Raw genomic sequence first — 57,671 nt, 5'->3', positions numbered from 1 at the left:
CGGGACTTGAAACGATCAAAGCGGTACAGCGCGTCCTGCGTAACGACAGTCGCCTGCTCAATCATCCACTCGACGTCGTGCTTTTTCACGTGCAGTTCGGTGAGGTAGCTCACAACCTCGTTGGCCTGGGTATTGCCCAGGGCTTTTACCGAGGCACGGATCGCTTCGCGATACTCCTTGGCACGGAAGTCGCGCTCCTTGCCCAGACCAACCAGCATGACCCGATCACACAACGTGTGCGGCACAGAATGCAGGATCAGGGAAGTGCCCAGTTTGCCATCCATATCACCGCGTTTGAGGACGTCAGCGATGAAGCCATTGGAGATGCGATCGAGCAGATCGGCAGCAAAAGACAGTTTGCGGGTTTCATAAACGCCGACCACAACGCATGCTACGCGCTGCTTCTCCGGGCTCCCGCTTTTGATGTTAAACTCCATAGATGCTCCACCGTGTGTGTTGGGTTCTTCAAGGCGCATTCCTGCAGGCTTGTGGCCCACTCGGAACCGGCCGCCATGCCAAGATTCCTGGCCGGCAATCAATCGATTGAAACCTTTCCAATTATCACTACCCTACCGACGGATTGTCAAAACAGGCCCGTTTTATGCTTTTTCAAAAAAGCCTCAGCCGCGAGCTGACTTATACCAGTATCGGTGTTTTTTCCGTTTTATTTGCGATTTTGCTCTCGACCCAGACCATTAATATGCTGGGGCGAGCAGCCCAGGGACTGATTGCCAGCAATACAATTTTTGCCATGATCGGCTTTTGGTCTATCGGTTTTTTCCCGGTACTGATGATTCTGACAATCTTTGTCAGTGTCATTGTGGTGTTGACTCGCATGTCCCGCGAACAGGAAATGGCGGTCTGGATGGCCAGTGGCAAGTCGCTGACTTCCTGGGTCTCGCCAGTGCTGCGCTTTGCCCTGCCGCTATGCCTGCTGATTGCCGCCGGCACCACAATTGTCGAACCGTGGGCCACCCAGCGCAGCAAGGAATATGCCGAGACCATGAAGCAGCGCGAAGACATGACCGCACTGTCTCCCGGCGTATTCAAAGAATCACAAAGCGGCGATCGCGTGTACTTCATCGAAAGCTACTCCGTGCTTTCCGGCGCCACGCGCAACGTATTCGTGCAAACCACACGCAATGGCGAAGTGTCATCGATCTTCGCCAAAGAAGGGCTGGTCAGCACCGATGAGGAGGGCAACCGCACCCTGGTGCTGCAGGAAGGTCGCCGCTACACCGGAGAACCCGGCAGCGGCAATTTCGAAGTCATGGAATTCAAGCGTTACTCGGTCAAAATTACCGAAGCCAGCCAACTGGTGCGGCCAACCATCAACAGCGAAAGTCGCCCAACGCTGGAATTGTTCGGCAGTGAGGACCCCGCCGACAAGGCTGAGCTGGCCTGGCGACTGTCGCTACCACTGTGCGGCCTGATTCTGGCGCTACTGGCCATTCCGCTAAGTCACTACAACCCGCGCTCCGGCCACGCATACAACCTGATTTTTGCCTTGGGCACTTACCTGCTCTATCAGAACTTGCTGTGGCTGCTGCGCGACGGCATTTCCAGCGGCAAGATTCCGACGGCACTCGGCATTCTGCCCGCCCATGTGCTCATGCTGGCACTGGCCTTGCTATTGCTGCACTATCACAACCGACCCGCCCGACCAATGCTGCAACGCCTGAAAATTCTGCTGCGGAGACAGTCCACATGAAACTGATCCGCAACTATCTCCTGCGCCGCTTCACTTTTGCCACCGTCTTCGTACTGGCCAGCCTGCTGGGGCTGTACGGCTTTTTTGATGCCATCCAGCAACTCCCAAGCCTAGGCAAAGGCAATTTCCATGCCGGCACCTTGCTGACCTACATTTTGCTGCAGACCCCCGGCCACGCGTACGAACTGATGCCGCTGGCGGTTCTGATCGGTGCCATGGTCGCCATGTCGCAACTGGCAGGCAGCTCGGAGTACACCGCCATCCGTACCAGCGGTGTCTCGCTGCGCAACATCGCCAGCACCAAACTGCTATTCGGCTGCGCCATTGCCATCATCGCCTTGCTGCTCGGCGAATTCGGTGCGCCATATGCGGAACAGCAGGCCGAGCGCATCAAACTGCGTGCCACCCACTCGCTGGTAGCACAGGAGTTTCGCTCCGGCCTGTGGGTGAAGGACGACAACAACATCATCAATATCGGTGAAATGTTGCCGGACAACACCCTGCTCGGCATTCGCATCCAGACTTATGATCAGGACTATCGCCTGACCCGGGTGCGCTACGCCGAGCGCGCCCAATACCTGCCGGCCAGCAAGGAATGGCGCCTGCAGAACGTCCGTCAGTCGGACATCGGCACCGACAGCGTCAAGATTGGCCGCATTGCCGAAATGAACTGGCACTCCATCCTGCAGCCAGACCTGCTGTCGGTGTTGCTGGTGGTGCCGGAACAGATGTCAGCATTGAACCTGATGACCTACATCGAGCACCTGCGCAATAACAACCAGAAAACCCAGCGCTACGAGATTGCACTATGGAGCAAGCTTTTCTACCCCTTGGCCTGCATTTCCATGGCGATGGTGGCCTTGGCGTTTACGCCGCTGAATGGGCGCCATAACGACCTGGGCATCAAGCTGTTTGCCGGCATCTGTATTGGCATTGCCTTCCACTTCAGCAACCGGCTGTTTGGGCATATGGGATTGCTTTACAACTGGAACCCGATTATTTCGGCCACACTGCCCACTCTGCTCTTTCTTGCCGCAGGGGTGGTTGCCATCTCGCGACAGGAACGAAGATGAACCCGGACAGCCGCACCACCCATTGCAAGCGCTGGCGTCAGTCCCTGCAACAGGGCCGCGAGACACTGGCTGATGACTACCGCAGCAACCGCAATGCCCGCGATTACCTGCTACGGCATGGCCAGCTGGTGGACGGCATCATCCGCTCCGCGTGGGAGGTGCTGGGCATGGGGCAGCGTGCGGCGTTGCTGGCGGTCGGGGGCTATGGCCGCGGCCAACTATTCCCCTATTCCGACATCGACCTGCTTCTGCTTTTGCCGGAAACCACTTCGCAGAGCCTGAACGGTTTTGTCGAAGACTTTATCGGGGCAATGTGGGATATCGGCCTCGAGGTTGGCCACAGTGTACGCACCGTGCCGCAATGCCTTAGCGAGGCGGCACAAGACATCACGGTTGAAACCACGCTACTGGAGAACCGCCTGCTGGCTGGCAATCCAGCGCTGTACCAGCAGCTGAATGCCGCCGTAGAAAAGCACCGCGACCCATTGGCGTTTCTGGAGGGCAAGCTGCTGGAACAGCAGCAGCGGCACACCAAGCACTTCGGCGTCACCAGCAACCTAGAGCCCAACGTCAAGGAAAGCCCGGGCGGACTACGCGACCTGCACACCATTCTGTGGATCAGCAAGGCCATTGGCGTGGGGCAGAACTGGGAATCACTGACCCGCAATGAAATCCTGACTACTTCGGAAGCACGCCTGATCCGCTATAGCGAGCGCCAGCTGGAGCAGATCCGCATCGACTTGCACCTGGCCGCCCGCCGCCGTGAAGACCGGCTCATTTTCGACCTGCAGCAGCAGGTTGCTAGTATGAACGGCCTGCAGGACAACAAGGCCAAACGCGCCAGCGAGCAGCTGATGCAGCTGTATTACAAATCAGCCAAGAACGTCAGCCAGTTGAACGGCATCCTGCTACCCAATCTGCGGGCACGCCTGCTGTGCGACGTACCACGCATCACCCAGCAGCTTGACGAGCACTTCTATAGCGTCAACAACATGCTGGGCATTTTCGACAACGATGTGTTCGATCGCGAGCCGTCTACCATCCTGCTTGCCTTCCTGCACATGCAGCGCCATGACCTCAACGGCATGGCGCCGCGCACGCTGCGCGCCCTGTGGCACGCCCGCCGCCAGATCAACGAGCGCTTCCGCCACGACCCGCAAAACCTGCAGCTGTTCATGCAATTGTTCCGCGAAGGACGCGGCCTGACACGCACCCTGCGTCGTATGAACCTGTATGGCGTATTGGGCAAATACTGGCCTGCCTTCGGCCGCATCATCGGTCAGATGCAGCACGACTTGTTCCATGTCTACACCGTGGACGAGCACATCCTGATGGTGGTGCGCAACCTGCGGCGCTTTGCCGTTCCGGAATTCAATCACGAGTACCCGCTCCTGTCGCGACTGCTCAACGATTTTGACAAACCGGAGCTGTTGTATATCGCCGGCATGCTTCACGACATTGCCAAGGGCCGCGGCGGCGACCACTCACAACTGGGCATGAGCGATGCCGGGCAGTTTTGTGACACCCACGGCATTACCGGCGAGGATCGCGAGCTGGTGATATGGCTGGTACAACACCATCTCACCATGTCCAGCATTGCACAAAAGCAGGATATTTATGACCCTGCCACCATCCAGCAATTTGCCGATCTGGCACGCAAACCGCGCTGGTTGGCCGCACTCTATATCCTGACTGTTGCCGATATTCGCGGCACCAGCCCCAAGGTGTGGAATGCCTGGAAAGCCAAGCTACTGGAAGACCTGTACCACGCCACGCTACGCACCCTGACCCGTGGCGGCCAGATCGATGCCGACTCCGAGCTGGAAGAACGCAAGGCGGCGGCTCGCAAGCTGTTGCGCCTGAATACCGTACCGGAAGCTGCCGAACAGGCATTCTGGGCCCAGCTGGACATGGTTTACTTCCTGCGCCACGAGCCACGCGAGATCGCCTGGCACACCCGGCTGCTTAACCGCTGCCTGCATACCACAGAGCCGGTGGTGCGCGCCCGCCTGCTTGACGACAACAAGGATGGCCTGCAACTACTGGTCTACACCCCGGACCAGCCGGAGCTGTTCGCCCGCATCTGCGCCTTTCTTGGCCGCCACAACTACAGCATTGCCGATGCCAAGATTTACACCACGCGCCACAACTATGCGCTGGACACTTTCCACGTCTTCCTGCCGGAATTCCACGACAGCAACTACCGCGACCTGATCAACTTCATCGAGTTTGAACTGGCTGCCACCTTGCAGCGCCAGGACCCGATCCAGTTACCCCCCAAAGGGCGTCTCAACCGCCACCAGAAACACTTTCCGATTCGCCCGCAAGTGCTTATCCGTCCGGACGACAAAGGCCGCCATTATGTACTGTCGATTACTGCCGCCGACTCTCCCGGTCTGCTTGCCCGCATTGCCAAGGTACTGTCGGACTATCGGGTCAGTGTCGACTCGGCCAAGATCATGACCCTTGGCGGACGGGTGGAGGACTCGTTCCTGCTCTCGTCCGCCTGCCTGGGTGAAGACAAGACTCTGCTGGCACTGGAAAACGACCTGATCAACAGCCTACGCATCTAGATTCACCATGCTCTACTTTGAAGACCTTACCCCTGGCTTGAGCTTTGCCACTGCCAGCATCACGCTGAGCGAGCAGGATATTCACGCTTTCGCCAAGCAATACGACCCGCAGTACTTCCACATCGATAATGTTCGCGCCGAGCAAAGCGTGTTTGCCGGCCTGGCGGCCAGCGGCTGGCAAACCAGCAGTGTCACCATGAAACTGGTGGTGGAAAGTGAGTTCGGCCGCAGTGTAGCCAATGGCTTGATCGGCATGGGCGTAGACAAGATGCGCTGGCCGCGACCGACCCGGGCGGGAGACACACTACAAGCGTGCGTGGAGGTGCTATCAGGCAAGCGCTCCAGCACTCGGCCCGAGTATGGCGTTGTGAAATTGCGTTGGGTGACACGCAACCAGCACCAAGAAGAAGTGATGTCACTGGAATCGGCAATCTGGGTGGCCTTGCGCCACCCCTGATTGCCGACAGGCAAGATCCGGCTTAACCGCCGTTGCCACTCCACTTGCGATAATCGCGGGTCAGCTTGTCCAGATCCGATGCGGCCAACTCCAGGTGCTGTGAACTACCCAGCACCGCATCAGCGGTAGCAATATTCTGCTCACCCAGCATGGCCAGCTGTTCTACCGATGCCGCCACCTGATGCACCGAAGATGATTGCTGTGCCATCTGCTCGACCAGCGTATGGGCAAAACTACGCGCCTGATCGGCAATGACCAGCAGGTTCTGCAAATGCTCGCCGGACTGGCGAATCTCTTCGCTGACATGCCCCACTTCGGTAACCGACTGATCCATGTTGCCGCTGACGCTGTCGGTGATGGCAACAATCTCCTTCACGGTTTCGGTAATACCATCGGTCGCCTGCGCGGTACGCTCGGCCAGCTTGCGCACCTCATCCGCCACCACGGCAAAACCACGCCCCATCTCGCCGGCACGCGCAGCTTCAATGGCGGCATTCAATGCCAGCAAATTGGTCTGTTCGGCGATGTCGTGGATAAGCTCGGTCATGCTGCTGATCTTGCCCATCGCCTGCTCCAGTTGCTGCAGGTCGGACTTGGAGCGATGCACCGAATCGACGGCCTGTAGTGCCGCCGAAGCTGCCAGCTGCATTACCGCTTGGCCAGTCGTTGCCGCTTCGCGCGTGGCATCGGCACCCTGCTCGCTTTGCTCGGCCATACTGGCAACCTGGGTCACACTGCCGCTGATCTCTTCCATACTGGTACTAATGTGATGCAGACCGGCGCCTTGTTCTCGAGCCCGTGCCACCAGCCCTTCCACTTCGCCACTCAGCGTACGCGCCTGCTGGTAGGTCAGACCACCGGCAGACAGACTATCAGCCACCAGTGCCCGCAGATGCAGCCGCAGCGCTTCCAGACTATCCATCATCGCCCCCAGCTGCCCCCCAAGATGGGTATGCAACGGGTGATCAAGCCGCCCTTCCGACAATGTCAGGAAGCCGTTGTGGATACGCTGCATCACAACACCTTCGCGACGACGCCACCAGTAGGAAGCCGCGCCCAACCCGACAAAACTAACCGCACCGACTACCTGACGCACCAGATCTTCCAGCCCCGGCCACACGGCAGCATACAACATGCCGGCGCTGAAGACCCCGGTTAGTACAAAACCGGCCCGACCGGAATCCGGCCGCTTTTGCAGTGCTTTCAGCGTTGACGGCATCGCCACCTGCTTGTTACGCATCTGCTGGTAAAACGTTTCTGCCGCAGCAACTTCATCACGCTTGGGTGTACTGCGCACCGAGATGTAACCGACAATTTTGCCGTGCTCGGTCAACGGGGTGACATAGGCTTCCACCCAGTAGAAATCACCATTTTTTGCACGGTTCTTGACGAGGCCGCGCCATGGTTTGCCAACCTTGATGGTGTCCCATAAGTCGGCAAATGCTTCAGGCGGCATATCGGGATGGCGCACGATATTGTGGTTGCGGCCAAGCAACTCATCTTCCGTATAACCGCTGATATCAATAAAGGCGCGGTTGGCGTAAGTAATGGCGCCCTTCAGGTCGGTCTTGGTAACAATCGGGCGGGCAGGATCAAGAAACAGCTCGTTAGCTGTCACCGGCATATTTATTTTCATAACTTTTACTTAATGATGTGTGCGTGCTGGCGGCAAGATTATCAAACAACGCTAATCAAGCCCACTGTTAAATACCGGAACATTCAAAGCAAGTCTGATTACGACCCGCAATACAAGATAACCGCCATACCGACCCCGCATAATGCACCTTGGCTGCAAGCAACCGACTCACCAGCAGTACCCGACACGGCAACACATGACCAGCAACAAAAAAGGTTGGCCGCATGCGCCCAACCTTTTCTTAGCGGGCGACCACGATCATTTCGACGCTGCGCAATGCTGCCAAATCCGTACCGCCAGCATAGCTGATCGAAGACTGCAAATCTTCCTTCAACTCAACCAGCAAACGCGCCATGGTGCCCTTGTATTCGACCAGGATTTTCTTGCCCTCGACGTTCTTGTATTCGCCCTTATTGAACTGCGACGCGCTTCCGAAATATTCCTTGTAATGCTTGCCGTTGATTTCCACGATCTCGCCAGCCGATTCGTCATAACCGGCAAACAGCGAGCCCGCCATCACCATGCAGGCACCACACGCCAGCGCCTTGGCCACATCACCATGCTCGACAATGCCGCCATCGGCAATCACCGGCACTTTCACAGCGGCAGCACAATCACGCACAGTGGAAATCATTGGCCGATGAAAACCGGTTTTGTTCTTGGTGATACAGACGCGACCACCGGCAATCCCTGCCTTGATCGCATCGCAGCCCCAGGCTTCAAGATCGCGCGCGGCATCAGCCGTGGCGATATTGCCGCCGATGAGGAAACTCCCAGGGAAGTGTTGCTTGACATGGCGAATCATGCGCTCAGCCTTTACACACCAGGCATTGGCCACATCCAGCGTAATGTACTCCGGCACCAAGCCAGCCACCTGCAATGCGGCCAACTGCTCCAGCGTATCGTCATTGACACCGATACTGATCGAGGCAAACAAGCCTTTCGCCTGCATGTCGCGCACAAAACCCACGGTGTCCATATTGAAGCGGTGCATGGTGTAGAACCAGCCATGACGCGCAAAGTATTCGCAGGTTTCGGCATCCACCACGCTTTTCATATTGGAGGCGTACAGCGGCATATCGAAGCGGCGCGGACCAAACTGGACCGAGGTATCGCATTCCTTGCGACTGTCAACGACGGTTTTCTTGGGAACCAGATAAACATCGCCGTAGTTGAGTTCTGTCTTGAACATTTGTGTGCTCCATGTGTATTCAGTGTGGTAAGCCGCCGTTCCGGAATAGCGACATAAAACTGGGGGCCCCAAATAAAAAGCGGAAGCCACCAGGCTCCCGCTTGCAATCTCTCCTGCGCCCCGCTCAACCGAGCTTCGCACACAAACCTGACCAATCTATCCAAGCAAAAGCTGGCAGTCAAGCAGCAAATAGTCAGTTATCCAGCCACTGCAGAATGCCACGCCACGCCTCCAGATCGCGGGCGGCACGTGACGCCGGCAGATCGAACAAGGTCATCCCGTTAGCAGCCGCCTGCACATAAAGCTGCGTATCCCGCAGCCAACCAAGCACCGGCACATTCAGCTCCGCCAGAAACTGCTGCAGGTCGCGGGCAGACCGCGTACGCGGATCGAGCCGCATACCTACTACGCCAACAAAGGCCCGCTGCTTGCGGATCGCCTTTTCCTGCAACAGCTGCGCAAGAAACTCGCGACTTGCCCACATGTCGAACGGAGAAGGTTGAATCGGTACGATCACCCGATCCACCCGCGCCAGCAATGCGGCCAACTTTTTGCCTTGCAAGCCTGCAGGACTATCCAGCACCACCACCTGGGTGCCTTTGGGCGGTTTGGCCGGCTCGCCTGGTGACACTTGCCAGCCATCGATATATGGCAGCGGTGTCGGTCGGCACGCAAGCCAAGACAGGGCTGACTGCTGCTTGTCGACGTCGCCCAGCATGACCCGCGACCCTTGCGCCGCATAAAAACCGGCCAGATTGGTTGCCAGCGTCGATTTGCCACTCCCCCCTTTGGGATTCGCAATCAGGATTGAATACGCCATACTGCCCTTTTTTATCTCAATGTCCTGCATTCCACATCACATGCAATGTAACACGCCCACTTCTTTTGCCGCCCTGCTTTTCGATATGGACGGTCTGATGATCGACACGGAAAGTCTGTCAGCCAACGCCTGGCGCGACGCCGCCAGTATCTTGGGCGTGCCATTACCGCAAATACATATCGACGCCATGGTCGGCCTCGCCATGCCCTTGTGCCTGAACTATCTGATTACCGCGCTGGGCGACGAAGCACAGGCACGCGAGCTGGAAAACCTCAGCCGGCAACGCTATCACCATGCACTGCATCAGCAGGACATTCCACTCAAACCTGGCATCACCCAACTATTGAACTGGTGCGTACAGCAGCAGATACCTCGCGCAGTAGGAACGGCCACCCAGCGACAACTGGCAGATATCAAGCTCGGGCGCACCGGACTTGCCCGCTATTTTGAACATTCGATAGCCGGCGACGAAGTCGCACGCACCAAGCCGGCACCAGACGTCTATCTGCAAGCCGCCGCGCGACTGCAGGTCGCACCAGAGAATTGCATCGTACTGGAAGACTCCTGCTACGGCGCGCAGGCCGCGCTTGCGGCCAACATGCGCGTGGTTGTGGTACCGGACTTGCAGCAGCCTTCTGCCGAAATAGCAAAACAGGCGCTGGCGGTATGCCAGGACCTGTTTGCTGCCACGACGCTACTGCAACAGCTTCTCAACCTTCCGCGTTGATACGCGCCACCAGTTTCTGCAGCACTTCAGCAGCGGCATCATTGGATACCTGGCAAGTACCCGCGGCCTCATGACCACCGCCGCCATACTCCAACATAAGGGCGCCGATATTGCTGCGACTGCTACGATCAATAATCGACTTGCCGGTGGCAAGAACAGTATTTTGCTGGTTCAGCCCCCACATCACATGAATCGAGACTTTGGCCTGCGGATACATGGCATAAATGGCAAAGCGATTGATTGGATGGATCTGCGCCTCATCGCGCAAGTCCAGCACCACCACATGGCCATGCATACTGGCACACCGGCGCAGCTGCTCCTTGGCCTGGATTTCATGCTCGAAGTAAAGATCAACCCGCTCCCGCACGTCGGGAAGTGCCAGAATTTCTTGGATCGTGTGATTGCGACAGTACTGGATCAAATCCATCATCAGCGCGTAATTGCTAATGCGGAAATCCTTGAACCTGCCCAGCCCGGTACGGGCATCCATCAAGTAGTTGAGCAGCACCCAGTCCTTGGGGTTAAGAATATCCTCAATACTGAACTGGGCGGAGTCGGCCTTGTCCACGGCGGTCATCATATCGACCGCAACATTCGGAAAGCGCTCCTTGCCGCCATAATAGTTAAACACTACCCGTGCAGCAGAAGGGGATGCGGGATCAATCACATGGTTACGAAGCTCACCTTCGTTACGCAGCGTTTCTGAAAAGTGGTGATCGAAAACCAGATGGGCGGCAGGCACATAAGGCAGGTTGGTGGTGATGTCGCGCGGACCGATATCGATCTTGCCGTCTTGCATGTCCTTGGGATGCACGAATTTGATTTCATCGATCAAATCCAATTCGTTTAGCAGCACCGCGCAAACCAAACCATCAAAATCACTACGGGTTACCAAGCGGTATTTCTCGCTGGACATGCTTTTCTCCACTTATTGTCGTCATTGGGTGCATTCATCATAGTCAGTGCGACTACTTTTATCGAACCGCAAAAGAAGGTTAATACCGGCCACAAACCACCCCCAGTGAACAAACACGGCCCCGCCCTGTCACACTTGTGCTACCCATGACCTGACCTCATAATCTGTTTCATGAAATTTCTTACCGACCTGTTTCCCGTCATCCTGTTCTTTGCAGCCTACTGGCTGACCAGGGACATGTTTCTTGCCACCGCAATTGCTATTGGCGCCACAGTAGTTATTGTCGCGCTGACCTGGCTCAGATTCCGCAAAGTGGACACCATGCAGTGGGTCAGTCTGGCATTGATCGTTGTAATGGGCGGCGCCACTCTCCTGCTACACGACAAGCATTTCATCATGTGGAAGCCCACCGTACTGTACTGGTTGATGGGCGGCGGCCTGCTGGTCGGGCAACTGACTGGCCGCATCGGAATGCGGTCGCTGATGGGTAGCCAGATGACGCTGCCGGATTCCACCTGGAAAAAACTCAACATTGCCTGGAGCGTATTTTTCTTGCTGCTAGGTGCGGTCAACCTTGTTGTCGCCTACAACTTCAGCGAAGAAGTTTGGGTAAATTTCAAGCTGTTTGGCGGGTTTGGCCTGATGATAGTTTTCGTAATCGCCCAAAGCCTGTACCTGTCCAAATATATCGAGGAAACCTCCTGATGCTGTATGCCATTACCGGCCAAGATGTCGCAGACTCCCTCGCTCAGCGCTTGGCGGCTCGTCCTGCCCATCTCGAGCGCCTGCAGGCGCTGCAAGCTGCAGGCAGGCTAGTGCTTGCCGGACCATTCCCTGCGATCGACAGCAACGATCCTGGCCCAGCCGGCTTCAGCGGCAGCCTGATCGTGGCAGAATTCGACAGCTTGCAAACTGCGCAAGCCTGGGCCGATGCTGACCCCTACGTTGCCGCCGGGGTATATTCGCAAGTAACGGTCAAACCGTTCAAACAGGTATTTCCGGCATGAGCGATATTGCCGCCCTGCTGCTGCAGCGCCTGCAAAGCCTGGAACCGGAACACCTGCAAGTAACGGATGACAGTGCCGCACATGCAGGTCATGCCGGCGCCAAATCAGGCGGCCACTTTGATGTGGTTATTGTCACTGCTGCGTTCAACGGCAAAAACCGGCTGCAGCGCCAGCGCATGGTTTACGATGCGGTTGGCGATTTGATGCATCATGGCATTCATGCGTTATCCATGCGCACCCTTACACCAGAAGAAATCTGACCCGATGAAACTGACTAGCAAATTCATTGCCGCTGCCGCCTTGGTAGCCGCGGCCAACTTGGCTGCAGCCGTACCGGTTGCCACCGTCAACGGCGTTGTCATTGACAAGGACACCCTGGATAAAGTCGTTGCTCAGGTACTGCGCGAAAACAATGGCCGCCTGCAAGACACCCCCGCCCTGCGCGAAGAGCTGCGCCAGACGCTGATTACCCGTGAACTGGTGCAACAGGCTGCCACCAAAGGCGGGCTGGACAAGAGCCCGGAATTCATCCGCGCAATGGAAGAGTCACGCAAGGACCTACTGCAGCAGGCATTTTTTGCCACCGCGGTAAAAAATCACCCGGTTACCGACACACAGATCAAAGCAGAGTACGACCGTTACGCCAGCCAGTTCAGCGGCACCAAGGAAGTTCAAGTACACCAGATCGTTCTGGCCGATGAAGCAGCGGCCAACAAGGTCATTGCCGAACTGAAAAAAGGCGGCAAATTCGATGTACTGGTCAAGCAATCCATCGATCCCAACAGCCGTAACCGCGGCGGCGACATGGGCTGGGGCAATCTGGCCACGATGGAACCGCCACTGGCGGCAGCATTGCAAGCCATTCCCAAGGGCCAGATCAGCACCAAACCGTTGAAGTCCTCCATGGGTTGGCATGTTTTCCGTATCGATGACATTCGCGATGCCAAACCTGCCCCGCTGGACGCGATCAAACAACGCATTGCACACGACCTGCAGAACAAGGTAATCCAGCAAGCCGTCGGCGAACTTCGCCAAAAGGCCAACATCCAGTAACCAAAAGAAAGTCAGCAATGAGCAAATTTTTCAAGCAGACCCTGATTGCCGCCGCACTGGCTACCGTCGCCACCGCCGCTCTGGCCACGCCGACCGTTAATGGCGTTGCCATCAGCCAGCAGCGTATCGATGCAGTTGTTAAAATGATGGAAGCTCAGGGTCAGCAAGCCAATCCGCAGATGGCGGACATGGTGGCAGACCAGCTGGTTACTGCTGAAGTACTGCGTCAGGAAGCGGTAAAAAAGGGCATGGATAAATCGGTCGACTTCCTGGCCGAGATGGAAAACGCCCAAGCCATGTCGCTGGCCAACCGCTATATCAAGGAATTCATCCGCACCAACCCGGTTACCGACACCCAGCTGAACGCCGAGTACGACAAGGTAAAAGCCGAGTTCCCGGAGAAGAAGAGTTACCACGCCCGTCACATCCTGGTAAAAACCGAAGCCGAAGCCAAGGCACTGCTGGACGCCCTCAAGAAGGGCAAACCGTTTGACGCCCTGGCGAAGGAAAAATCCATCGATCCGGGCAGCAAGGGTAATGGTGGCGATCTAGGCTGGAACGAACCAGCTACTTTCGTAGCACCGTTCTCCGAAGCCATGGTCAAGCTGGCCAAAGGACAAGTCACCGCTACGCCGGTAAAGACCCAGTTCGGCTACCACATCATCAAGCTGGATGATGTAAAAACCGAAGCAGCACCGTCTGTCGACCAGCTGCGCCCGCAATTGGAACAACGCATCCAGTCGCAACGAATCGAAGCTCTGATCAAAGACCTGAAAGCCAAGGCCAAGATCCAGTAAGCTGTCAGCATGAACAAAAAGCCCTCCACTCGGAGGGCTTTTTGTTTACTTTGCGTCTGTATTCGAGGGCAATAACCACTACGCCATGTTACGGGTCGAACTACTTTTTCTCACATAGGGTTTGCTGCATTACCACACTGTACGACATCTGGTGGCCGCTCAAGGACAACCGACACCATTTTGTATTGCATTCCTCCGAGTAGCGGCGTAATACAGGATTATTGGTAAGTCTGCGATGTAGTGCGTTACACCTCGCGCTAGACTCGCAGTGCTTGTCGCCGTTTCCTCATCAAGGAGCAGCCGCCATGTCGCACTACCACTCCAAAACAGCCTACTTTGAGATTCGCGCCGAAGTACGCAGCAATATTCTGGCTGGCAAACCGATGCCTCGCAGTCGTCCTGAAGATATTCGCAATGCCAATGCCCGCAGAGAAATCGAACGACGCCGGATAGAGCGCGAGTCCAAGGAATAACACTCTAGCGCCACAGCGCTGTGGCAACAGTAAAGCACAGAGGGTTAATACCTCTTGCAGTCATGGCGGCAGATTACCCTATCGACGGCACATTTTTGTACACCTGCACACAGGAAAGCAGCTTACAAAAAGCTGGCACTATTTACCGTCTGGAATCCGCCAATATTCACATGCTCCAGATAGAGCATCGTTTTTCCACAATTCCGACTCAGCTTTTCCAGCGATACCAGATGTCCCACTCTTCTTCGTGCGTTTTAACAAACCCATGCTTCTGGTAAAAGCGGTTTGATGGACTATCGCGTAAAGCGCACAGAACAATGGCTTTCGAGTGCATGGCGGCTTCCTGCTGCAGGAGCAGCATGGCATGACTTCCCACTCCCTGCCCTTGCATTTCTGGCACAACGTACAAGTGATCGAGATGGCAGCAATCATCCTGATGCTGCATTGCCGCAAAGCCGACAGCCCGCCCCTGCCACAAGATCCAGCGTGTGGAATCGACAAAAAAACGGCGGGCAAAACGCTCCCGAGAGCGGATTGGGTCGTAACGCCCGACAGTCAGCAGGCTGTCCCGCATGGCTGCCAGACGCAACTGGTGCAACGCTTCAAACTCGGCAGCATCAATCGGTTGCCAACTGAACACACCACACCCCAATACAAGAAAATTTCAGCCAGCCATCGTAGCAACGTGATACGTGCCACTGGACGGCCGCGCAATCAGCCCTCTAATTGACGCACCCGCTCGAACAGACAAACCGTGGCCGCCATCGCCACATTGAGCGACTCGGCATGCCCTGGCATGGGGATGCGCACCCGCACATCCGCCTGTTCCAGCACGGCAGTGCTCACACCATTGCCCTCATTGCCAAACACAAAAGCCACCGGCCCGGACAAGTTTTGACTGTATAGCGAGACACTGCCTTCCAGGTGCGTGACCAGCTTAAGACCATCACGTGCGGCCAACCTTGCCGGCAGATCCTGGGCTTCGTGGATATTCAGGAAAAAATGCGCCCCCATCCCCGCCCGCATCACCTTGGGCGAATACACGTCGACACAGCCTTTGGAGAGAAAAACCTCACGCACGTTGGCTGCAGCGGCACAGCGCAAAATCGTGCCAAGGTTACCCGGGTCCTGAATGTCATCCAGCATGATGCAGGTACCAGCCACCTCCTCAATGTGGGAGGTGGGGCGCTCGCAAATGGCCAGCACCTCCGCCGGTGTGGCAAGCGCTGTCACCTTGGTCAGTACCGCTGTTGCCACCAGATGACAGACATGCGGATCGATTCGCGCCAGCAATGACAGCAACTCGCCGTTGCCGGCAGCGCCTTCATTCACGTATACCGCCTTCGGCTGCCAACCTGCCGCCAATGCAGACTGCAATAGATGAATCCCCTCAAGCACGACTACTCCGTGCTTGCGACGTTCCCGCGCGGTGTCGAGCAGGCGGGCCAACGTCTTCATCTCATCGTTGGCCGCAGAAGAAATATGTTTTTTAAATGTCATTTACAGCGCAATCTGCGATACCCGCGCCACAGTTTCCTTGAAACGCTGGTAGGTATCGTCATCAATCGGTTTGTTGCTGCGGTAGTTGTCTACCACAAAGACACCAGCCAGTTTATGACCGGTAAAAACGGACATGGCCGCGAAGGCTCCGTTGCCCAGCAATGACAGAAATTCATCGCCATAACGGTGCGCCAGCTGCGGACGGGCACCTGCCGGTGCATGAAAACTCTGCGCCTTGCTGGCCAGCAGATTGAAGAAGCTGCCAGGCTCCAGCGTCACGGCCAGCTTTCGAATCGGGTCGCCGTCATCCAGGCCAATCTGGTAGCGAAGCCTCAGCGTGTGACTTGCCTGTTCGTAGCGCATAAAGAAAATACGCTCCAGCTTGAGGTCATTGGCAAAGTGCCGGATGGACTCCCGCAATGCCAGCTCAAGTTGCTCTTCACCACTGAGCGTGGCGACAGGATGCTGCACAGCCACCTGCGGAAACGGCCCCTCGCGCCAGATATAGGCTCGAGCCGGATAGGTATAGCCGGGAGCGCGGGGATGACGAGCAACGTGCAGCACCGCATCCTGCACTGATTTCAGCGCGACCTCCACCGAACAGCCAATCAGCCGTGCCGCCGCCTCCACACCGATACTCCATTGCGACCGCCAGCACCCCTGATCGATACCGTTGGCAGTGGCAATAGCCAGCTTCAGCAACTGCCGGCGCCGGCTTACCGGCCCGGAGCCCAATGTCGCCAGCAAACCACTTGGCAACGGCATGCGCTGGATAAATTGCTCCAGCAGCTTGGGATAATCCAGCCCGAAGACATCGGACACTTCCTGCAGCAGCGGCCCGTGTGGCACCCGATTACGATAAATCAGGTAGAGGCAAGCCGGCAGGTTATAAACCAGTGCGGCAAGGAAGCAATCCTCGACTCGCGTTTCGCCAATCATGGCCAGCCAGTCCTTGATCAGGAAAGCTGCAACCCTGCTCTTGCCCAACCAGCCACCGAGTGCATCCAGCACCTCCGGGTCCAGCTTGCCGCGGCTGACGGTGAATGCCTGCACATTGGCATAGCGTCTTTTCACCGCTTCCAGCCCCAGCATCATCAGCATCTGCTCGACGGTCGGATTGGACTCGCTACGTTGTACCGCACTGGAAGCACCAACCAGTCGCAACAGGTCAAGCAGCAAGAACGGATCGGACAACGTAAGGTTGGCCAGCTCGGAAAAGACGATATCGTCAGCGTTGCGCAGCATCATGCGCCGCACCTCGGTAGCGGTATCGGACAATACCGGCCAACGATTTTCGGACAGCGAGGACAGCCAGTTAGCAAGTTCCATGCGGATGACGCCAGATCAATAGTTCGGTTTGCAGTGGGCCTGAGAGGGGTAAGCGCTGCTGCGGCACCATCCCTTGTATCATAAAAGTGTTACTAATCAGTATGGCTTCTGGATGGCAATCCTGCCGGAAGCGCTGCCACACCCGTGACATCGGCACTGGCGACAAAAAAGCATGCACGACATCAAACCGCTGCCAGTCCAGCTGCCAGAAACTGCCAAACTGCAGACGCGCATTAACAGGGCACCCAGCCCGCCAGTAACGCCAGCGGCTCCACAACCACGGCAGCAGCGCGTTTTCAATGCCGCAAACCGATACATCAGGCCGCAATGCGGCCAACTGCAATACCACGCGGCCGTCGCCGCTTCCCAGATCCAGTACACGCGCCCCCGGTGACAGGAACCCTGCCAGCGCGGCGATACTCTCCTGCGAAGACAAATACAGCGGCACCTGTTCGGTGAGTGCGTTGCGTGACAATGCGAACGTCAGCAGCAGTGCCAGCAGATAAACCCAGCCCGGCAACTGCAACTGCAAGGCCAGCAGCACCAGCGGCATGAACAGCACATGCAGCCCGAGCACATAGCCACGTACTCCGGCAATACGAGCCAGCAGCCCCGCCATCAGTGCCTGCAGCAATGCCCAGCGCCATGGCATAGCAAGCGGTGCGGCCAACGTCCATGCCAGTACGCTAGCCAGCAGCTGTATCAGTAACGATCGCGCAATGGCGCGCCAGCGCACTTACTGCCCTTCCTTGACAGGGGCCGCCGGCACCTGTTCCGTCTGGTCAGAAACGCCGTCGGTGCGGATACGCTCTTCGGCCTCTTTGGTAAGGATCACAATGGCGATACGGCGGTTTTCCGAGCTGAATACATTCTGCTTATTGATCGGGTCCGCAGCGCCCAGCCCCACCACGCGCAGCACTTTCTCGTCTGCCATCCCGCCGGCAACCATCTCGCGCCGAGCAGCATTGGCACGGTCAGCGGACAGCTCCCAGTTGGTATAACCGGCGCCCCCGCCGGAAAAACGATTGGCGTCGGTATGGCCAGAAATACTGATGTGGTTATCAATACCATTCAGCTCGCGGCCGATCTGCTGCAGGATCAGGCGGGTATGATCCAGCGGCACAAAGCCACCCGACTGGAACATCGGGCGATTCTGTTCGTCGATGATCATGATGCGCAGGCCATCCGGCGTCATTTCCATGCGGATCTGGTTTTCCAGCGCCTTTAATGCCTCGTTTTTGCTAAGCGTCATATCCAGCTGCTGTTTGATGCGCTGCTCCAGCTGACGCATTTTCTTTTCCTGCTCGCCACGGCTTCTCACCTTCTCCGTCTGCTCGCGCGGGCTGCCTTTTGCCACCACCCCGGTCGACTTGGTCAGATCGGTGCCACCACCCTTGATCACGGAAGTCGAGGCACCGGTGCCCTCGCCCCCCTGCAACGCCGTCTTCAGCGGAGTACGGAAGTAATCGGAAATGCCGGCCAGAATGCCGGAAGAAGTCGAGCCCAGCAGCCACATCAGCAGGAAGAACGCCATCATCGCGGTCACAAAGTCGGCGTAGGCGATCTTCCATGCCCCGCCATGATGGCCGTGACCACCCTTCTTGATTTTCTTGACGACAATGGGGCGCTGCGATTCGTCAGCCATGCTGTCTACCTTTGTTCATTTGCAACTACCACAACGTAATTTGGTGGTGGCAGCTGGTACGGGCGGCCAGGAAGTGTAGCAACGTAGCGGCCAACAGCGCGCTGCGCCACCACCTGCGGTTATTCCAGAATAGAAAAAGCGGGCTTGATTGTATCAAAACCCGCTTTCAACTGCTTCAAGCTTGACCGCCGGATCAGGCCAGACCGCGCTCCCGCAGTTTCTTCTCGAATGTTTCGATGCAACGCGCCGCCGTTGCCAGCGTGGCATCGATCTCGGCCTTGGTAATTACCAGCGGCGGCGCAGACACAATGTGGTCGCCACAGGCACGCATGATCAGGTTGTTGCCGAAGAAGATATCGCGGCACATGGTGCCCATCTCGCCCCAGTTATCGAACAGCTCGCGGGTCGCCTTGTTCTTCACCAGCGTGAATGCCTGGATCAACCCCACGCCACGCACATCGTCGACATGCTCGAACTGGCCGAAAGTCTCGCGCCAGCGCTGCTGCATGTACGGGCCGGTTTCTTCCTTCACGCGTTGCACGATACCTTCATCACGCAGCGCCTTGACGTTGGCGTGCGCCACCGCAGCGGCCACCGGATGACCGGAATAGGTAAAGCCGTGGTTGAAATCGCCACCGGCGGCCAACGTTGCGGCCACATCGTTACCGACGAACACCGCACCGATCGGCAGATAACCGGAAGACAGGCCCTTGGCGGTAGTGAAGATATCCGGCTTGAAGCCGAAGTGCTGGTGACCGAACCACTCGCCGGTACGGCCAAAGCCACAGATCACCTCATCCGCCACCAGCAGGATGTCGTACTTGCGGCAGATGCGTTCAACTTCCGGCCAGTAGCTGGACGGCGGAATGATCACGCCACCAGCACCCTGAATCGGCTCGCCAACGAAAGCAGCCACCTTGTCGGCACCGATTTCGAGGATTTTCTCTTCCAGCCAGTGCGCGGCGGCAATGCCGAACTCTTCCGGCGTCATGTCCTTGCCGTGTTTGTAGTACCACGGCTGTTCGATGTGGGCGATACCCGGAATCGGCAGGTCACCCTGCTCGTGCATATAGCTCATGCCGCCCAGCGAGGCGCCGCCGATGGTGGAGCCGTGATAGCCATTCCAGCGGCCGATCAGCGTTTTCTTCTGCGGTTTGCCCTTCACGTCCCAGTAGCGGCGCACCATGCGAATCATGGTGTCTACCGACTCGGAACCGGAGTTGGTATAGAACACGTGATCGAAACCGGCTGGAGCCACCTCGGCCAGCAGGTGCGACAGTTCCACCACTGCCGGATGCGAGGTCTTGAAGAAGGTGTTGTAGTAGGCCAGTTCATCCATCTGGCGCTTGGCCACCTCGGACAGATCCTTGCGGCCATAGCCGATGTTCACGCACCACAGGCCTGCCATGCCGTCGGTGATCTTGTTGCCTTCGCTATCCCACAGATAGATGCCGTCGGCGTGGGTAATCATGCGTACGCCCTGCTCATTCAGCGAGGCGGTGTCGGTAAACGGGTGCAGGTGATGGGCGGCGTCCAATTCGCGCCACTGAGCGGTGCTGCGTTGTTGCTGCGTCATTTCTACTCTCCAGGGTAAGACCGCCTGCGACCAGGTTGGCCGCAGGCTCGCGCACCGGATTAGTCAGCCCGTCGGGCTGCGGTGCTTGTTATCTCGCGTCAGCGCTTACACGTGCAGCAGCAGGAAACGGCGTTCCCACGGGCTGATCACGCGGAAGTACTCGGCAAACTCTTTCTCTTTCATGCCGATGAACATTTTCACGAAACGCGGACCCATTACCTCGGCCAGGTCGTGACAGCGCGACAGGCGCTCCAGTGCTTCCTCGGTACCGCGCGGGAACTGGAACGGCAACTCGTAGGCATCGCTGGCCAGCGGATCGCGCGGCTTGATCTTGTTGACGATACCCAGGTAACCGCAGGCCAGCGTCGCGGCCATGGCGATGTACGGGTTCACGTCCACGCCCGGCACGCGGTTTTCCACGCGGCGCGCGGCCGGCGAGGAATGCGGCACACGCAGGCCAACGGTACGGTTGTCGTAACCCCACTCCACGTTGGTCGGTGCCGCGGTGTAGCGCGACAAGCGACGATAGGAGTTCACATACGGCGCGAAGAACGGCATGCACTCCGGCAAGTAATGCTGCAGACCGCCGATGAAGTGCAGGAACATCTCGGACGGGGTGCCGTCCGGATTGCTGAACAGGTTCTTGCCGGTGTTGATGTCGGTCACACTCTGGTGAATGTGCATCGCGCTACCCGGCTCGCCTTCCATCGGCTTGGCCATGAAGGTGGCGTACATATTGTGGCGGAACGCTGCCTCGCGCACGGTGCGCTTGAACAGGAACACCTGGTCACACAGATCCAGCGCATTGCCGTGCAGGAAGTTGATCTCCATCTGCGCGGTGCCGATCTCGTGAATCAGCGTATCTACTTCCAGATTCTGCGCATGGCAGTAGTCGTAAATGTCTTCGAACAGCGGGTCGAACTCGTTCACCGCATCGATGGCGTAGGAGCGGCGGCCGAATTCGGCACGACCGGTACGACCGATCGGCGGGGCCAGCGGGATATCCGGATCCGGATTCGGGGAAAGCAGGTAGAACTCCATCTCCGGTGCCACTACCGGAGCCCAGCCATTGTCGGTGTACAGCTGCAGCACGCGACGCAGCACGCTACGCGGGGCCACTTCCACTGGTGTGCCGTCGGCACGGAAGGCGTCGAAAATCAGCTGAGCGGTCGGATCGGTGGCCCACGGCACGAAGCGCAGGCTTTCCGGATCGGGCTTCAGCACCATATCCGGATCAGTCAGATCCAGCATGCTGTCATCCGGGTAATCCCCGGTAACCGTCTGGATCAGCACTGCCTCCGGCAGGCGCATTTCGGCCTCGGACACAAACTTGTCCTTCGGCACAATCTTGCCGCGTGCAACGCCGGTCATATCCGGAACAATGCACTCCACTTCAGTGATTCTGTGCTCTCGCAACCATTCGAACATTTGGTGACTCATGATGCTTTCCTCTTTTCTCCGGCCTCGCAGGCGGTCAGACCCGGGGCGGATGGTTTGCCGAGTACGCGCCGGCTATTGGTTCCGGCGCATACGGCGCTCTCGGCAGGCATCGCCGAAAGCCTTCAAAATCGCCTGGGATACTTTGTTGTCCCAGTATTTCCATTCTGGATGCCACTGTACTGCAAAGGCAAAATTTCTGGCATTCGCCACGCGGTAGGCCTCTACCAGCCCATCCTCGGCGACTGCCTCCACAGCCAGACCAGGAGCCAGGCGCTTGATGCCCTGCTGGTGGATGGAATTCACCAGCACGCTATCGCAGCCCAGCCAGCCTTGCAGCAGCCCGCCTGCGGCCAACTTCACCGCGTGGGCGGGGCCGTACATTTCTTCCACATCCGTGGTGTCGGGCTCGCGATGGTCATTAAGACCCGGCTGCTCCTGCACATGCTGGTGCAGCTCGCCACCCAGCACCACGTTGATTTCCTGGAAGCCGCGGCAGATGCCCAGTAGCGGCACACCTTCCTTGATCAGCGCGTCGATCAGCGGCAGCGTGGTCGCATCGCGGGCCACATCGTGCAGCGTGCCCTCGCGGCTGGGTTCGCCCTGGTAATGATGCGGTTCGACATTGGAAGGCGAGCCCGGCAACAGCACGCCATCGACCAGCTCGACAATGGCGCGCAACTGCGCCGGATCGCCCAGCGAGGGGATCAGGATCGCGACTCCGCCCGCCCCGCCCACCGCGGCGGTGATGTACTTCTCACCTACCGCGTGGAACGGAAACAGACCGATCTGCTTTACATCACAGGGAATACCGATGATCGGTTGCTGCATGATTTCCTCAGTTGCTCAACTGGCGGCCTTGATGGCGGCCAACGGTTCTACATAGTCATAACCCAGGTCCTGCGCCACCGCGGCGTAGGTCACCTGCCCGCGGCAGATGTTCAGGCCGTTGCGCAGGTGCGGATTGGCAGTCAGCGCCTCGGACCAGCCCTTGTTTGCCAGCTCCAGAGCATACGGCAGCGTGGCATTGGTCAACGCCATGGTGGAGGTGCGCGCCACACCGCCCGGCATATTGGCGACGCAGTAATGCACGATGCCATCCACGATATAGGTCGGTTCCTGATGCGTGGTGGCGCGGCTGGTTTCGAAACAGCCCCCCTGGTCGATGGCGACATCCACCAGCACCGCACCGGTCTTCATATTCTTCAACATCGGCCGGCTTACCAGCTTCGGCGCAGCCGCGCCCGGAATCAGCACCGCGCCGACTACCATGTCGGCATCGCGGATCGACTCCTCGATGTTGGCCGCATTGGACATCAGCGTCTTGATGCGCCCCTGATAGATGCTGTCGATCTCTTTCAGCCGCCCCAGCGACTTGTCCAGCAGGGTAACGTCAGCCCCCAACCCTTGCGCCATGCGCGCGGCATTGAGGCCAACCACACCACCACCGATTACCACCACCTTGGCCGGTGCTACGCCCGGCACACCGCCCAGCAGTACGCCACGACCACCCTGCGCCTTCTCCAGCGCATGGGCACCCGCCTGCACCGCCATGCGGCCGGCCACTTCGGACATCGGCGCCAGCAAAGGCAGGCCGCCACGCTCGTCAGTTACCGTTTCATAGGCAATGGCAATTGCCTGGGACTCCACCAGCAGACGGGTCTGCTCCGGATCAGGCGCCAGATGCAGATAGGTAAACAACACCTGCCCCGGACGCAGCATGCGACACTCAACCGGCTGCGGCTCCTTGACCTTGATGATCATGTCGGCAGCAGCAAACACCGCTTCGGCCGACGCCGCGATCGACGCACCGGCCTGCAGGTAGTGTTCATCGGTAAAACCGATCGCCAGACCGGCCTGGGTCTGCACCACCACCTTGTGACCGGCTGTCACAATTTCACGCACACCGGACGGCGTAAGGCCGACGCGATACTCGTGATTTTTGATCTCCTTCGGAACGCCTATTAACATAGCTGTCTCCTTTGGTTGTGTCGTGATCTGTTGTACAGGTGTTGTTTAAAAAAATCTACAACAAGCTTGCAACCACACACTGATTTTGACTATAAATTGCACATGTTGCAAAGATTTTTCGTTATTGCAACGCAACAAAGCAGCCAAAACCGGTCAAAATCCTTATCATTGAACGTCTAAAATTATTAACATACGGATTGGACAGAAAGCATGGATGTCGGAGCACGACTACGGATGGTTCGCGAACGCATGGGACTTTCCCAGCGCGAACTGGCTAAAAGAGCTGGCGTTACCAACGGCACGATCTCGCTGATCGAGCAGAATCGCGTCAGCCCATCGATCAGTTCGCTGCGCAAAGTACTGGAAGGCATGCCGATGACCCTGTCGGACTTCTTCACCTTTGACGCAGACCCGCAACAGCCGCGCGTGTTCTACACCCACGACGAGCTCCCCAACCTGGGCAACGACCAGATCCAGCTACTGCTGGTCGGGACGTCCCACGAGCGTCGCGACATCGCCATCCTGCGCGAGGTGTATCAGCCCGAGGCCGACACCGGCCCGGAAATGCTGATGCACGAAGGACAGGAAGGCGGCGTGGTCCTGAAAGGCAGCATCGAGATTACCGTCGGTAATGATGTGCGCGTTCTGGGGCCAGGCGACTCTTATTACTTTGATAGCAAGTTACCGCACCGTTTTCGCAACGTTGGCGGCGACACCTGCGAGATTGTCAGCGCAAGTTCGCCTCCCACGTTCTGACCGCCTCTGACACCGGGCGGGTAGACACAACAAAGGAGAAACACAATGGCTCGCACCCACGCTGAGTGGAAAGCCCTTTCCAGCGACATCAAGATCGAAGGCCGCGCCTTTATCGACGGGCATTACGTCGACGCGGCCGATGGCCGCACCTTCGACTGCATCAACCCGGCAACTGGCGCCAAGCTCGCCAGCATTGCCTGGGCAGGCGAGCACGAGGTGGAACTGGCTGTCAAAGCCGCCCGCCGCGCCTTCGACAACGGCGGCTGGGCCGATCTGGCCCCGCTGGCCCGTGGCCGCATCCTCAAGCGCTTTGCCGCCCTGATCCGCCAGCATGGCGACGAGCTGGCACTGCTGGAAACCCTGGATGCCGGCAAACCCATCGGCGACACCACCACCGTGGACGTACCGGGGGCAGCCTATTGTGTGGAGTGGTTTGCCGAAGCCATCGACAAGATCGGCGGCGAAGTGGCACCGGTAGACCCCAAACTGGTGGGTCTGGTAACCCGCGAAGCCATCGGCGTGGTTGCCGCCGTGGTGCCGTGGAACTTCCCGATCCTGATGGCCAGCTGGAAGTTCGGCCCGGCGCTGGCAGCCGGTAACGCGCTGATCCTGAAACCGTCGGAAAAGTCGCCGCTGACCGCCATCCGCCTCGCCGCGCTGGCCAAGGAAGCCGGTATGCCGGACGGCATTTTCCAGGTTCTGCCGGGTGCCGGCGACGTGGGTAAGCGCCTGGCCATGCACATGGACATCGACTGCATCGCTTTTACCGGCTCCACCGGCGTGGGCAAGCTGATTGCTGCCGATGCCGCGCAGTCCAACCTCAAGCGCGTATGGCTGGAGCTGGGCGGCAAGTCACCGAACATCGTACTGCCGGACTGCCCGGACCTTGCCCGTGCCGCCCGCACCGCTGCCGGCGCCATCTTCTACAACATGGGTGAAATGTGTACCGCCGGCTCGCGCCTGCTGGTGCATGAAGACATCAAGGATGCATTCGTCGCCGAGTTCAAGAAAGCCGCCGCCGGCTACACCCCGGCCGACCCGCTGGATCCGGCCACCGGCATGGGTGCCATTGTTGACCGCATCCAGTACGACAAGGTGCTGTCCTACATCGACAAGGCCAAGTCCGAAGGCGCCGAGCTGGTTTGCGGCGGCAAGGCCGCCCATGAAGACACCGGCCTGTTCATCGAGCCGACCGCCTTCGTGTGCCAGCGTCCGGACATGACCATCTGCCGCGAGGAGATCTTCGGGCCGGTGCTGTCCATCATCACCTTCAAGGACGTGGAAGAAGCCATTCGCATCGCCAACGATACCGAATACGGCCTCGCCGCCGCGGTGTGGACCAGCAACGTCACCACCGCACACAAAGTGGCACGCCGCCTGCGCGCCGGCACGGTGTGGGTGAACTGCTACGACGAAGGCGGCGACATGAACTTCCCGTTCGGCGGCTTCAAGCAATCGGGCAACGGCCGCGACAAATCGCTGCATGCGCTGGAGAAATACACCGAACTGAAGTCGACCCTGATCAAGCTGTGATCCAGCTTAATCCTTGACACAACGGGCCTGCGGGCCCGTTTTCTTTTTGTCCGCCATGAACAAGCACGCCGGATACATGTCGCAATAAGCAAAGCATGCGGCAGAAAAATCATCGCATACTGTCAGCCAGCCGCCGTTGCGCCGACTAAGCAGCAGGGCCAGTGCCCTACACCAAAATAGCTAGCCGGCGGCCTACCACCGGCCAACTGGCAAGGCGCTTGCTTTGACCTACACTGTGTGCAATTCACCCGTATCGGAAAGTGTCGTATGTTGTCCGACCGTTTTGGCAGAACCATCGATTACTTGCGCGTCTCGGTGACCGACCGCTGCGATCTGCGTTGTAGCTACTGCATCCCGAAAGGCTTCAAGGGCTTCGAAGAGCCGGAAAACTGGCTGACCTTCGACGAAATGGAGCGCGTGATCGCCGCTTTCGCCCGCCTGGGCACCCGCCGCTTCCGCCTTACCGGCGGCGAGCCGCTGTTGCGCCGCAATCTGCCGGCGTTGGCCGCACGCTTGTCCGCCCTGCCCGGCGTGGAAGACCTGTCGTTGACCACCAACGGCACCCAGCTGGACAAGCATGCCAAGGCACTGTTCGATGCCGGGCTCAATCGCCTCAACGTCAGCCTGGACTCACTGCGCCGCGACTGCGTGCAGGAAATCAGCGGCAGCGACAGCCTGGAAAAAGTGCTGCACGGTCTGTCGGCGGCACGTGATGCCGGCTTCAAGACCATCAAGATCAATATGGTGCCGATGGTCGGCGTCAACGACGGCGACATCGAGGCGATGATTGCCTTCTGTATCGAGCACGGCTTTATCCTGCGCCTGATCGAAGCCATGCCGATGGGCAGCACCGGCCAGCACACCCAGGGCCTGAACCTGAGCCGCCTGCTGGCCGACCTCAGCCAGCGCTTCGAACTGCAGGAAAGCTGCAAGACGCTGGGTGGCGGCCCGGCTCGCTACTGGGAAAGCCGCGATGGCCGCTTCACTCTCGGGCTGATCACCCCGATGTCGCAGCACTTCTGCGCCACCTGCAACCGCGTACGGCTGTCGGTGGATGGCACCATGTATATGTGCCTGGGGCAGGAAGAACGCTTCGAGCTGCGCCCGCTGCTGCGCGCCGGCTGCAGCGATGCCGAGCTGGAGGCTGCCATCCGCCACGCCATCGAGCTGAAACCGGAAAAACACGAATTCATCGAGCGCCCCAACCAGGTAGTGCGCTTCATGTCGATGACCGGCGGCTGAAGCGCCAACGTTGGCCGCAAGCCTGCGGCCAACCCCGGCCGGCAGCGGGCTCTGCTGCAGCCGGTTTTGCCCCGCGAGACCGGCCGCACCAGAACCTACCAAGCGAGCCGCATCATGAACTCGGTCGAACCGCTGCTGGAGGGCTTTCGCCGCTTCCAGCAAGACTACTTTTCCCCGGAACAGAACCTGTACGAAGCGCTGCGCCACGGCCAGCGGCCGGCCACGCTGGTGATCGGCTGCTGCGATTCGCGCGTGCACCCGCCGGCGCTGATGAGCAGCCAGCCTGGCGAAATGTTCGTGGTGCGCAATGTGGCCAACCTGGTGCCGCCGTACGATGCCGGCAACCAGCACGCCAGCGTGGCGGCGGCGCTGGAATTCGCGGTACTGAGCCTGCAGGTGGAACGCATCATCGTGATGGGGCACGCCGGTTGCGGCGGCATCCGCGCGCTGATGCAGCGCTCCACCCCGCAGGACAGTGCGCTGACGCGCTGGCTGGACATCGCCGCGCCGGCGCGCGACTTTGTCTACCGCAGCTACGGCCACGAGGACGAAGCGCAACGCCTGCGCCGCTGCGAACAGGCCGCCATCATGGTGTCGCTGGACAACCTGCTGTCCTACCCGTGGCTGGCCGCCAAGGTACAAGCCGGCGAACTGGTGCTGGACGGCTGGTATTTCGACCTCAACGATGGCGCCTTGTGGGGTTACGACGCCGCCGGCAAGGCCTTTATCCCGCTGGTGTGCCCGCTGCAGCCGCGGCAACAGGCCGGCGCCTGAAACAAGGTTGGCCGCAGCGTGCGGCCAACCTTGTCACTACCGCAGCCAGACTACTCAGCGCAGTACCACGGTACGGTTGCCATTCATGAACACGCGCCGCTCCAGATGGAAGCGCACCGCACGCGCCAGCGCCAGGCATTCCATGTCGCGGCCAACGGTCAGCAGCTGCTCGGCGCTGTGCGCGTGATCCACCCGCTCCACCACCTGCTCGATGATCGGGCCCTCGTCCAGATCGTCCGTGACATAGTGCGCGGTGGCGCCAATCAGCTTCACGCCGCGGGCATGCGCCTGGTGATACGGCTTGGCACCCTTGAAACCCGGCAGGAAGGAATGGTGGATATTGATCGCCTTGCCGGATAGCAGCCGCGAAGTCTCCTGCGACAGCACCTGCATATAGCGCGCCAGCACCACCAGTTCGGCGCCGGTCTCCTCGATCAGCGCCAGCAACGCCGCTTCTTGCTGCGGCTTGGTGTCCGCCGTCAACGGCAGGTGGTGGTAAGGAATGTCGTAAGCCTGCGCGATGGGCGCCAGATCCGGGTGGTTGGACACCACTGCCACCACGTCCATGTCCAGATCACCCATCTTGCGGCGATACAGCAGGTCATTCAGGCAATGATCCAGCTTGGACACCATGATCAGCACCCGCGGGCGCACGTGGCTATCGTGCAGCGTCCATTCCAGCACGCCCTGTTCAGTCAGGCCAGCCAGTGCCGTGCGCAAGCCGGCTTCGGTAAAGGTGTTATCCAGCGCATGGAAAGTACAGCGCACGAAAAAGCGCTCGGTATCCGGATCGTCAAATACCGCCAGCTCATCGATATAGCAGTGCTGCACGTCCAGCAGCTGCGAAATGCGGGCGACCTGGCCAGGGCCGCTATGGCAGGTACAGGCCAGGGTGTAACGGTGGGATGCGGTCATGGTGTTGTCTCCTTGTGCATGCCGTTCAATTACCAGCCCGCTGGGGGCATTGCGGCCAACCTTAGCCTGCTGCTACGTTGCACACTGGTCGCCAGCCGTCACCGGCTGGCCTTTTCTGGACATCGGCCATGGTCGGGCCGACATGGGTTGATGTCGGAAACAGACAGGAATCGCCGCCACAGACGTGGCCCAATGCCGACATATCATCAGGCGACCCGCTAGGAGACGACGTGAACACCCCCATTCTGTGCAGTTATATCGGCGGCCGCAGCATCGACAATCCGGCGCTGCCGCTGGTAGACAATCTGGAGCCGGCCACCGGCAAGGTGCTGTGCCGCGTACAGCAGGCCGGCGATGCCGAAGTGGCACTGGCGGTGGAAACCGCCCAGCAAGGCTTTGCCATCTGGTCGGCAATGAGCGGCGCCGAGCGCGGCCGCATCCTCCATCGCGCCGCCCAGCTGCTGCGCGAACGCAACCGCCAGCTGGCGGAGCTGGAAGTGCGCGACAACGGCAAGCCGATCCAGGAAGCCGAAGTAGTTGACGTGCTGTCCGGCGCCGACTGTGTGGAATACTTCGGCGGTCTGGCCGCCAGCATCCACGGCCAGCAATTCGCCCTCAAGGGTGCCTTCGCCTACACCCGCCGCGAGCCGCTGGGCGTGTGCCTGGGCATCGGCGCCTGGAACTACCCGATCCAGATCGCCTGCTGGAAGTCCGCCCCGGCACTGGCCTGCGGCAATGCCATGATCTACAAACCGGCTTCGCTCACCCCGATGAGCGCCATCGAGCTGGCCAAGATCTACACCGAGGCCGGCGTGCCGGACGGCGTATTCAACGTCATCCTCGGCAGCTCCGCGCCGGCTCGACAGCTGATCGCCCACCCGGGCGTGGCCAAGGTATCGGTGACCGGCTCGGTGGAAACCGGCAAGGCCATCATGGCCGATGCCGCCAAGACGCTGAAACGCGTCACCATGGAACTGGGCGGCAAGTCGCCGCTGATCATTTTCGACGACGCCGACCTGGACCAGGCGGTTTCTGCCGCCATGCTGGCCAACTTCTACACCCAGGGCGAAATCTGCACCAACGGCACCCGCGTGTTTGTACACGAGTCGATCCATGATGCCTTCCTGGAAAAACTGGTCAGCCGCACCCGCAAGCTGAAGATTGGCGACCCGATGCTGCCGGACACCCAGGTGGGCGCACAGATTTCCGGCGACCACGCGGCCAACGTACTGCGTTACATCGAGCTGGGCGTCGCCGAAGGCGCCAGCCTGCTGGCCGGCGGCCAGCGGGTGGAAGTACCAGGCTGCGAGGGTGGCCACTTCATCGCCCCCACCATCTTTGCCGGCTGCCACGACGACATGACCATCGTGCGCGAGGAAATCTTTGGCCCGGTGATGTCGGTACTGAAATTCAAGGACGAGGCCGAAGTGCTGGCCCGCGCCAACAACACTCGTCTGGGCCTCGCCGCCGGGGTGTTCACCCGCGACCTGGCCCGCGGCCACCGCATGGTGGACAAGCTGCAGGCCGGCGTGTGCTGGATCAACAACTACAACATCACGCCGATCGAAATGCCGTTTGGCGGGCTGAAGGAATCCGGCATCGGCCACGAGAACAGCCTGGCGACGCTGGACTACTACACCCAGCTCAAGAGCGTGTATGTGGAGCTGAGCGGCGTCGCCTGCCCGTACGAGTAACACGTAGCAGACAAAACCCCTGATCCTGCGTTGCGCCGCCTTGCCGTACGATTTGTACTGTCTGCGTCGGCGCGCCTTGGCTCAGGTACGCTGCGCGGTTTTGTCGGCCACGTCCTTATGCCCACCCTGAACGCGGCCCTGCCGCAAGAGAACGGTCATGAAACAGGAATTCAATTACATCATCGTTGGCGCCGGCTCCGCCGGTTGCGTACTGGCGGCGCGACTGACCGAAGACCCGGGCGTGAGCGTGCTGCTGCTGGAAGCCGGCGGCCCGGACTGGCGGCTGGACTGGCGCACGCAAATGCCGTCGGCACTGGCCTACCCGCTACAGGGCACCACCTACAACTGGGCCTACACCACCCAGCCCGAGCCGCACATGGGCAACCGCGTCATGACCCAGGGCCGCGGCAAGGGCCTCGGCGGCTCCTCACTGATCAACGGCATGGTCTACATCCGTGGCAATGCCATGGATTACGACAACTGGGCCAGCATGAAAGGCTTGGAAAACTGGAGCTACCGCGACTGTCTGCCGTATTTCCGCAAGGCCGAAACCTACGACAAGGGGGGCAATGACTACCACGGCGGTGACGGTCCGCTGCACGTTACTACCCCGAAAGCCAATATCTCGCCGCTGTTTGCCGCCTTCGTCGCCGCCGGCGAGCAGGCCGGCCACCCGCGCACCGACGACCTGAACGGTTATCGCCAGGAAGGCTTCGGCCCGATGGATCGCACCACCACCGCCGACGGCCGCCGCTGCAGCACCTCGCTGGCCTATCTGGACACCGCCCGCAAGCGGCCAACCCTGCAGGTGAAGACCCGCGCGCTGGCAGACCGCATCCTGTTCGACGGCAAGCGCGCCATCGGCGTCAGCTATCTGCAGGGCGGGCGCTGGCACGAAGCCTTTGCCAGCCGCGAAGTGATCGTCAGCAACGGCGCCATCGCCTCGCCGCAGTTGCTGCAGCGCTCCGGCGTCGGCAACGCCGACGAACTGCGCGCGATGGGCATCGCCAGCGTGACACACCTGCCGGGCGTGGGCGAAAACCTGCAGGACCATCTGGAGATGTACCTGCAATACGAATGCACCAAGCCGGTATCGCTCTACCCGGCGCTGCAGTGGTGGAACAAGCCGCCAATCGGCATCGAGTGGTATCTGCGCGGCACCGGCATCGGCGCCAGCAACCATTTCGAGGCTGGCGGCTTCATCCGCAGCGACGAGAGCTTCGCCTGGCCCAACCTGCAGTACCACTTCATTCCGCTGGCGATGAACTACGACGGCAGCAACCCGGTAAAAGCACACGGTTTCCAGTGCCATGTCGGCTCGATGCGCTCGCCCAGCACCGGCAGCGTCAAGCTGAAAAGCTGCGACCCGCGCGACCATCCGATCCTGCGCTTCAACTACATGGCGCACGACACCGACTGGCGCGAGTTCCGTGCCGGGGTGCGCATCACCCGTGAGATCATCGCGCAGCAGGCAATGGACCAGTTCCGCGGCAAGGAGATCAAGCCGGGCATGATGATCCAGAGCGATGCCGAGATCGACGCCTTCGTGCGCGAACACGCCGAAACCGCACTGCACCCGTCCTGCACCTGCAAGATGGGCGACGCCAGCGACCCGATGGCGGTGGTAGACAACGAAGGCCGCGTACACGGCCTGAGCGGGCTACGGGTGGTGGATGCCTCTATCATGCCGCAGGTCACCACCGGCAACCTCAACGCCCCCACCATCATGATGGCGGAGAAGATCGCCGACCGAATCCGTGGCCGCACGCCGCTGCCGCGCTCGCAGGCACCCTACTTTGTCGCCGGCCGCCAGCCGGTGAAATTGGCCGAGGCCGCCGCGCATGATCCGCAGGCTGCGCTGCTGTGGTACCCGCCCAAGGCCGAAACCGTTCGTTGATCCTGCTCTGCACTTGTCACGCGCACCGCGGTGCGCGTTTTTTATTGCCGCCAGCGCCGCTGCAGAAACAAAAATGGCTCGCCAAGGCGAGCCATTTTTTCATATCCGAATATTTCAGCTGATTACAGCCAGATCTTTCTTCGACAGCCAGTCGCTGCCGCCACGCGGCCAGTCCACCAGCACGCCGCGTGCATTGTCAAAGGCAACCACGGTGCCATCGAATTTCTTTGCATAGCCATGCGGGGCGTAATTCACGCGCAGGCCCGGTTCCAGTTGAATGTTCTTGTCACGCAGCAGTGCCAGCAGGCTAGAGATAATGTATTTCATTTCAATGTCCAATATGTTTTCAGTGATCAAACTACGCCGGAATTGTAGCGCCGTCTTGTGCGTTGCAACATCAAGATTGCGACATCAATGTTCGATACTGATCATATAAATGTATTTTTACGAACTGATTACAGTCGATAACGAAAAATCAGCTGCCAGGCACAGCTGCCGGCAACCGCACTACCTTACTGTCGCAAAAAAGCCGCATTACTCATAAAAATCAGCACATTAGAAATAGCTCGCCCATGCCGCCAGCCGCACCCGTGGCATTGCCATAGCCGACCGCTTTCATGCCATGACCGACGCAATTGCAGCCCTTTTTGCCGCTACGGCAATGGGCGTGCAGCCAGCGTCCGCCAGACGCCAAAAATCCGCCGGCAACATGCATTGACGCTCCGCGAGGCGCTCTCTAGATTGACTGACAGCCATGTCAGGCAGACAGGAGAGATCGCCCGGGTAACCACCCAGCGGCGGCGCCGAAGGGGAATCGCCCCGAAAACTCTCAGGCAAAAGAACTGTCCTGCCCAGGCTCTCTGGAGAGCAGGTGCGCGCCCGCGCATCTCGCCGAAGGCAGCACGGCGTACCGGCAACACGGTGCGCCCAATCTCTCAGGCAAACGGACAGAGGGGGCACGCACGGTCGCCAGCGACCACCCACCCCGTGTATCGGGCTGGCGGCCAACGTTGGCCGCCGCCCACCCGTTTGGAGAGCGCCATGTTTACCCGAGATATGCAGATTGCCGGTTTCGACGACGCCCTGTGGGCCGCCATGCAGGCCGAAGACCAGCGCCAGCAGGACCACATCGAGCTGATTGCCTCCGAGAACTACACCAGCCCGCGCGTGATGCAGGCACAGGGCAGCCAGCTGACCAACAAGTACGCCGAGGGCTACCCAGGCAAGCGCTACTACGGCGGCTGCGAGCATGTGGACGTGGTGGAGCAACTGGCCATCGACCGCGCCAAGCAGCTGTTCGGCGCCGACTACGCCAACGTGCAGCCGCACTCCGGCAGCCAGGCCAACGCCGCGGTGTACATGGCGCTGCTAGAGCCGCACGACACCGTGCTGGGCATGAGCCTGGCCCACGGCGGCCACCTCACCCACGGCGCCAAGGTCAACTTCTCCGGCAAGATCTACCACGCGGTGCAGTACGGTCTGAATCCGGAAACCGGCGAGATCGACTACGACGAAGTGCAGCGCATGGCCAATGAGTACCAGCCGAAGATGATCGTGGCCGGTTTCTCCGCCTACTCGCTGGTGGTGGACTGGAAGCGCATGCGCGAGATCGCCGACAGCATCGGCGCCTACCTGTTCGTGGACATGGCCCACGTGGCCGGCCTGGTGGCCGCCGGGCTGTACCCGAACCCGATTCCGCACGCGCATGTGGTGACCACCACCACCCACAAGACCCTGCGCGGCCCGCGTGGCGGCCTGATTCTGGCGGCGGCCAACCCGGAGCTGGAGAAGAAGCTGAATTCGGTGGTGTTCCCCGGCATTCAGGGCGGCCCGCTGATGCACGTGATCGCCGCCAAGGCGGTGGCATTCCAGGAGGCGCTGCAGCCGGAGTTCGTCGACTACCAGAAACAGGTGTTGGCCAACGCCCGCGCCATGGTGCATGTGTTCCAGAGCCGCGGTTACAGCATCGTGTCCGGCAAGACCGACGACCATCTGTTCCTGCTGAGCCTGATCGACAAAGGCCTCACCGGCAAGGCGGCCGATGCCGCGCTGGGCGCCGCCCACATCACCGTCAACAAGAACGCGGTGCCGAACGATCCGCAAAGCCCGTTCGTGACCAGCGGCATCCGCATCGGCACCCCGGCGATCACCAGCCGCGGCTTCAAGGAAACCGAAGCCCGCCAGGTAGCGCACTGGGTGTGCGACATCCTCGACGACATCGAGAATGCGGAAGTCAGCGCACGGGTAAAACGCCAGGTGGCAGAGCTGTGCGCCGCCTTCCCGGTATACCGTTAACCCTGCTTGCGTTGCGGCCAACGTTGGCCGCAACGCTACCGTCATCCGGGCGGGGCTTGCCCCGCCGTTACATGCCGCTGATCGACAGCGGCATGCCAACCTGACAAGAGAAGCATCATGGCTATCAGCGTTTTTGACCTGTTCAAGATCGGCATCGGCCCGTCCAGCTCCCATACCGTCGGCCCGATGCGCGCCGCACGCCAGTTTGTCGCCCGCCTGGAAAAGGACGGCCAGTTGCCGGCGGTCGCCAGTGTGCGCTGCGAGCTATTCGGCTCGCTGGGCGCCACCGGCAAGGGCCATGGCTCCGATATCGCCGTACTGCTGGGCCTGCAGGGCGAGTTGCCGGACGAGGTGGACACCGACGCGGTGCCGGTGATGGTGGCCGCCATCCGCAGCAGCAAGCGCCTGCGTTTGCTGGGCAGCCACGAGGTGGCGTTTGCTGAAGGCGAGCATCTGGTGCTGCACAAGCGCAAATCGCTGCCCTACCACCCTAACGGCATGACCTTCGAAGCCCGCGACGATCGCGGCGACGTCATCGTCAAGCGGGCGTACTACTCGGTGGGCGGCGGCTTCGTGGTGGACGAGGCGGCGGTGGATGCCGGCTTCGCGCCACCGGGCGCCACCGAGCTGCGCCATCCGTTTACCTCCGGTGCCGAGCTACTCGCCTTGTGTCAAAGAGAAAACAAGAGCATCAGCCAGATCATGCTGGAGAACGAACTGGCCTGGCGCAGCGAGGAGGAAGTACGCGCCGGCCTGCTGGCCATCTGGCAAGTGATGCAGCGCTGCGTGCAACGCGGCTGCAGTCACGAAGGCATATTGCCCGGCGGCATGCAGGTACGCCGTCGCGCGGCCAACCTGTACCGCAAACTGCTGGCGGCGCCGGAAGCCAGCCTGCGCGACCCGCTGACGGTGATGGACTGGGTCAACCTGTATGCACTGGCGGTCAACGAGGAAAACGCCGGCGGCGGCCGCGTGGTCACCGCGCCGACCAACGGGGCAGCCGGCATCATTCCGGCGGTGCTGCACTACTACGCGCGTTTTGTGCCGGGTGCCAACGAGGATGGCGTGGTGCGCTTCCTGCTCACCGCCGGCGCCATCGGCATCCTGTTCAAGCTCAACGCGTCGATTTCCGGCGCCGAGGTCGGCTGCCAGGGCGAAGTCGGCGCGGCCTGTTCGATGGCGGCCGGCGGCCTGGCCGAGGTGATGGGCGCCACACCGGAGCAGGTGGAAAATGCCGCCGAGATCGGCATGGAGCATAACCTGGGGCTGACCTGCGACCCAGTCGGCGGACTGGTGCAGGTGCCGTGCATCGAACGCAACGCGATGGCGGCAGTCAAGGCCATCAACGCGGTACGCATGGCGTTGCGTGGCGACGGCCAGCATTTCATCTCGCTGGACCGCGTGATCAAGACCATGCGCGACACCGGCCGCGACATGAGCAGCAAGTACAAGGAAACCGCACGCGGCGGCCTGGCCGTCACTATCGTCGAAGTGCCGGTCAATATCGTGGAATGCTGATGTTTGCGGTGCGGCCAACGTTGGCCGCATGCCCTTAGACACAACGCCCGCATCGCGAGCGTTTTTTCATGCGCTCCCACCGGGCACGGCACGGCGGTAACGGCCGCTTGCGACGGCAGCAGCCCCCGCCACGGTGCTCCGTCAGGTGTACATTCGGCCAGCCAATCACAAATAAGGGATTGATTCGCCAGGGCATCATCTAGAATGCATTAAACATGCAGTAGGAATGAAGCGATGCTCGATGACTCCCTGATTGGCCGCCCTGTCATCCTGATCGTGGATGATCAGGCCAGCAATATCCGCATCCTGCGGGAGGCCATTCAGGGCCTTGGGGATGTGTTCTTTGCCATTGATGGCGAATCTGCCATCCGCCTGGCCCATAACTGCCAGCCCGATGTGGTGCTGCTGGACATCGAAATGCCCGGCATGGACGGCTACGCCGTTTGCCAGGCACTGAAGTCCGACCCGCAGCTGGCCCAGGCCGCCGTCATTTTTGTCACCGCCCACAGCAGCGCGCAGGACGAACTGCGCGCCCTCGACTATGGCGGCGTGGATTTTCTGCCCAAGCCGCTTAATGTGCCGGTGGCACGCGCCCGCATCCGCACCCATCTGGCCCTGCGGATGGAAACCCGCAAGCTGGAACTGGTGCAACGGGACTTGCAGGATGTGCTGCACCATTTGCCGGCGTTTGTCGGTTACTGGCAGACCAATCTGCACTGCGTGTTCAGCAATGAACAGTCGGCAAGCTGGTTCGGCATCGAAGCGGCCGACATGGTCGGCAAACTGCTGCCCGAGGTACTCGGTGCCAGCACTTATCCGCAGATCGCCCCCCTGCTGGAGCAGGTACTGGCCGGAAAGCATGCCACCCAGGACATCGTCCTCACCAGCGAGCACCTACCCACCAGAGATGGCCAGCTCACCTTGGTGGCACGCGTCATCGATAACACCTGCGTCGGCTTCCTGATGCTGCTGGTGGACATCACCGAGCGCAAACGCTACGAAGGCGCGCTGTTCGAAGAAAAAGAGCGCATCCGCGTCATGCTCAATTCGATTGGTGACGCGGTTATCGCCACCGACCGGCAGGGCGTGGTGGTTTACATGAATCCGATTGCCGAAAGCCTGACCGGCTGGCAAGCCTCCCACGCCATTGGCAAGGCCATCGAACAGGTGATGCCGCTGCGCGACGGCAGCAATGATTTCGATCTGCAAAACCCCATCCGCCTGGCCTTGCAGGAGAACCGCGTCGTCGGCATGGCGCTGAACTGCAAGCTGCAAAGCCGCGACGGCAATCTGTTCGATGTCGAGGACTCGGCATCGCCGATCCGGAACCGCGAAGGACAAATCACCGGCGCCATTGTGGTGTTCCACGACGTGTCCGAAGCCCGGGCGATGGCCATCAAGATGACCCATCTGGCTTACCACGATGCGCTGACCAACCTGCCCAACCGCATGCTGCTGCAGGACCGCATCCTGCAGGCCATACAGCAGGCCATGCGCAACCAGCGCCGGGTCGCCATGGTCGTGCTCGATCTGGACAACTTCAAAAGCATCAACGATGCCGTCGGGCATGCGGTCGGCGATACCTTGCTGCAGCAGATTGCACACCGCCTGCAGGCGGCCTGTCGCACCGTGGATACCATCAGCCGTCAGGGTGGTGATGAATTCATCCTGCTGCTACCGGAAATCGGCGCGCTGGATCAGGTAAGCGACATCGCGACTCGCATGCTGGAGCTGGTGGCGGAGCCGGTGATCATAGACAGCGAACGCTACGACCTGACCGCCTGCCTGGGCGTCAGCCTGTTTCCGGATGACAGCGATGACGCGGAAACCCTGTACCGGCATGCGGATTCCGCCATGTACAAGGCCAAGCAGGCCGGACGCAGCCAGTTCCGGTTTTTCTCGGCCGACATCGAGCACAGCATGCGTTCCCGCCACCTGCTGGAACAGCACATGCGCGCCGCACTGGAAAACCATATCTTCGAGATCCACTACCAGGCCAAGGTCGATGCCCTCCAGCAACGCATCGTCGGTGCCGAAGCGCTGATCCGTTTACGCAAGGAAGATGGCGGCATGATCTCCCCGGCTGAGTTCATCCCGCTGGCGGAAGAAACCGGGCTGATCATCCCGATTGGCAAGTTCGTGCTGAAGCAGGCCTGTCTGGACGCCATGCGCTGGCATGCGCTGGGCTACCCCATCATTATCAGTGTCAATATTTCGGCGGTGCAGTTTCGCGACCCGCAATTCCTGACCATGGTGCTGAACACCTTGAGCAGCACCGGCATTCGTCATGATTTGCTGGAGCTGGAAATCACCGAAGGCGTGCTGGCGCATGACATCAACCATACACAGCAAATCCTGCAGGCCCTGCGCGATCTGGGCATCCGGATTTCAATCGATGACTTCGGCACCGGCTACTCCAGCCTGACCTACCTGAAGCGGCTGCCGCTGGACGTGCTGAAGATCGACCAGAGCTTTGTGCATGACATGCTGCAGGACAAGAGCGATGCGGCCATCGTGGAAGCCATCATCAAGCTGGGCTCCTCCCTTGGCCTGAAACTGGTGGCCGAGGGGGTGGAGACGCTCGAGCAGGTACAAGCCCTGTTGGCCGCCGGTTGCCAGACCATGCAGGGCTACCTGTACTCCCGCCCGGTCCCTTCCGCAGAGCTGGAACAACTCCTGCAACAAGGTATTTCCGTACCCAACAGCTGAATCCGACGAGGAGTGATGCATGCTCAAGCGCCCGCATATGACTCAGGCCCGCCGGCACGGGGCCATGATGCTGCTTGTTGGCTGCCTGCTAAGCGCCATGCTGGGCTGGCAGATCCAGCAGGACAATAAAAAACAGCAGGCAAACGCACTGCAGCAGGCGCTGGACGCGATGTCCAGCCAGGTATACGAACGCTTCAAGCAATATCAGTTCGGTTTGCGTGGCATGCGCGGCACCGTTGTCACCGCCGGCGATGCGCTGAGCTTCGACAAAGTGGCCCGCTACATGCAGACACGCGATCTGGCCACCGAATTTCCCGGCGCGCGGGGCTTCGGCTATATCCAGCGGGTTGCACCGAACAGCGAGAATGAATTCCTGCAACAGGTGCGCGCCGACCAGCAACCCGACTTCCGCATCCGGGAGCTGAAACCCAACCCGGGCGAGCGTTTTGTCATCCGCTACATCCAGCCGATCCGCGCCAACTCGCCGGCAATCGGGCTGGATATTGCCACCGAAGAGAATCGCCGCAATGCTGCGCTGGCAGCGATGTCATCCGGTAGCGCCCACCTGACCGCCCCCATCACCCTGGTACAGGCCACCGGCAAACCACTGCAGTCCTTTCTGTTTCTGTTACCGGTCTACCGCAATGGCATCACCCCCGCGACCGTTGCCGGGCGCAACGCGCAGACCATAGGCTGGAGTTATGCCCCCTTGCTGATGGAAGACGTGCTGAGCGGCCTGCGACAGAAACCGGAATACCTGCAACTGCAGCTGAGCGACATCACCGACCCGCGCCAGCCGATTCCCTTCTACCTGCCCCAGCACAGCACTGCCGGCATGCCATCCGCCCAGCTGACACGCCCGGTTTTCGGCCGCCAATGGCAGGTCACGCTGTTTGCCGGCCCAGCCTTCATCCGGCAGCTGAACCTGCCCTCGCCAGTCCAGACATTCGTGTTCGGTTGCCTTGCCAGCATCTTGCTGGCCGCTTTGCTGGCGGCGCTGAGTCTTAACCGTTTGCGCCGCAATGAACTCTACGGCCAGCAAGCCAAGCTGGCGGCCATCGTGGCCAGCTCGGCAGACGGCATCATCGGCTTCCACAACGATGGCACCATCATTTCCTGGAATAGCGGCGCAGAAGCCCTGTTTGGCTACCGGGCCGAAGAAGTCATGGGGCAACGCGTCGGCAAACTGCTGGTGCCAGACGAGCTGCAAGACGAGGAAGAGTCAATCCTGCAGAGCATTCGTGACGGCAAGCTGCTACCCAACCTGGAAACCCGCCGCCGGCACAAGGATGGCACGTTGCTGGACGTCTCGCTGACAGCCTCCCCCATCCTGAATGCCCAGGGCCAGGTGGTAGGCGGCTCGAAGACTGTGCGGGACATCAGCCGGCAAAAGCTGGCAGAGGCGCAGATTCACGAACTGAACAGCAATCTGGAGGCCCAGGTACAAAGCCGCACGCAAGAGCTGGCCCATGTCAACCAGATGCTGGAAAGCGTACTGCGCGCCGCCACCGAAATGGCAATTATTGCGACCGACCCGCAGGGCAACATAACCCTGTTCAATCGTGGTGCCGAGTTGATGCTGGGCTACCAGACGGCAGATGTGCTCTACCGGATCAGCCCGCTGCAGTTTCATGTCGCCAGCGAAATCGGCCAGCACAGCATCGGGCTGCAGCAGGCCAACTGGGGCGACATCACCGGCTTTCGCGCGCTGGTTCACCAGGCCGATCTGCTGGGCGCCGAAGTGCGCGAGTGGACCTACGTCCGCAAGGATGGCAGCCAGTTTCCGGCATCGGTCACCGTCACCCCGATCCTGGACGAGCAAGACAGCAACTGCGGCTATCTGTTCATAGCGCTGGACATCAGTCAGCGACTGCAAGCCCAGCACCAGCTAGCCAGCAGTCTGGCCACCACCCAGGCAATACTGGATACGGCGCCAAGTCCGGTATTTACCATCAACCATCTTGGCATCATCCAGTCATTCAACCATGCGGGAGAAGACATCTTCGGCTGGCCAAGTGCGCAGATCATCGGCAAGCCGCTGGATCAATTACTGCCTAACCTCACCTCTACGGAATACCGCCAGCTGCTACAGGTCTTACAGGACGGCAACTCACGCCATGGCGCCCTGCGCATGGAGGTACAAGCCCAGCGCCAGGATGGCAGCAGCTTCCCGGCGCAACTCAGCCTGGGCGAACATTTGTCTGCCGGAGAGCATATTGCAGTCGCCGTGCTGACCGATCTGTCGCTACTGCAACAGCAGCAGGCGGAGGTACTGGCCACGCGCGACCAACTGGCAATGGCGGCCAACGTTGCGGAGCTGGGGGTCTGGACCTGGGTGCTTGCCGACAACTCCCTGCACTGGAATGACCGCATGTACGAGATGTATGCCTGGCCTGCCAGCCTGCGCGACGGTGGCCTCGATTATCAGCACTGGTATAGCCGGGTACATCCGGACGATATCGAGGCTACCGAGAAAGCCCTGCTGGATGCCGTAGCGGGTCATGGCGTGTACAACCCGGTGTTCCGGGTCCTTCGCCCCGACGGCAGCATCATTTACATCCAGGCGGGTGCCCAGATTGAACGCGACAGCGAAGGCAAAGTGCTGCGTGTCACCGGCATCAACCGGGACATCACGGCCCAGCTGGAACTGGAAGGCCGGCTGCGCGACGCCAAAGAGCGGGCCGATGCCGCCAGTGCGGCCAAGTCGACTTTCCTGGCCAATATGAGCCACGAAATCCGCACCCCGATGAATGCCGTACTGGGGATGCTGCAACTGGTGCAGCAGACCCAGCTGTCCGATCGCCAGCGTGACTACGTCACCAAGGCGCAGGGTGCCGGCACCGCCCTGCTCGGCCTGCTGAATGACATTCTCGACTACTCCAAGATCGAAGCCGGCAAACTGCAACTGGACGTTCATGCCTTCGAGCTTGAAAGCCTGCTGCATGATCTGGCCACCGTACTGAGCGGCAACCAGGGCGACAAGAACGTCGAAGTCATGTTTGATATCGACCCCGACCTGCCCCGACAACTGATGGGCGATCGGCTGCGGCTGCTGCAGATATTGATCAACCTGACCGGCAACGCCCTCAAATTCACCAACCAGGGGCTGGTGCAGTTGAAGGTCGCCACCCTGGAACGGACCGAGGATCAACTACAGCTGCACTTCGCCATCAAGGACACCGGTATCGGCATCAGCCAGGAACAGCAAAGCCGTATCTTCGATGGCTTTACCCAGGCCGAGACCTCGACCACCCGCCGCTATGGCGGAACCGGCCTTGGCCTGGTGATCAGCCAGCGTCTGGTGCAACTGATGGGCGGCCAACTGCAGCTGGAAAGCGAGCCAGGTCACGGCAGCTGTTTCTGGTTTGACCTCTGGCTGCCAATTGCCGACAGCACCCCGCTGGTCGAGCATGCCAACGCGGCGGCCACGCCATTGCGCGTCCTGGTTGTGGAAGACAACCCGCTGGTCGCCGAGCTGGTGATGCAGACTGTTTCGCCACTTGGCTGGCAGGCCGAGCTGGTGAAAGGCGGCCTGGCCGCCATCGGTGCCGTCCTCCAGGCCCAGCAATCCGGCTGCGATTACGACGTGATCCTGATGGACTGGAAAATGCCGGACATGGATGGCCTGACTGCCGCGCGGTTAATCCGCGACAAACTCCAGCAGAGCGGGCGTATTCCGCTGGTCATCATGCTGACCGCACACGACAAGGAAATGCTTGCGGCCAACCTCCAGGAGGGGGATACCCCATACATCGACCTGCTGACCAAACCGGTCACCCCCGTGCAGCTGATGCATTCGGTCTATCGCGCCCTGCACGGCCAACCCGAACAGCAGCCTGTCCGGCAGGCCATCAGTACCCAGCCGCTGCAAGGCATGCATCTGTTGATAGTGGAAGATAACGCGCTGAACCGGCAGATCGCGGCAGAATTGCTGAGCCACGAAGGCGCGCGCATCACCGCTGCTGAGGGCGGCCTGTCCGGCGTGCAGCAAGTCGTTAACGGCGGCGGGCCTTTCGATGCCGTGCTGATGGATGTGCAGATGCCCGACATTGACGGGCTGGAAGCAACCCGCCGGATTCGCAGCGATGGCCGCTTTTCCAGCCTGCCTATCATCGCCATGACGGCCAATGCCTCCCAAAGCGACCGGGACGCCTGCCTTGCTGCCGGCATGAACGACCACATCGGCAAGCCTGTCGACCTGGCACAACTGTTAAAAGCATTGCTGGCACATACCGGACGACCGGCGAGTACCGTCTCTGCGACAGAAGATGCCGCTCACGAAGAACAGCTCCCCGAAATAGAACCGCTGGAAAACATTCAGCGCCGCTTTGGCGGAGAGCTGACTATCTACCGGTCGGCACTGGCCCAATTCGTGCCGGAACAGCAACAACTGCTTGCCGACCTCAACGATGCCATCCGTGTGGCGGATAGCCAAAAGGCGCGCCGGCTTTGTCACAGCATCAAAGGCAGCGCCGCAACGCTCGGCGCACTGGGTCTTGCCCGTATGGCGGCCACGCTGGAAAAGCAGTACCTCGCCGGCAAATCACCGGCAGCGGACACCATCGACATGCTGACCGCCATGCTGCACGCGGCGCATCTGCAGCTGCAGCAGGCGCTGCCCGGCAACCCGTCCGACAACCGCATAACGCCCGTGGCATGGGACCCGGATAGCGTGCAGCAACAGTTGCAAACGATGCTGGACTTGCTGGCAAGCCGGAACCTGCAAGCACTGGACCTGCTGGACGCCATGCCGCAGTCGGCGCCCGCCAGCTATGCCAGCCAGTTCAACGCCATGCGGCAACAAGTGCAGGCGCTGGATTTCCCGGCGGCCAACCACAGCGCACAGCAACTGCTGCAGGCCTTGCAGGCAACACAAGTAGTGGCCGGGTAAACAATAGACCGCCGCGTTTTCGCTGCGCCAAAAAACAAGGCCGCCATCGTCGATGGCGGCCTTGTTAACAGCAGGCGTCAGGCCTAGTTGGCCAGATGATGTTGCACAGCGGCCATGGCGTCCTTGCCATCAAAAGTAGTCACCCCGGCCAGCCAGCTCTTCAGCATGAACGGGTTCTTCTTCAGATAATTTTTGGCCGCCACTTCCGGCTTTTCCTTGTCCATGATCGGGCCCATCACGCGGTTCTCGATGTCGGTGGTGAACTGCAGGTTGGTCAGCAGTTTGGCCACGTTGGGACAGCGGGTCTGGTAGTCGGTTGCCAGTGCGGTGAACACCTTGGCCTCGCCGTAGTTCGGGCCGAACACGTCATCACCGCCGGACAAGTAGGCCATCTTGTACTTCACGTTCATCGGATGCGGTTCCCAGCCGAGGAACACGATCCATTTCTTCTGGCGGATGGCACGCTCGACTTCGGACAGCATGCCGGCTTCGCTGGACTCGATCAGCTTGAAGCCGGACAGGCCGAACTGGTTTTTCTTGATCATGTCCTGGATCAGATTGTTGCCGTCGTTGCCCGGCTCGATACCGATGATCTTGCCATCCAGCTTGTCCTTGAACTTGGCGATATCGGCAAACGTTTTCAGGCCGCCAGCCGCCACGTAGTCAGGCACGGCCAGCGTGTACTTGGCGCCCACCAGATTGGGGCGATCCAGCACCTTGAGCTGCCCGGCCTTCTCAAACGGCTCGATCATCGGCGTCATGCTGGGGTTCCAGTAGCCGAGGAAAGCATCGATCTGCTTGTTCTTCATGCCGGCGAAAGTGATCGGCACCGATGCAATGGTGGTGACCGGTTTGTAGCCCAGTCCTTCCAGTACCACGCTGGCCATGCCGGTAGTGGCAGCGATGTCGGTCCAGCCGACATCGGCAAAGCGCACTTTCTGGCATTGGGCGGATTCGGCCGCCAGTGTCATGCTGCTGACCGCACCGATTAACAGCGCCCCCGCAATCTTGTAAGCATTCATTGTATGGCTCCTGATTCTGCTATTTGTTGGATGGCGCATGGCGCCGGGCTACCACCGCCGGACTGGCGGCAAGTACCAGATTGCCATGCTGACTGCGGCCAACTTGCCTGCGCGCGACAGGCAGTTGCCCGCAGCCGTCCTATCGGAATCACATGATTGCCGCTTCCAGCGCCAGTTGCTGACGCTCGCGGCTTGGCGGGTAGCCAAACAGGCTGCGGTACGACTTGGAAAAGTGCGACGACGACAAAAACCCTGTCGCAACAGTCACTTCCATCACGCTCATATTGGTCTGCAGCAGCAATTCGCGGGCGCGGCGCAAGCGCAGATCCAGGTAATACTGCGCCGGCGTGCTGCCCAGATAGCGCTTGAACAGCCGCTCCAGGTGGCGCAACGACACCCCCAACTCGGCCGCCAGATCATCCAGCGGACGCGGGTTCTCGATATTCATTTCCATCGCCAATGCCGCGTCGATTAGCGATTCGTGACCGGTACCAACCCGCGACAGCAGCGGAATGTGCTGGTGGTCATGCTGGTCGCGGATACGGTCGACAATGAACTGGGCCGACACGTCTGCGGCCAACCCTTTGCCTCCCTTGTGGCGGATCAGGTTGCACATCAGGTCCAGCGGCGCGGTGCCGCCACTACAGGTCAGCCGGTCGCGATCGATCACGAACAGCTCGCTGGAGAACTGGGTCTTGGGAAACTCCTCGCGGATCGCCGACAGGTTCTCCCAGTGGATGCTGCTGCGGTAGCCGTTCATCACCCCGGCCTTGGCCAGGGCAAACGGGCCGGTACAGACCCCGCCCAGCGGTACGCCGGCGGCGGCAAAGCGGCGGATGATGGCCAGATCGGCATCGCTGGTGGCCTCGCGCACCTGGATGCCGCCACAGACGATCAGCAGATCGTAATCGGCCGGCTCGCCCGGCGCGGAGGTCGGCGCCAGTTCAAGGCCGTTGCTGGCGGCAACCGGTTGGCCGCTGGCGGAAATCAGCGACCAGCGGTACAGCCGCTTGCGCGACAGGTGGTTGGCCATGCGTAGCGGCTCTACCGCATTGGCAAAGGCGATCATGGAAAAATTGGGCAACATCAGGAAACCGATGTGAGCCAGTGAACCAAGCTGTTCTGGACTCATGGTGACCTCCGGTAGGGGCGTGTGTGGATGGGTTGCACCTCGTAGCGGGTGCTATGTGCAGCAAAAACCGGTATGTCCAACGCAAATACCGGGCCAGCGATGGCCGGCCCGGTACAATTTTCAATTTAACTAGTGCCCGCCTCCCGGCTGCGACACCGGGCCACGGCCGAAGCTTTCGGTCAGGCGGTCGAGAATGATGGCCAGCAACACCACGGCCAGGCCGCTTTCGAAGCCAAGGCCGACGTCCAGCCGCTGGATACTGGCCAGCACGTCGTTACCCAGGCCGCCCGCCCCCACCATCGAGGCGATGATCACCATCGACAGCGCCATCATGATGGTCTGGTTCACCCCGGCCATGATTGCCGGCAGCGCAATCGGCAGCTGCACCTTGAACAGCAGCTGGGTAGGGGTACAGCCAAAGGCATGGCCGGCTTCGACCTGCTCCTTGTTCACCTGGCGGATACCGAGGCTGGTCAGGCGCACTGCCGGCGGCACGGCAAACACCACCGTCGCCAGGATGCCGGGTACGCGACCGAGGCCGAAGAACATGGCTGCCGGAATCAGGTAGACGAAGGCCGGCATGGTCTGCATGAAATCCAGCACCGGACGCACCAGGGTGTTGACGCGGCGGCTGCGCGCACACCAGATCCCCACCGGTACCCCCAGCAGCAGGCTGATGATGGTGGCCGATAGCGTCAGCGCCAGCGTGGCAATGGTCTGCGCCCAGAAGCCGATGCCCAGGATCAGCAGGAATGCGGCCAACACGAACAGCGAGAAACGCCAGGTCAGCCGCCACAGGCCCAGCGCGCAGAAGAAGCCGATCACCAGCCATACCGGCAGCGACAGCAGCGCGACTTCCACGTTTTCGGCCAGCAGGTCCACCGATTTACCGATGGCATCAAAAGCGCCGGCATTATTGTCCAGCAGGAAGCGGATGAAGTTGTTGACCCATTCGCCGATGGGCAGGAAGTCGTGCGGGTTGGCGATGAATTTTTGCCAGAGTTCGTTCATGGCGGGTACTCCTGTACGGACAGGCCAGCGGCGCCGTCCTCGTCAATCGGGAAACGGCTCGCGGCTAGTGGGCGGCGGCCTGCAAGCGGTGTTCGGACAGTTTGGACAGCACGCTGGAAGCAGTAATCACCCCCAGGTAGCGGCCGTCGTGGTCGATCACCGGCAGCGGCTCGCGCTGGCCCTGCAGGCGTTTGAGCACGTCCGGCAGTGCCGAGGCCGGGGTAATCGGCGACACCGGCACACAGCGCTCGGCCGGGTTACAGCCTTCCGCACCCAGTGTGTCGCGCCCCACCAGCCCCAGCAGCTTGTGATCGCCGGAAACACAGGCCACCCAGTGATGTTGCGGGTCGTGCTGTCCGGCCAGATTGCCGTTCACCATCAGACCCACACCATGCGGATCAAGCAGGTCTTTGGCCAGCAGATAGCGCGAGGTATCCACGCTCTTGAAGAACTCGCGCACGTAGTCTTCGGCCGGGTTCTCGATGATTTCCTGCGGTGTGCCCACCTGCACCAGGCGACCACCCTCCATGATGGCGATGCGGGTACCGATGCGCAGTGCTTCTTCCAGATCGTGGGAGACGAAGAAAATGGTACGGCGGTGATCGCGCTGCAGCTGCAGCAGGATGTCCTGCATTTCGCTGCGCTTGAGCGGGTCCAGCGCCGAGAACGCCTCGTCCATCAGCATCAGCGACGGGTTGACGGCCAGCGCGCGCACCAGGCCGACCCGCTGCTGCATGCCGCCGGACAGCTCGTGCGGCATTTTCTTGGCAAAGGTCGCCAGACCGACCTGTTCCAGCACTTCCATCGCCCGCTTCTCGCGTTCCTTGCGGCCAACCCCGGCGATTTCCAGACCGAAGGCGGCGTTATCCAGCACCGAGCGGTGCGGCATCAGCGCAAAGCTCTGGAACACCATGCTCATGTCACGACGGCGCAACGACACCAGCTCTGCGGGGGATAGTCTGGTGATGTCCTGGCCATCCAGCAGGATGCGGCCGTCGGTGGGGTCCATCAGCCGGTTGATCAGGCGGATGAGCGACGATTTGCCGGAGCCGGACAGGCCCATCAGGACGAAGATCTCGCCCTCGTCTACCGAGAACGACACATTGTTCACGCCAACCACTTGCCCGGTGTTGCGGAACACCGTTTCCTTGGTTTCTCCAAGCTTGAGCAGACGCATTGCGTCCTGCGGCTTGTCTCCGAAAACCTTGTACAGGTTTTCTACTACGATCTTGCCTGACTGCATTGCTTTCTCCTTTGCCCTGGCGAGGCTGCAGCACCGCAGCAAGCGCTGTGCCTGCCATGCACCGCGCGAACAACCGGCGTAACCACACCCAAGCTGTTGTAGTAATTGATGTGTATCAAGGAAAAAGATAGGGACGATACGCTAGAGGGGGCAACGATCAAGCGACACCAACCTGCCCGAAAACGACATCGCTACTATCAGTACCATATAAGGGCAAAAAATCAAGGAAATGCCCGCCAGACGGGCATTCCAGGCCCTGTTTCCGTGCATGCTGCAGTGGCGAAAAACACAGCGATTGGTCGCCAGCAGACAGGTGTCGGACAATATGCAGCCCCACCAGGCCGGCTACGGCCACACCCGCAAAGACAAAAAAGGGCCGTCCGGCAATTGCACAGACGGCCCGCAGCGGGAGGGATCAGCTTGCTCTCAACGGTCGAGTACCACCGGGGTTAGCGGCACGCTGCAACACGGCAGAATCCAGCCCTGGTCGATTTCGCGCTGGCGGATGCCGCCGCCGTGTTTCATGTCCACCTTGCCGTCCAGCAGCTTGGTTTTGCAGGTACCGCACAGCCCCTTGGAGCAGGATGACGGCACCCGCAGCCCCTGCTGCTGCGCGGCAGCCAGAATGGTCTGCCCGGGCTTGGTCTGCACCACGTCGCCCAGCTTGGCAAAACGCACCTCGTAACCGCACTCGCCTTCTGCCGCGGCGACTGGTGCATCGGCCACCTCTTCTGCCGAGGCATTCAGCTCGGCAAAGTTGAAACTTTCCTCGTGGTAATGCTGCATGTCGAAACCGGCAGCCTGCAGCAGCTCGCGCGTGCCGGTCATATAAGGCGCCGGGCCGCAACAGAACACCTCGCGCTGGCGGAAGTCCGGCACCAGCCGCTCCAGCGCGGCGATATCCAGCCGCCCTTCCAGCCCGCTCCATTCCGGTTCCGGATGGCGGCTTTGCACGATGGCCGCCTGGCGGAAGCCGCTGCGCGCCCGCGCCAGCTGTACCAGTTCGTGACGGAAGATCAGATCCGCCGGTGAGCGCGCGCTATGCACGAAGGCCACGTCTATGTTGCCGCCCAGATCGCCCATCGCGCGGCTCATCGACATCAGCGGCGTGATGCCGCTGCCGGCCGACAGGAACAGGTATTTTGCTGCCGGGGCGTGGGCAAAGCTGAATTCGCCGGATGGCCCCAGCACGCTGACGTTCATGCCCGGCTGCAGATTGTCGTGCAGCCAGTTGGAGACTTGCCCGCCCGGCACCCGCTTGACGGTGATGCTGACGGTGTCCGGCCGCGTCGGCGACGAAGACAGCGTGTAGCAGCGGTTGACGCTCTGGCCGCCGATCGCCAGCTCCAGGGTCAGAAACTGTCCCGGCAGGTAGGCAAAGCGGCGTGCAGGCACGGCACGGAAGGTAAAGGTACGCACATCGTGCGTTTCGTCATGCACCGACACGCACTGCAGGGTGTCATCGACACCGCTTTGCCAGTACGGTGCCGGCTCGGTAAAGGCGAAGGAGGGAGTGGCAGTAGTCATGATGGCACCCTGTTATTACTGGCCCGATAAGGTTGGCCGCATGCGGCCAACCCCTTCGCGGTAGTGTGTGAATACGGCCCGCCTTGGCAGGCAGCCTGCCTCGATGGCAAGCGGCCGGCGGGGCTTGTGGTGACGTGGCCGGATTACTCCAGGCCGACGCCGAGGCGACGGATGTACCAGTCGGAAAACTTCTCTACCAGCGTCTCGGTGTACGGCGAGTACGGGCCGGGCTGATAGGCCTTGCTCTTGGCACCCTGATGCGATTCTTCCACCAGGCGGCGGTCCTGGTCGTTGGTGGCATTCCACACCGCGGTCAGGTTCTTCACGTCGTAATCCACGCCTTCCACCGCATCCTTGTGCACCAGCCATTTGGTGCGCACCAGCGTGGTATCGGCAGTCAGCGGAATCACGCTGAAGGTCACGATGTGGTCGGCCATGAAGTGATGCCACGAGTTCGGCTGGGTCCAGAACGACAGGCCGCCGATGGAGGCATCCTTGAAGTCGGCCAGCAGCTTCTTGCACGCGGCGTTGGTGTCCAGCGTCTGCGATTCGCCGGCGCGGTCCAGCGGCATGCGCATGGTGCGGAAGCCGGTCACGTCGGACAAACGTTCCACCTCGGTGGACGGCAGGCCACAGGACTCCCAGTGCTGGTGACGGTCTGCCACCATTTCCTCGTACTGGCGCATGCCTTCGGCGGTGTCTTCCTTCGGCGCGAAGCCGTAGCTGTAGGCAAACAGCGATACCGTCAGCTCCGGGTGGTTGCCGGTACAGTGGTAGCACTCGCGGTTGTTTTCCAGCGTCAGCTTCCAGTTGCCCTGCTCGATGACGTCGACCTGCACCGCTACCTTGGTGTTCTCGATCTGGTGCGGGGCGATGTACTTGCTCATCACCTCGGACATGGCGTCGAAATCTGCCGGCGGCTCGTCGGCCAGACAGATGAACAGCAGCCCGGCCATATTGCGCAGGTGAACCGGCTTGAGGCTGTGGTGCGACAGGTCGAAACCTTCCTGCATGTGGTCGGCAAAAATCAGCTTGCCGGTCAGGTCATAGGTCCACTGGTGGTACGGGCACACCAGATTGCCGACGGTACCCTTGTCCTCGGCGCACAAGCGCGAACCGCGATGGCGGCAGACGTTGTGGAAGGCGCGGATTTCGTTGTCGTCGTCGCGGACGATCAGGATGGGCTGCTGACCCAGCTGCACGGTCATGTAATCGCCGGCTTCCGGCACATCCACCGACACGCCGACATAAATCCAGTGCTTGCCGAAGATGTGCTCCATGTCGGCATCGAACACCGCCGGCGAGGTATAGAACGGTGCTTCCAGGCTGTAGCCCGGCACACGGCGGGCCACCAGTTCGCGCAGATTGACGGCCGGATGAAACGCGATCGTGCTGCTAGTCATGATGAACTTCTCCAAAAACAACGCGGTTTCGTGGGTGCGCTGTTGCCGGGTGGGACGGAAAACAGCAGGTCGTTGTCAGAAATCGACGAGATGATGGTCGCGCAGGTAGGTAAGCAGAACTTGCGCTTTTTCGACAGGATCGCCCTGTTTTACGACCACACCGCCAGCCTTGGCACCATCGGTGGCAATGGCACCCAGCATGCGCTCGTGGCCACTGGCACGACTGGCGGCCACCAGCGGACGCGCACGGCGGCTGGCCGGCTCCAGATGCACCACGCCCGGCTGCAAGGACACCGGCGACAGATGACGGATCTGCCCCTGCAGCAGTCGCGCATGGGCATACGGCAGCGGCGCGCTGGCGCGCTCGTGCACGCTGACCACCGCCGGCAACGCTGCGGCCAACTGCCGGCGCTGGCCTTTGGGCAGGTATTGCTCCACTTCCACTTGTCCATTGCCGACCTGCAACTGCAGCGCGTCCGGCAGCAGCGGCGCCTCCAGCTCCTCGGCCAGCAGGTAGGGCAGCATGGCGCTACCCTGCCCGCCGCCGGCGCGGCGGCCGCACAGCACCAGGTCGACATCCTGCAGCTGCCGCGCCAGCACCCGCGATATTTCGGCGCCGGCCAGCGTCGGCAGCACATTGATACAGCTGACGCCCTGCGCCAGATACGGCCCCAGCGCGGCATCATCGGCATCGCCGGCATACAACACCAGCAGGTGCTGCGGCGACGGTACCAGTTTCAGCGCCAGCGCCAGCGCGGCGCTGTCGGCCGCGGCGGCACAGGGGCGGCCGCTGACCGGGTGGGTAGCCGGTGCCAGCAGCACCGCCACTTTCAGGTTCTGTATGCTCATCACGCAGTCTCCAGCACAGGGTTGGCCGCAGGAGCCGCGGTTGCCGACCGCTCGGCGGCCAGCAGCTGGTTCAGGGCGGCGATCAGCGCCTGGCAATCTTCCACCAGCGTCAGATCGGCGCGTTTGACGATAGGCGCGGCGGCATCCAGGTTGACGGCAATCACGTGCCGGCACTCCTTGATGCCCTGCAGGTGCTGCACCGCGCCGGAGATGCCGAACGCCAGATAGGCACTGGCTTGCACCGTCTTGCCGGTAGCCCCCACCTGCTGCTCGCGGGCAAAGCGGCCATCGTCCACCGCCACGCGCGAGGCGCCTACCGCGGCGCCCATATGCTCGGCCAGACGGCGCAGGCCGCCGGTGTCCTGCACGCCGTTGCCGGCGGACACGATCAGATCGGCCTCTTCCAGTGCCAGCTGCGATGCCGGGCAGCTACTGGTACCCAGGTCACGGATACGCTCGGCGACATTCGGCAACGCCAGCACGCCGCCATCGTTGCCCTGCCCGCGATACGGCAGACGGGCATCCGCTGCCTTGCGTGCCAGCAGCAATACCGGCGGCTGCGGCTGCACCGCGAACTGGCCGGCCGGCGCCAGGCTGCGCACTTCGCGGCCTGGCACCACTTCGATCACGTCGCAGGCCACCGCCAGCCCCTGGCGGCTGGCAAAGCGCCGCCCCAGGTCGGCATCGGCGCCGCGATCCGGCAGACACAGCCGCGACGGCGACTCGCGCTGCCACAGCTCTGCCAGCACCGCCAGCTTGCGCTGCGGGGCAAAGCCGGGGTCGTCGCACAGCAGCACGCGGTCGGCACCGGCCTCGCCGGCAGCGACCACGCTGTCGGCATTGCCGCCGAACAGCAGCGCCAGCACTTCGGTGTCCGCGCCGGCCAGAATGGCGGCTGCGGCCAAGGTCTCGCGCGCCGCTTCATCGAGCGCACCGCGATCGGTATGGATCACCACCAGGCTGCGCTGCTTGAACGGGCCATGGCTGCGCAACGGCTTGGCCTGGCTGTGGCCGTGGGCCTGCTGCACTTGCTCGCGGCTACCCACCTCCTCGCCCAGCACGATTCGTTTCAGTCCCGACGGCCCGATCACATACGGGCGCCGCGGGTCGATACGCGGAATGGCTCTATCGTTGAACATGATTTTCTCCGCTGTTATTCGGGGCTAGGCTTTGGCCAGCCGCGCGGCGACCAGCTCGGCCAGTTCCACCACTTCCGCCCGCTCGCCGACCACACCTTCCAGCATGGCGGTACAGTTCGGGCAGGCCACGGCGACCTGGCTGGCGCCGGTGGCGCGAATGTCGTCCATGCGCATATCCGGAATACGGCGCTCGCCCGGAATATCGGTGAACGAGGCGCCGCCACCCCAGCCGCAGCAGCGCGATTTCATGCCGGAACGCTCCATCTCTACCACCTTGATGCCGATCCCCTTGAACACCTGGCGCGGGGCATCGATCTCGCCGTTATAGCGGCCCAGATAGCACGGGTCGTGATAGGTGATGGTGCTGGTCTCGGCATCGGCCCGCAGCGGGATCTGCTGCTTGGCCAGCAACTCGGCAATCAGCTGGCTGTGGTGCTGGATACGGTAGTTGCCGCCCAGCGCCGGGTACTCGTTGGCCAGACAATGGAACAGGTGCGGGTCCGGGGTCACGATGTGGTCGAAGCTGTAGTGACGCAGCGTGGACATCATCTTGCCGGCCAGCTGCTGGAAGGTCGCCTCGTCGCCCAGCCGGCGTGCCAGATCGCCGCAATCCGGTTCGGCTTCGCCCAGCACCGCCACTTTCAGGTTGGCCGCTTTCAGTACCTGCACCAGGGCACGCAGCGCACGCTGGTAACGCATGTCGAAGGCACCCTCGCCGGCCAGCAGCAGCCAGTCGGCATGCTCGCCCGGCAGCAGTACCGGCACATTCAGATCCACTGCCCAGTGGTAGCGGGCGGCCAACGGGTAACCACCGACGGTGTCGGTATCGCGCAGATTGGCCAGCGCCTCGGCGCCCTTGTTCGGCACCGTGCCGCGGGTCAGCGTGACATGGCGACGCAGGCTGACCACGGTGTCCACGTGCTCGATCAGCATCGGACATTCCTGCACACAGGCACGGCAGGTGGTGCACGCCCACAGCGTATCTTCCGCCAGCAGACCGCCAAGAATCGGCTGCTGCGCATCACCGCCACGCAGCGCCTGTCCCGGGTGCGGATTGCCGGCATAGCCCTGGCCATCGCCGGAGGCCAGCCCGGTCACCATGTCCTGGATCAGCTTCTTCGGGTTCAGCGGCTGGCCTGCGGCATAGGCCGGACAGGCGGCTTCGCACTTGCCGCACTGCACGCAGGCATCGAAGGACAGCAGCCGGTTCCAGGCAAAATCGGCCGGCTTTTCCACGCCGAACTCGTTGCTGTCCAGATCCAGCGGCTTGAGATCGGTCGAGCGCTTGTTACCGGAAAAACGCTCTTGCCGCGGGTGGAACGCCAGATGCAGCAGGCCGGCCACCGCGTGCTTCATCGGGCCACCCAGGCCAATACCCAGCGCCAGCTCGGCACCGCCCAGCGTCAGCCCGGCCAGTGCCAGCAAGGCCAGCAACCTGGCGGCGCTACCCAGCGCATCGCCGCTGATTGCCAGCAATGCGGCCAACCCTGCACCGATGGCAAACAGTGTCAGGCTTCTGGGCAGACGGTTCCAGGCACCTTTGGACAAGCGCGCCGGCGGCGATTTGCGGCGCGAGCGCACCAGCATGGCACCGGCGAACATCAGCCCTGCGGCCAACAGCATCAGCACATCCAGCGCCGGCAGGTACAGCATCAGGCCATAGTTGGCCGCAGCCAGTGCCAGCACGGCCACCGCGCCACCGGCCACCGCCACGTGGGCACGGGCGATGAACGGGTCGCGCGCCACCACGTGGTGCAGGTCGACGAAATAGCGTTTCGGGATGGCAAACAGTCCGGACCAGGCCACCTGGGCGGCGCGCCCCTGGCGCCACAGGGCGGCACGGCGTGCCAGCCCCAGCGACAGCAGGATCGCGCCCAGCCAGAACAGGCCGGTAAGCGCAAGCGGGAAGTTCATGTCAGAAGTCCTTCACCAGACGCAGCGCGTCGTAGATCGCGCCGTGGATGTTGTGCATGGAGATGCAGTCGCCGACGCGGAACAGCAGGAATTCGTCGCCCTGCAGCGGCTCGGACAGGCACGGCTGCGGCTGCGAGGCGAACAGCGTGTGCACGTCGGTGATGCCCTGGTTCTTGGAGCGCTCCTTCAGCGACCAGTACAGGGTGTCGTTCGGCAGAATGCCGTTTTCCACCACCACCTGGTCCACCGCGCGCTCTTCCAGTGCCTCGGTATACTCGTTACGCAGCACCGCGATCAGCTTGTCGCCTTCGCGGTAGACGCGATCCATCCAGAAGTTCGGGGTCGGGATCATGCCCTGCGCGTAGAGGCGGCGATAGAAGATCGGGAAGGTGGTGCCGCCGGTGTCGTCGCCCACTTTCACGTCCGGGGTGACGATCTCCACCTGGCTACCGCGGCTGGACAGGAAGTCCGCCACACCGAAGCCGGCATGACCGCTCACCGCGTCATACACCAGTACGTTCTTCTTCGGCTCCACCTTGCCGGACAGAATGTCCCAACCGGTTACGGCCAACCCTTCGTCCACGCCCCAGCCCGGCACCATGCCGCTATTGGGTACACCGCCGGTCGCCAGCACCACGATGTCCGGCTGCTCGGCCAGGATCATCGCTTCGTCGGCAGCAGTACTCAGGCGACGATCCACGCCCAGACGCTGGGTTTCCATGTCCAGCCAGCGGATGATGCCAGCCATCTGTTCGCGTTGCGGCGCCTTGGCAGCCAGCACGATCTGCCCGCCCACCACGTCATTTTTCTCGAACAGCACCACGTCGTGGCCGCGTTCTTTCGCCACGCGGGCGGCTTCCAGCCCGGCCGGACCGGCACCCACTACTACCACCTTGCGCTTGTGCTTCGCTTTCTCGAAGGTGTGCGGCATGGTGGCTTCGCGGCTGGTGGCGGCGTTCTGGATGCACAGCACGTCCTGGCCGAAGTACTGGCGGTCGATACAGTAGTTGGCGCCCACGCACTGGCGGATCTGGTCTTCCTTGCCATCACGGATCTTGATTACCAGATGCGGGTCGGCAATGTGGGCGCGGGTCATGCCCACCATGTCCACCATGCCGCTGGCCAAGATGCGTTCGGCCTGGTTCGGGTCGCGGATGCTCTGCGCGTGCATCACCGGCACCTTGGATACCGATTTGATACCGGCGGCCAGATGCACGAACGGTTCCGGCGGCAGCGCCATCGGCGGCATGCAGTTGGCCAGCGTGTTGTGGGTGTCGCCACCGGAGCCGACCACCGACAGGAAGTCGATCATGCCGGTCTCGGACATGGCCTGGGCAATGTCCTTGAGCATGTCGTGGCTCAGGCCATCTTCGTGGAATTCGTCACCGCACATGCGCAGGCCGACACAGAAGTCGCGGCCAACCTCTTCGCGGATCGCCTCGAACACCTGCATGCCGAAGCGCATGCGGTTTTCCAGCGAGCCGCCGTATTCATCTTCGCGGAAGTTGGTCCGCGGGCTCCAGAACTGGTCCATCAGGTGCTGGTGCGCGGCGGAGACTTCCATGCCATCCATGCCGGCGGCCTTGATGCGGCGTGCGGCCTGCTTAAAGTCGGCGATGATGCGTTTGATTTCGTGCTTCTCGATAATCTTGGCGTTACCGCGGTGCACCGGTTCGCGAATACCGGACGGGCTGACCAGATGCGGCCAGTGCTCGCCGTAATAGCTGGAACGGCGACCCATGTGGGTAGCCTGGATCATGATCTTGGCGCCGTGGCGATGCATGGTCTCGGCCAGCCGCGACAGCGGATCGATGATCTTGTCGGTGGACAGGTTTACCGACTTCCACCAGCTTTGCGGGCTGTCGATCGACACCGGACTGGAGCCGCCGCAGATCGCCAGGCCCAGGCCGCCCTTGGCCTTTTCCTCGTAGTAGCGGATATAGCGCTCGCCCGGCAGCCCGCCCGGCTCGGCGTACACCTCGGCGTGGGCGGTACTGACGATGCGGTTGCGGATGGTCAGCTTGTTGAGGGTAATCGGTTCAAACAGGTGCGGATAACGCATGGCTCACCTCACTTCGGCTCGACAGTGAACACGCAGTAGTCGGCACCTTCGCCGGCACACTGGGTTTCCGCGCTGATGGTGTGATAGTCGTGGCCGAGGTGTTCGCCCACCCAGTCCATGGCGCCGGCAAACCAGCCGGCAAACATGTAACAGGCCTTGCCTTCGCTTTGCGGTGCGCCGGCCACACCCTGCGCCAGTACGAAGCAGGAGTTGTCGAGACGGATCTGGGCATTGCCGCTGGCCGGATCGGCG

At 60.9% G+C, this 57,671-nt stretch carries 48 protein-coding genes and 2 riboswitches (2 of these 50 cut by a window edge); of the genes, 21 read left to right on the top strand and 27 right to left on the bottom strand.

Translation table 11 applies throughout. The annotated features are described in order from the left end of the window. Positions 1-437, bottom strand: the beginning of a protein-coding gene (locus HU218_RS06295; protein ID WP_174874087.1) for a leucyl aminopeptidase. It extends 1,126 nt beyond the left edge of the window; only the first 437 of its 1,563 coding nucleotides appear in the window; it begins with the start codon at positions 435-437; its stop codon lies off the left edge, out of view. A gap of 143 nt (positions 438-580) precedes the next feature. Here HU218_RS06295 and lptF point away from each other — a divergent pair, with 143 nt between their 5' ends. The 4 genes from lptF to HU218_RS06275 are packed head-to-tail and all read left to right on the top strand — an operon-like array spanning position 581 to position 5,814. Then, positions 581-1,711: an LPS export ABC transporter permease LptF gene (gene lptF / locus HU218_RS06290; RefSeq protein ID WP_246210751.1), complete on the top strand. Its 1,131-nt coding sequence runs from the start codon at positions 581-583 to the stop codon at positions 1,709-1,711. After that, positions 1,708-2,784, top strand: coding sequence for an LPS export ABC transporter permease LptG (lptG, locus tag HU218_RS06285; RefSeq protein WP_174874086.1), 1,077 nt, complete (start codon positions 1,708-1,710; stop codon positions 2,782-2,784). Before lptF ends, lptG begins: the two co-directional genes overlap by 4 nt. Next, positions 2,781-5,357, top strand: coding sequence for a [protein-PII] uridylyltransferase (locus HU218_RS06280; RefSeq protein WP_174874085.1), 2,577 nt, complete (start codon positions 2,781-2,783; stop codon positions 5,355-5,357). The genes lptG and HU218_RS06280 overlap by 4 nt, the downstream gene beginning before the upstream one ends. A 7-nt stretch (positions 5,358-5,364) precedes the next feature. Then, entirely contained in the window at positions 5,365-5,814 is a 450-nt protein-coding gene (locus HU218_RS06275) for a MaoC family dehydratase (RefSeq protein ID WP_174874084.1), read from the top strand. A gap of 22 nt (positions 5,815-5,836) precedes the next feature. Here the strand turns inward: HU218_RS06275 and HU218_RS06270 are convergent, their stop codons facing one another. The 3 genes from HU218_RS06270 to HU218_RS06260 all read right to left on the bottom strand — a co-directional run bounded on the left by HU218_RS06270 (position 5,837) and on the right by HU218_RS06260 (position 9,492). Beyond that, the gene (locus HU218_RS06270; RefSeq protein ID WP_246210749.1) at positions 5,837-7,438 is read right to left on the bottom strand and encodes a methyl-accepting chemotaxis protein; all 1,602 of its coding nucleotides are present in this window, start codon (positions 7,436-7,438) and stop codon (positions 5,837-5,839) included. Positions 7,439-7,691: 253 nt separating this feature from the next. Continuing rightward, on the bottom strand, positions 7,692-8,732 hold the full coding sequence (locus HU218_RS06265) for a GMP reductase (protein WP_246210741.1): 1,041 nt from the start codon (positions 8,730-8,732) through the stop codon (positions 7,692-7,694). A gap of 103 nt (positions 8,733-8,835) precedes the next feature. After that, positions 8,836-9,492, bottom strand: a complete 657-nt coding sequence (locus HU218_RS06260; RefSeq protein WP_246210740.1) for a ParA family protein — start codon at positions 9,490-9,492, stop codon at positions 8,836-8,838. Between HU218_RS06260 and HU218_RS06255 the strand changes: the two genes are divergently transcribed. Then, positions 9,482-10,189 (top strand): HAD family hydrolase, encoded by a 708-nt coding sequence (locus tag HU218_RS06255; RefSeq protein WP_343033021.1) that lies wholly within the window; start codon positions 9,482-9,484, stop codon positions 10,187-10,189. The two genes, HU218_RS06260 and HU218_RS06255, sit on opposite strands and share 11 nt — an antisense overlap. On the opposite strand, the gene HU218_RS06250 is transcribed toward HU218_RS06255, so the two are convergent. Continuing rightward, positions 10,173-11,105, bottom strand: coding sequence for an exopolyphosphatase (locus HU218_RS06250; protein ID WP_174874081.1), 933 nt, complete (start codon positions 11,103-11,105; stop codon positions 10,173-10,175). The genes HU218_RS06255 and HU218_RS06250 overlap by 17 nt on opposite strands. A gap of 171 nt (positions 11,106-11,276) precedes the next feature. Here HU218_RS06250 and HU218_RS06245 point away from each other — a divergent pair, with 171 nt between their 5' ends. From HU218_RS06245 to HU218_RS06220, 6 genes are all read left to right on the top strand, one after another. Next, positions 11,277-11,810, top strand: a complete 534-nt coding sequence (locus HU218_RS06245; RefSeq protein ID WP_174874080.1) for a septation protein A — start codon at positions 11,277-11,279, stop codon at positions 11,808-11,810. Continuing rightward, positions 11,810-12,112: a YciI family protein gene (locus HU218_RS06240; RefSeq protein ID WP_174874079.1), complete on the top strand. Its 303-nt coding sequence runs from the start codon at positions 11,810-11,812 to the stop codon at positions 12,110-12,112. The genes HU218_RS06245 and HU218_RS06240 overlap by 1 nt, the downstream gene beginning before the upstream one ends. Continuing rightward, positions 12,109-12,372, top strand: a complete 264-nt coding sequence (locus tag HU218_RS06235) for a BolA family protein (RefSeq protein WP_174874078.1) — start codon at positions 12,109-12,111, stop codon at positions 12,370-12,372. The genes HU218_RS06240 and HU218_RS06235 overlap by 4 nt, the downstream gene beginning before the upstream one ends. Positions 12,373-12,376: 4 nt before the next feature. Next, positions 12,377-13,165, top strand: a complete 789-nt coding sequence (locus tag HU218_RS06230; RefSeq protein WP_174874077.1) for a peptidylprolyl isomerase — start codon at positions 12,377-12,379, stop codon at positions 13,163-13,165. Positions 13,166-13,182: 17 nt separating this feature from the next. Beyond that, a complete protein-coding gene (locus HU218_RS06225; RefSeq protein ID WP_174874076.1) occupies positions 13,183-13,962 on the top strand; it encodes a peptidylprolyl isomerase in 780 nt (259 codons plus the stop codon). 305 nt (positions 13,963-14,267) lie between these two features. Further along, positions 14,268-14,435, top strand: coding sequence for a hypothetical protein (locus HU218_RS06220; RefSeq protein WP_174874075.1), 168 nt, complete (start codon positions 14,268-14,270; stop codon positions 14,433-14,435). A 208-nt stretch (positions 14,436-14,643) separates the two neighbouring features. Here the strand turns inward: HU218_RS06220 and HU218_RS06215 are convergent, their stop codons facing one another. From HU218_RS06215 to ald, 9 genes are all read right to left on the bottom strand, one after another. After that, positions 14,644-15,075, bottom strand: a complete 432-nt coding sequence (locus HU218_RS06215; protein ID WP_174874074.1) for a GNAT family N-acetyltransferase — start codon at positions 15,073-15,075, stop codon at positions 14,644-14,646. Positions 15,076-15,149: 74 nt separating this feature from the next. Beyond that, the gene (locus tag HU218_RS06210; protein ID WP_174874073.1) at positions 15,150-15,935 is read right to left on the bottom strand and encodes a TrmH family RNA methyltransferase; all 786 of its coding nucleotides are present in this window, start codon (positions 15,933-15,935) and stop codon (positions 15,150-15,152) included. Continuing rightward, positions 15,936-17,264 carry an HDOD domain-containing protein gene (locus tag HU218_RS06205; protein ID WP_174874072.1) on the bottom strand — a complete coding sequence of 443 codons (1,329 nt, stop codon included), beginning with the start codon at positions 17,262-17,264 and terminating at the stop codon, positions 15,936-15,938. Beyond that, positions 17,251-17,817 (bottom strand): class I SAM-dependent methyltransferase, encoded by a 567-nt coding sequence (locus HU218_RS06200; RefSeq protein ID WP_174874071.1) that lies wholly within the window; start codon positions 17,815-17,817, stop codon positions 17,251-17,253. Before HU218_RS06200 ends, HU218_RS06205 begins: the two co-directional genes overlap by 14 nt. A 183-nt stretch (positions 17,818-18,000) precedes the next feature. After that, a complete protein-coding gene (motB, locus tag HU218_RS06195; protein ID WP_174874070.1) occupies positions 18,001-18,909 on the bottom strand; it encodes a flagellar motor protein MotB in 909 nt (302 codons plus the stop codon). Positions 18,910-19,102: 193 nt separating this feature from the next. Next, positions 19,103-20,485, bottom strand: coding sequence for an aspartate aminotransferase family protein (locus HU218_RS06190; RefSeq protein ID WP_174874069.1), 1,383 nt, complete (start codon positions 20,483-20,485; stop codon positions 19,103-19,105). Positions 20,486-20,590: 105 nt separating this feature from the next. After that, a complete protein-coding gene (locus HU218_RS06185; protein WP_174874068.1) occupies positions 20,591-21,925 on the bottom strand; it encodes a glutamine synthetase family protein in 1,335 nt (444 codons plus the stop codon). A 72-nt stretch (positions 21,926-21,997) separates the two neighbouring features. Next, on the bottom strand, positions 21,998-22,753 hold the full coding sequence (locus tag HU218_RS06180) for a gamma-glutamyl-gamma-aminobutyrate hydrolase family protein (RefSeq protein ID WP_174874067.1): 756 nt from the start codon (positions 22,751-22,753) through the stop codon (positions 21,998-22,000). Positions 22,754-22,768: 15 nt separating this feature from the next. Further along, positions 22,769-23,893 (bottom strand): alanine dehydrogenase, encoded by a 1,125-nt coding sequence (ald, locus tag HU218_RS06175; protein WP_174874066.1) that lies wholly within the window; start codon positions 23,891-23,893, stop codon positions 22,769-22,771. Between the two features lie 210 nt (positions 23,894-24,103). On the opposite strand from ald, the gene HU218_RS06170 reads away from it, so the two are divergent. From HU218_RS06170 to HU218_RS06155, 4 genes are all read left to right on the top strand, one after another. Continuing rightward, a complete protein-coding gene (locus HU218_RS06170; protein ID WP_174874065.1) occupies positions 24,104-24,649 on the top strand; it encodes a cupin domain-containing protein in 546 nt (181 codons plus the stop codon). A gap of 45 nt (positions 24,650-24,694) precedes the next feature. After that, positions 24,695-26,182: an aldehyde dehydrogenase gene (locus tag HU218_RS06165; RefSeq protein WP_174874064.1), complete on the top strand. Its 1,488-nt coding sequence runs from the start codon at positions 24,695-24,697 to the stop codon at positions 26,180-26,182. 267 nt (positions 26,183-26,449) lie between these two features. After that, positions 26,450-27,424, top strand: a complete 975-nt coding sequence (gene moaA / locus HU218_RS06160) for a GTP 3',8-cyclase MoaA (RefSeq protein WP_174874063.1) — start codon at positions 26,450-26,452, stop codon at positions 27,422-27,424. A 114-nt stretch (positions 27,425-27,538) separates the two neighbouring features. Further along, positions 27,539-28,198 carry a carbonic anhydrase gene (locus tag HU218_RS06155; protein WP_174874062.1) on the top strand — a complete coding sequence of 220 codons (660 nt, stop codon included), beginning with the start codon at positions 27,539-27,541 and terminating at the stop codon, positions 28,196-28,198. A 54-nt stretch (positions 28,199-28,252) separates the two neighbouring features. Here the strand turns inward: HU218_RS06155 and purU are convergent, their stop codons facing one another. Then, a complete protein-coding gene (purU, locus tag HU218_RS06150; RefSeq protein WP_174874061.1) occupies positions 28,253-29,113 on the bottom strand; it encodes a formyltetrahydrofolate deformylase in 861 nt (286 codons plus the stop codon). Between the two features lie 230 nt (positions 29,114-29,343). Here purU and betB point away from each other — a divergent pair, with 230 nt between their 5' ends. Continuing rightward, positions 29,344-30,807: a betaine-aldehyde dehydrogenase gene (betB, locus tag HU218_RS06145; protein WP_174874060.1), complete on the top strand. Its 1,464-nt coding sequence runs from the start codon at positions 29,344-29,346 to the stop codon at positions 30,805-30,807. A gap of 157 nt (positions 30,808-30,964) precedes the next feature. Then, a complete protein-coding gene (gene betA / locus HU218_RS06140) occupies positions 30,965-32,704 on the top strand; it encodes a choline dehydrogenase (protein ID WP_174874059.1) in 1,740 nt (579 codons plus the stop codon). 114 nt (positions 32,705-32,818) lie between these two features. On the opposite strand, the gene HU218_RS06135 is transcribed toward betA, so the two are convergent. Then, the gene (locus HU218_RS06135) at positions 32,819-33,031 is read right to left on the bottom strand and encodes a hypothetical protein (protein WP_174874058.1); all 213 of its coding nucleotides are present in this window, start codon (positions 33,029-33,031) and stop codon (positions 32,819-32,821) included. Between the two features lie 429 nt (positions 33,032-33,460). Further along, positions 33,461-33,559: riboswitch (glycine riboswitch) on the top strand. A gap of 1 nt (position 33,560) precedes the next feature. Next, a riboswitch (glycine riboswitch) is annotated at positions 33,561-33,659 on the top strand. 86 nt (positions 33,660-33,745) lie between these two features. On the opposite strand from HU218_RS06135, the gene glyA reads away from it, so the two are divergent. The 4 genes from glyA to HU218_RS06115 all read left to right on the top strand — a co-directional run bounded on the left by glyA (position 33,746) and on the right by HU218_RS06115 (position 44,117). Then, positions 33,746-34,999 (top strand): serine hydroxymethyltransferase, encoded by a 1,254-nt coding sequence (glyA, locus tag HU218_RS06130; protein WP_174874057.1) that lies wholly within the window; start codon positions 33,746-33,748, stop codon positions 34,997-34,999. A 117-nt stretch (positions 35,000-35,116) separates the two neighbouring features. Then, positions 35,117-36,517: an L-serine ammonia-lyase gene (locus HU218_RS06125; protein ID WP_174874056.1), complete on the top strand. Its 1,401-nt coding sequence runs from the start codon at positions 35,117-35,119 to the stop codon at positions 36,515-36,517. Positions 36,518-36,751: 234 nt separating this feature from the next. Further along, positions 36,752-39,226, top strand: coding sequence for a two-component system response regulator (locus HU218_RS06120; RefSeq protein WP_174874055.1), 2,475 nt, complete (start codon positions 36,752-36,754; stop codon positions 39,224-39,226). A gap of 64 nt (positions 39,227-39,290) precedes the next feature. After that, complete coding sequence (locus tag HU218_RS06115; protein WP_174874054.1) at positions 39,291-44,117, top strand: PAS domain S-box protein; 4,827 nt, start codon at positions 39,291-39,293, stop codon at positions 44,115-44,117. 83 nt (positions 44,118-44,200) lie between these two features. On the opposite strand, the gene HU218_RS06110 is transcribed toward HU218_RS06115, so the two are convergent. From HU218_RS06110 to HU218_RS06060, 11 genes are all read right to left on the bottom strand, one after another. After that, positions 44,201-45,139 carry a choline ABC transporter substrate-binding protein gene (locus HU218_RS06110; protein WP_174874053.1) on the bottom strand — a complete coding sequence of 313 codons (939 nt, stop codon included), beginning with the start codon at positions 45,137-45,139 and terminating at the stop codon, positions 44,201-44,203. A gap of 148 nt (positions 45,140-45,287) precedes the next feature. Continuing rightward, positions 45,288-46,271 carry a GlxA family transcriptional regulator gene (locus tag HU218_RS06105; protein WP_174874052.1) on the bottom strand — a complete coding sequence of 328 codons (984 nt, stop codon included), beginning with the start codon at positions 46,269-46,271 and terminating at the stop codon, positions 45,288-45,290. Positions 46,272-46,400: 129 nt separating this feature from the next. Beyond that, the gene (locus tag HU218_RS06100; protein WP_174874051.1) at positions 46,401-47,282 is read right to left on the bottom strand and encodes an ABC transporter permease; all 882 of its coding nucleotides are present in this window, start codon (positions 47,280-47,282) and stop codon (positions 46,401-46,403) included. A gap of 64 nt (positions 47,283-47,346) precedes the next feature. Continuing rightward, on the bottom strand, positions 47,347-48,525 hold the full coding sequence (locus HU218_RS06095) for a quaternary amine ABC transporter ATP-binding protein (protein ID WP_174874050.1): 1,179 nt from the start codon (positions 48,523-48,525) through the stop codon (positions 47,347-47,349). A 426-nt stretch (positions 48,526-48,951) separates the two neighbouring features. Continuing rightward, positions 48,952-50,052: an FAD-binding oxidoreductase gene (locus tag HU218_RS06090; RefSeq protein WP_174874049.1), complete on the bottom strand. Its 1,101-nt coding sequence runs from the start codon at positions 50,050-50,052 to the stop codon at positions 48,952-48,954. Positions 50,053-50,195: 143 nt separating this feature from the next. Continuing rightward, complete coding sequence (locus tag HU218_RS06085) at positions 50,196-51,455, bottom strand: aromatic ring-hydroxylating oxygenase subunit alpha (protein ID WP_174874048.1); 1,260 nt, start codon at positions 51,453-51,455, stop codon at positions 50,196-50,198. 75 nt (positions 51,456-51,530) lie between these two features. Then, the gene (locus tag HU218_RS06080) at positions 51,531-52,304 is read right to left on the bottom strand and encodes an electron transfer flavoprotein subunit beta (RefSeq protein WP_174874047.1); all 774 of its coding nucleotides are present in this window, start codon (positions 52,302-52,304) and stop codon (positions 51,531-51,533) included. Beyond that, on the bottom strand, positions 52,304-53,443 hold the full coding sequence (locus HU218_RS06075) for an electron transfer flavoprotein subunit alpha/FixB family protein (protein WP_174874046.1): 1,140 nt from the start codon (positions 53,441-53,443) through the stop codon (positions 52,304-52,306). The genes HU218_RS06080 and HU218_RS06075 overlap by 1 nt, the downstream gene beginning before the upstream one ends. Before the next feature lie 24 nt (positions 53,444-53,467). Further along, positions 53,468-55,357 carry a (Fe-S)-binding protein gene (locus tag HU218_RS06070; RefSeq protein WP_174874045.1) on the bottom strand — a complete coding sequence of 630 codons (1,890 nt, stop codon included), beginning with the start codon at positions 55,355-55,357 and terminating at the stop codon, positions 53,468-53,470. Position 55,358: 1 nt separating this feature from the next. After that, positions 55,359-57,419 (bottom strand): NADH:flavin oxidoreductase, encoded by a 2,061-nt coding sequence (locus tag HU218_RS06065; protein WP_174874044.1) that lies wholly within the window; start codon positions 57,417-57,419, stop codon positions 55,359-55,361. Between the two features lie 8 nt (positions 57,420-57,427). Then, positions 57,428-57,671, bottom strand: partial view of a DUF5943 domain-containing protein gene (locus tag HU218_RS06060; protein ID WP_174874043.1) — the final stretch only. The gene runs 290 nt beyond the window's last position; only the last 244 of its 534 coding nucleotides appear in the window; its start codon lies beyond the right edge, outside the window — the gene reads right to left on this strand; its stop codon occupies positions 57,428-57,430.

The organism is Vogesella oryzae (genome assembly GCF_902829295.1).
Classification (GTDB): Bacteria; Pseudomonadota; Gammaproteobacteria; order Burkholderiales; family Chromobacteriaceae; genus Vogesella; species Vogesella oryzae.
The sequence above is the reverse complement of the archived record's forward strand: the minus strand, read 5'-3'. Positions and strand labels throughout refer to the sequence as shown.

Excerpts from the sequence above, each read along its gene's own strand:
- HU218_RS06070 (WP_174874045.1), bottom strand. The coding sequence starts at position 55,357 with ATGAACTTCCCGCTTGCGCTTACCGGCCTGTTCTGGCTGGGCGCGATC.
- lptG (WP_174874086.1), top strand. The coding sequence starts at position 1,708 with ATGAAACTGATCCGCAACTATCTCCTGCGCCGCTTCACTTTTGCCACC.
- HU218_RS06190 (WP_174874069.1), bottom strand. The coding sequence starts at position 20,485 with ATGACGCAGCAACAACGCAGCACCGCTCAGTGGCGCGAATTGGACGCC.
- HU218_RS06125 (WP_174874056.1), top strand. The coding sequence starts at position 35,117 with ATGGCTATCAGCGTTTTTGACCTGTTCAAGATCGGCATCGGCCCGTCC.
- HU218_RS06225 (WP_174874076.1), top strand. The coding sequence starts at position 13,183 with ATGAGCAAATTTTTCAAGCAGACCCTGATTGCCGCCGCACTGGCTACC.
- purU (WP_174874061.1), bottom strand. The coding sequence starts at position 29,113 with ATGACCGCATCCCACCGTTACACCCTGGCCTGTACCTGCCATAGCGGC.
- ald (WP_174874066.1), bottom strand. The coding sequence starts at position 23,893 with ATGTTAATAGGCGTTCCGAAGGAGATCAAAAATCACGAGTATCGCGTC.
- HU218_RS06255 (WP_343033021.1), top strand. The coding sequence starts at position 9,482 with ATGTCCTGCATTCCACATCACATGCAATGTAACACGCCCACTTCTTTT.
- HU218_RS06250 (WP_174874081.1), bottom strand. The coding sequence starts at position 11,105 with ATGTCCAGCGAGAAATACCGCTTGGTAACCCGTAGTGATTTTGATGGT.
- betA (WP_174874059.1), top strand. The coding sequence starts at position 30,965 with ATGAAACAGGAATTCAATTACATCATCGTTGGCGCCGGCTCCGCCGGT.
- HU218_RS06155 (WP_174874062.1), top strand. The coding sequence starts at position 27,539 with ATGAACTCGGTCGAACCGCTGCTGGAGGGCTTTCGCCGCTTCCAGCAA.
- HU218_RS06115 (WP_174874054.1), top strand. The coding sequence starts at position 39,291 with ATGATGCTGCTTGTTGGCTGCCTGCTAAGCGCCATGCTGGGCTGGCAG.
- moaA (WP_174874063.1), top strand. The coding sequence starts at position 26,450 with ATGTTGTCCGACCGTTTTGGCAGAACCATCGATTACTTGCGCGTCTCG.
- glyA (WP_174874057.1), top strand. The coding sequence starts at position 33,746 with ATGTTTACCCGAGATATGCAGATTGCCGGTTTCGACGACGCCCTGTGG.
- HU218_RS06080 (WP_174874047.1), bottom strand. The coding sequence starts at position 52,304 with ATGAGCATACAGAACCTGAAAGTGGCGGTGCTGCTGGCACCGGCTACC.
- HU218_RS06170 (WP_174874065.1), top strand. The coding sequence starts at position 24,104 with ATGGATGTCGGAGCACGACTACGGATGGTTCGCGAACGCATGGGACTT.
- HU218_RS06220 (WP_174874075.1), top strand. The coding sequence starts at position 14,268 with ATGTCGCACTACCACTCCAAAACAGCCTACTTTGAGATTCGCGCCGAA.
- HU218_RS06100 (WP_174874051.1), bottom strand. The coding sequence starts at position 47,282 with ATGAACGAACTCTGGCAAAAATTCATCGCCAACCCGCACGACTTCCTG.
- HU218_RS06275 (WP_174874084.1), top strand. The coding sequence starts at position 5,365 with ATGCTCTACTTTGAAGACCTTACCCCTGGCTTGAGCTTTGCCACTGCC.
- HU218_RS06110 (WP_174874053.1), bottom strand. The coding sequence starts at position 45,139 with ATGAATGCTTACAAGATTGCGGGGGCGCTGTTAATCGGTGCGGTCAGC.
- HU218_RS06210 (WP_174874073.1), bottom strand. The coding sequence starts at position 15,935 with ATGACATTTAAAAAACATATTTCTTCTGCGGCCAACGATGAGATGAAG.
- HU218_RS06090 (WP_174874049.1), bottom strand. The coding sequence starts at position 50,052 with ATGACTACTGCCACTCCCTCCTTCGCCTTTACCGAGCCGGCACCGTAC.
- HU218_RS06200 (WP_174874071.1), bottom strand. The coding sequence starts at position 17,817 with ATGCCGCTGGTGCTGCTGGCCTTGCAGTTGCAGTTGCCGGGCTGGGTT.
- HU218_RS06075 (WP_174874046.1), bottom strand. The coding sequence starts at position 53,443 with ATGTTCAACGATAGAGCCATTCCGCGTATCGACCCGCGGCGCCCGTAT.
- HU218_RS06235 (WP_174874078.1), top strand. The coding sequence starts at position 12,109 with ATGAGCGATATTGCCGCCCTGCTGCTGCAGCGCCTGCAAAGCCTGGAA.
- HU218_RS06185 (WP_174874068.1), bottom strand. The coding sequence starts at position 21,925 with ATGAGTCACCAAATGTTCGAATGGTTGCGAGAGCACAGAATCACTGAA.
- HU218_RS06230 (WP_174874077.1), top strand. The coding sequence starts at position 12,377 with ATGAAACTGACTAGCAAATTCATTGCCGCTGCCGCCTTGGTAGCCGCG.
- HU218_RS06135 (WP_174874058.1), bottom strand. The coding sequence starts at position 33,031 with ATGAAATACATTATCTCTAGCCTGCTGGCACTGCTGCGTGACAAGAAC.
- HU218_RS06260 (WP_246210740.1), bottom strand. The coding sequence starts at position 9,492 with ATGCAGGACATTGAGATAAAAAAGGGCAGTATGGCGTATTCAATCCTG.
- HU218_RS06165 (WP_174874064.1), top strand. The coding sequence starts at position 24,695 with ATGGCTCGCACCCACGCTGAGTGGAAAGCCCTTTCCAGCGACATCAAG.
- HU218_RS06085 (WP_174874048.1), bottom strand. The coding sequence starts at position 51,455 with ATGACTAGCAGCACGATCGCGTTTCATCCGGCCGTCAATCTGCGCGAA.
- motB (WP_174874070.1), bottom strand. The coding sequence starts at position 18,909 with ATGGCTGACGAATCGCAGCGCCCCATTGTCGTCAAGAAAATCAAGAAG.
- HU218_RS06120 (WP_174874055.1), top strand. The coding sequence starts at position 36,752 with ATGCTCGATGACTCCCTGATTGGCCGCCCTGTCATCCTGATCGTGGAT.
- HU218_RS06205 (WP_174874072.1), bottom strand. The coding sequence starts at position 17,264 with ATGGAACTTGCTAACTGGCTGTCCTCGCTGTCCGAAAATCGTTGGCCG.
- HU218_RS06105 (WP_174874052.1), bottom strand. The coding sequence starts at position 46,271 with ATGAGTCCAGAACAGCTTGGTTCACTGGCTCACATCGGTTTCCTGATG.
- HU218_RS06180 (WP_174874067.1), bottom strand. The coding sequence starts at position 22,753 with ATGCAGCAACCGATCATCGGTATTCCCTGTGATGTAAAGCAGATCGGT.
- HU218_RS06240 (WP_174874079.1), top strand. The coding sequence starts at position 11,810 with ATGCTGTATGCCATTACCGGCCAAGATGTCGCAGACTCCCTCGCTCAG.
- HU218_RS06270 (WP_246210749.1), bottom strand. The coding sequence starts at position 7,438 with ATGCCGGTGACAGCTAACGAGCTGTTTCTTGATCCTGCCCGCCCGATT.
- HU218_RS06245 (WP_174874080.1), top strand. The coding sequence starts at position 11,277 with ATGAAATTTCTTACCGACCTGTTTCCCGTCATCCTGTTCTTTGCAGCC.
- HU218_RS06280 (WP_174874085.1), top strand. The coding sequence starts at position 2,781 with ATGAACCCGGACAGCCGCACCACCCATTGCAAGCGCTGGCGTCAGTCC.
- HU218_RS06095 (WP_174874050.1), bottom strand. The coding sequence starts at position 48,525 with ATGCAGTCAGGCAAGATCGTAGTAGAAAACCTGTACAAGGTTTTCGGA.
- HU218_RS06065 (WP_174874044.1), bottom strand. The coding sequence starts at position 57,419 with ATGCGTTATCCGCACCTGTTTGAACCGATTACCCTCAACAAGCTGACC.